General features: G+C 38.3%; 40 protein-coding genes and 2 pseudogenes. 22 read left to right on the top strand and 20 right to left on the bottom strand.

The window, feature by feature from the left end:
* Positions 1-158: 158 nt before the first annotated feature.
* The 4 genes from gyrB to dnaA form a co-directional block, all read right to left on the bottom strand.
* Complete coding sequence (gene gyrB, locus FTV32_RS12485; protein ID WP_180028823.1) at positions 159-2,627, bottom strand: DNA topoisomerase (ATP-hydrolyzing) subunit B; 2,469 nt, start codon at positions 2,625-2,627, stop codon at positions 159-161.
* Between the two features lie 55 nt (positions 2,628-2,682).
* Positions 2,683-3,765 (bottom strand): DNA replication/repair protein RecF, encoded by a 1,083-nt coding sequence (recF, locus tag FTV32_RS12480; protein ID WP_035268612.1) that lies wholly within the window; start codon positions 3,763-3,765, stop codon positions 2,683-2,685.
* Between the two features lie 29 nt (positions 3,766-3,794).
* Positions 3,795-4,943 (bottom strand): DNA polymerase III subunit beta, encoded by a 1,149-nt coding sequence (gene dnaN / locus FTV32_RS12475; protein ID WP_180028822.1) that lies wholly within the window; start codon positions 4,941-4,943, stop codon positions 3,795-3,797.
* A gap of 106 nt (positions 4,944-5,049) precedes the next feature.
* Positions 5,050-6,435 (bottom strand): chromosomal replication initiator protein DnaA, encoded by a 1,386-nt coding sequence (dnaA, locus tag FTV32_RS12470; RefSeq protein ID WP_035268607.1) that lies wholly within the window; start codon positions 6,433-6,435, stop codon positions 5,050-5,052.
* A 644-nt stretch (positions 6,436-7,079) separates the two neighbouring features.
* Between dnaA and rpmH the strand changes: the two genes are divergently transcribed.
* The 13 genes and pseudogenes from rpmH (at position 7,080) to ssb (ending at position 18,298) form a co-directional block, all read left to right on the top strand.
* Positions 7,080-7,214, top strand: coding sequence for a 50S ribosomal protein L34 (gene rpmH / locus FTV32_RS12465; protein WP_000831329.1), 135 nt, complete (start codon positions 7,080-7,082; stop codon positions 7,212-7,214).
* Between the two features lie 32 nt (positions 7,215-7,246).
* A complete protein-coding gene (gene rnpA / locus FTV32_RS12460) occupies positions 7,247-7,639 on the top strand; it encodes a ribonuclease P protein component (protein ID WP_180028821.1) in 393 nt (130 codons plus the stop codon).
* Positions 7,640-7,648: 9 nt separating this feature from the next.
* Positions 7,649-7,970: pseudogene (gene yidD, locus FTV32_RS12455) on the top strand (membrane protein insertion efficiency factor YidD).
* Between the two features lie 5 nt (positions 7,971-7,975).
* Positions 7,976-9,730: a membrane protein insertase YidC gene (yidC, locus tag FTV32_RS12450; protein WP_180028820.1), complete on the top strand. Its 1,755-nt coding sequence runs from the start codon at positions 7,976-7,978 to the stop codon at positions 9,728-9,730.
* Between the two features lie 80 nt (positions 9,731-9,810).
* Positions 9,811-11,175, top strand: a complete 1,365-nt coding sequence (gene mnmE / locus FTV32_RS12445) for a tRNA uridine-5-carboxymethylaminomethyl(34) synthesis GTPase MnmE (protein ID WP_180028819.1) — start codon at positions 9,811-9,813, stop codon at positions 11,173-11,175.
* Between the two features lie 205 nt (positions 11,176-11,380).
* Positions 11,381-12,622: a tyrosine-type recombinase/integrase gene (locus FTV32_RS12440; protein WP_180028818.1), complete on the top strand. Its 1,242-nt coding sequence runs from the start codon at positions 11,381-11,383 to the stop codon at positions 12,620-12,622.
* A 671-nt stretch (positions 12,623-13,293) separates the two neighbouring features.
* A complete protein-coding gene (locus tag FTV32_RS12435; RefSeq protein WP_180028817.1) occupies positions 13,294-13,530 on the top strand; it encodes an AlpA family transcriptional regulator in 237 nt (78 codons plus the stop codon).
* Between the two features lie 3 nt (positions 13,531-13,533).
* Positions 13,534-14,130, top strand: a complete 597-nt coding sequence (locus tag FTV32_RS12430) for a hypothetical protein (protein WP_180028816.1) — start codon at positions 13,534-13,536, stop codon at positions 14,128-14,130.
* A gap of 4 nt (positions 14,131-14,134) precedes the next feature.
* Positions 14,135-14,353 carry a helix-turn-helix domain-containing protein gene (locus FTV32_RS12425; RefSeq protein WP_151862552.1) on the top strand — a complete coding sequence of 73 codons (219 nt, stop codon included), beginning with the start codon at positions 14,135-14,137 and terminating at the stop codon, positions 14,351-14,353.
* A complete protein-coding gene (locus FTV32_RS12420) occupies positions 14,350-14,856 on the top strand; it encodes a BRO family protein (protein WP_180028815.1) in 507 nt (168 codons plus the stop codon). The genes FTV32_RS12425 and FTV32_RS12420 overlap by 4 nt, the downstream gene beginning before the upstream one ends.
* Positions 14,849-15,217: a hypothetical protein gene (locus tag FTV32_RS12415; RefSeq protein ID WP_180028814.1), complete on the top strand. Its 369-nt coding sequence runs from the start codon at positions 14,849-14,851 to the stop codon at positions 15,215-15,217. The genes FTV32_RS12420 and FTV32_RS12415 overlap by 8 nt, the downstream gene beginning before the upstream one ends.
* 62 nt (positions 15,218-15,279) lie before the next feature.
* Positions 15,280-17,706, top strand: a pseudogene (locus FTV32_RS12410) (DUF927 domain-containing protein).
* Positions 17,707-17,971: 265 nt separating this feature from the next.
* Positions 17,972-18,298 carry a single-stranded DNA-binding protein gene (gene ssb, locus FTV32_RS12405; protein ID WP_180028813.1) on the top strand — a complete coding sequence of 109 codons (327 nt, stop codon included), beginning with the start codon at positions 17,972-17,974 and terminating at the stop codon, positions 18,296-18,298.
* 31 nt (positions 18,299-18,329) lie between these two features.
* Here ssb and FTV32_RS12400 read toward each other — a convergent pair whose 3' ends face one another.
* Both FTV32_RS12400 and FTV32_RS12395 read right to left on the bottom strand, forming a co-directional pair.
* A complete protein-coding gene (locus FTV32_RS12400; RefSeq protein WP_180028812.1) occupies positions 18,330-18,770 on the bottom strand; it encodes a type II toxin-antitoxin system death-on-curing family toxin in 441 nt (146 codons plus the stop codon).
* Positions 18,771-18,777: 7 nt separating this feature from the next.
* Positions 18,778-19,857 carry a DNA-binding protein gene (locus FTV32_RS12395; RefSeq protein WP_180028811.1) on the bottom strand — a complete coding sequence of 360 codons (1,080 nt, stop codon included), beginning with the start codon at positions 19,855-19,857 and terminating at the stop codon, positions 18,778-18,780.
* A 1,012-nt stretch (positions 19,858-20,869) separates the two neighbouring features.
* On the opposite strand from FTV32_RS12395, the gene FTV32_RS12390 reads away from it, so the two are divergent.
* Complete coding sequence (locus FTV32_RS12390; protein WP_180028810.1) at positions 20,870-21,091, top strand: kynureninase; 222 nt, start codon at positions 20,870-20,872, stop codon at positions 21,089-21,091.
* 88 nt (positions 21,092-21,179) lie between these two features.
* Here the strand turns inward: FTV32_RS12390 and FTV32_RS12385 are convergent, their stop codons facing one another.
* The 4 genes from FTV32_RS12385 to FTV32_RS12370 all read right to left on the bottom strand — a co-directional run bounded on the left by FTV32_RS12385 (position 21,180) and on the right by FTV32_RS12370 (position 25,186).
* A complete protein-coding gene (locus FTV32_RS12385; RefSeq protein ID WP_257227631.1) occupies positions 21,180-21,848 on the bottom strand; it encodes a hypothetical protein in 669 nt (222 codons plus the stop codon).
* A gap of 732 nt (positions 21,849-22,580) precedes the next feature.
* Positions 22,581-22,769: a hypothetical protein gene (locus tag FTV32_RS12380; RefSeq protein ID WP_180028809.1), complete on the bottom strand. Its 189-nt coding sequence runs from the start codon at positions 22,767-22,769 to the stop codon at positions 22,581-22,583.
* Positions 22,766-23,059, bottom strand: coding sequence for a hypothetical protein (locus FTV32_RS12375; RefSeq protein WP_180028808.1), 294 nt, complete (start codon positions 23,057-23,059; stop codon positions 22,766-22,768). The genes FTV32_RS12380 and FTV32_RS12375 overlap by 4 nt, the downstream gene beginning before the upstream one ends.
* A 933-nt stretch (positions 23,060-23,992) precedes the next feature.
* Positions 23,993-25,186 (bottom strand): MFS transporter, encoded by a 1,194-nt coding sequence (locus FTV32_RS12370; RefSeq protein ID WP_180028807.1) that lies wholly within the window; start codon positions 25,184-25,186, stop codon positions 23,993-23,995.
* 217 nt (positions 25,187-25,403) lie between these two features.
* On the opposite strand from FTV32_RS12370, the gene FTV32_RS12365 reads away from it, so the two are divergent.
* Positions 25,404-26,105 (top strand): DsbC family protein, encoded by a 702-nt coding sequence (locus tag FTV32_RS12365; RefSeq protein ID WP_180028806.1) that lies wholly within the window; start codon positions 25,404-25,406, stop codon positions 26,103-26,105.
* A 50-nt stretch (positions 26,106-26,155) separates the two neighbouring features.
* Here FTV32_RS12365 and FTV32_RS12360 read toward each other — a convergent pair whose 3' ends face one another.
* The 5 genes from FTV32_RS12360 to FTV32_RS12345 all read right to left on the bottom strand — a co-directional run bounded on the left by FTV32_RS12360 (position 26,156) and on the right by FTV32_RS12345 (position 29,757).
* Entirely contained in the window at positions 26,156-26,407 is a 252-nt protein-coding gene (locus FTV32_RS12360) for a GlsB/YeaQ/YmgE family stress response membrane protein (RefSeq protein WP_035268591.1), read from the bottom strand.
* Positions 26,408-26,556: 149 nt separating this feature from the next.
* Entirely contained in the window at positions 26,557-27,084 is a 528-nt protein-coding gene (hpt, locus tag FTV32_RS12355) for a hypoxanthine phosphoribosyltransferase (RefSeq protein WP_035268589.1), read from the bottom strand.
* Between the two features lie 136 nt (positions 27,085-27,220).
* A complete protein-coding gene (locus FTV32_RS17525; protein ID WP_257219949.1) occupies positions 27,221-27,352 on the bottom strand; it encodes a hypothetical protein in 132 nt (43 codons plus the stop codon).
* Positions 27,318-28,649 (bottom strand): guanine deaminase, encoded by a 1,332-nt coding sequence (gene guaD / locus FTV32_RS12350; RefSeq protein WP_180028805.1) that lies wholly within the window; start codon positions 28,647-28,649, stop codon positions 27,318-27,320. The genes FTV32_RS17525 and guaD overlap by 35 nt, the downstream gene beginning before the upstream one ends.
* Before the next feature lie 52 nt (positions 28,650-28,701).
* On the bottom strand, positions 28,702-29,757 hold the full coding sequence (locus FTV32_RS12345; RefSeq protein ID WP_180028804.1) for an aromatic ring-hydroxylating dioxygenase subunit alpha: 1,056 nt from the start codon (positions 29,755-29,757) through the stop codon (positions 28,702-28,704).
* Between the two features lie 164 nt (positions 29,758-29,921).
* On the opposite strand from FTV32_RS12345, the gene FTV32_RS12340 reads away from it, so the two are divergent.
* A complete protein-coding gene (locus FTV32_RS12340; RefSeq protein ID WP_180028803.1) occupies positions 29,922-30,485 on the top strand; it encodes a nucleotidyltransferase family protein in 564 nt (187 codons plus the stop codon).
* 68 nt (positions 30,486-30,553) lie between these two features.
* On the opposite strand, the gene FTV32_RS12335 is transcribed toward FTV32_RS12340, so the two are convergent.
* Positions 30,554-31,516 (bottom strand): TerC family protein, encoded by a 963-nt coding sequence (locus tag FTV32_RS12335; protein WP_180000112.1) that lies wholly within the window; start codon positions 31,514-31,516, stop codon positions 30,554-30,556.
* Positions 31,517-32,152: 636 nt separating this feature from the next.
* Here FTV32_RS12335 and FTV32_RS12330 point away from each other — a divergent pair.
* Positions 32,153-32,440 (top strand): GNAT family N-acetyltransferase, encoded by a 288-nt coding sequence (locus FTV32_RS12330; protein ID WP_035268578.1) that lies wholly within the window; start codon positions 32,153-32,155, stop codon positions 32,438-32,440.
* 21 nt (positions 32,441-32,461) lie between these two features.
* Positions 32,462-32,749, top strand: coding sequence for a GNAT family N-acetyltransferase (locus FTV32_RS12325; RefSeq protein WP_180028802.1), 288 nt, complete (start codon positions 32,462-32,464; stop codon positions 32,747-32,749).
* 33 nt (positions 32,750-32,782) lie between these two features.
* On the opposite strand, the gene mpl is transcribed toward FTV32_RS12325, so the two are convergent.
* On the bottom strand, positions 32,783-34,153 hold the full coding sequence (gene mpl / locus FTV32_RS12320; RefSeq protein ID WP_180028801.1) for a UDP-N-acetylmuramate:L-alanyl-gamma-D-glutamyl-meso-diaminopimelate ligase: 1,371 nt from the start codon (positions 34,151-34,153) through the stop codon (positions 32,783-32,785).
* Between the two features lie 252 nt (positions 34,154-34,405).
* On the opposite strand from mpl, the gene FTV32_RS12315 reads away from it, so the two are divergent.
* Positions 34,406-34,750 carry a DMT family protein gene (locus tag FTV32_RS12315; protein WP_035270328.1) on the top strand — a complete coding sequence of 115 codons (345 nt, stop codon included), beginning with the start codon at positions 34,406-34,408 and terminating at the stop codon, positions 34,748-34,750.
* Positions 34,751-34,766: 16 nt separating this feature from the next.
* On the opposite strand, the gene FTV32_RS12310 is transcribed toward FTV32_RS12315, so the two are convergent.
* On the bottom strand, positions 34,767-36,029 hold the full coding sequence (locus FTV32_RS12310) for a DUF2254 domain-containing protein (protein ID WP_180028800.1): 1,263 nt from the start codon (positions 36,027-36,029) through the stop codon (positions 34,767-34,769).
* A 286-nt stretch (positions 36,030-36,315) separates the two neighbouring features.
* Between FTV32_RS12310 and purE the strand changes: the two genes are divergently transcribed.
* The 3 genes from purE to FTV32_RS12295 all read left to right on the top strand — a co-directional run bounded on the left by purE (position 36,316) and on the right by FTV32_RS12295 (position 39,863).
* Entirely contained in the window at positions 36,316-36,828 is a 513-nt protein-coding gene (purE, locus tag FTV32_RS12305) for a 5-(carboxyamino)imidazole ribonucleotide mutase (RefSeq protein WP_035270333.1), read from the top strand.
* 15 nt (positions 36,829-36,843) lie between these two features.
* Positions 36,844-37,965, top strand: a complete 1,122-nt coding sequence (locus FTV32_RS12300) for a 5-(carboxyamino)imidazole ribonucleotide synthase (RefSeq protein WP_180028799.1) — start codon at positions 36,844-36,846, stop codon at positions 37,963-37,965.
* Between the two features lie 617 nt (positions 37,966-38,582).
* The gene (locus tag FTV32_RS12295) at positions 38,583-39,863 is read left to right on the top strand and encodes a lytic murein transglycosylase (RefSeq protein WP_180028798.1); all 1,281 of its coding nucleotides are present in this window, start codon (positions 38,583-38,585) and stop codon (positions 39,861-39,863) included.
* A gap of 59 nt (positions 39,864-39,922) precedes the next feature.
* Here the strand turns inward: FTV32_RS12295 and FTV32_RS12290 are convergent, their stop codons facing one another.
* Both FTV32_RS12290 and FTV32_RS12285 read right to left on the bottom strand, forming a co-directional pair.
* Positions 39,923-40,297, bottom strand: coding sequence for a hypothetical protein (locus tag FTV32_RS12290; RefSeq protein WP_035270344.1), 375 nt, complete (start codon positions 40,295-40,297; stop codon positions 39,923-39,925).
* Positions 40,298-40,397: 100 nt separating this feature from the next.
* Positions 40,398-41,315, bottom strand: a complete 918-nt coding sequence (locus FTV32_RS12285; RefSeq protein ID WP_180028797.1) for a matrixin family metalloprotease — start codon at positions 41,313-41,315, stop codon at positions 40,398-40,400.
* Positions 41,316-41,877 lie beyond the last annotated feature (562 nt).

Here is a 41,877-nt window from a genome sequence, read left to right as displayed (position 1 = left end):
AAGTGATGGGAGAGCATGTTCAAGAGTGGATTCTAAATGTTCAGATAAAGACATAAAAAAATGAGCGTATTTACATACACTCATTTTTACTACATTTTTCTAATATTTGCTTAACTGACTGGCATTACTCCTAAGAGTGCTTTTTTTAACTTATAGCATTAAGCATCAATATCTGCATTCAATGCATTCTCTTCAATAAATGCACGACGTGGTTCAACATCATCACCCATGAGACAAGAGAACATGCGATCTGCTTCAATTGCATCATCAATCGTCACTTGAAGCATATTACGATTTTCAGGATCCATCGTGGTTTCCCAAAGCTGCTCTGCATTCATCTCGCCCAAGCCTTTATAGCGTTGGATCATCATGCCACGGCGTGAATCTGCCAATACTTGTTGCCATACTTGATGGAAGTTAGCAACATTGACTTTACGCTCACCTTTTTGCAAATAAGCCCCGTCTTCAAGTAACGTAAACCAACTCTTTGAGTTTTGAAGTAAACGTTTATATTCACCTGAACCTAATAAACCAGCATCTAATAAATAGTGATGAGGAAGGTTGTGTACATACACTGTTAAACGTGGCCAATAATGTGTTTCACGTGAACCATCTGCGAGTTCTTTTTCGAATGCTTCGAGCGTGAATTCAGGTCTTAAGCTTGGCTGTTGTGTTTCAATTGCTTGACGCAATTGCTCTACCCAAGACGTCACATAAGCTTCATCTTGATTTTGATCTAATTTAAAAGCATCTAAACCAAGTAAAGCATCTAACAAAGTTGCAGGATAACGAATCGTTAATCGCTGTAAGCTTTTTTGTGATGTCTGATAATCAGCAATGACTTTTGCAAGCGCTTCACCACGAATCGCAGGTGCGTCAGCACTGATATGTAATGCCAACTCATCAATTGCATTCGAAATTAAATATGTTTCAAGCGCATCATTATCTTTAATATACTGCTCTTGCTTACCTTTCTTTAATTTATAAAGTGGTGGCTGAGCAATATAAATATGACCACGTTCCACTAATTCCGGCATTTGACGGAAGAAGAACGTTAATAACAGCGTACGAATATGTGAACCATCCACGTCCGCATCGGTCATAATAATAATTTTGTGGTAACGTAATTTGTCTGGATTATATTCTTCACGACCGATACCACAACCTAATGCTGTAATCAGTGTTCCGACTTCAGCAGAAGAAATCATCTTGTCAAAACGAGCACGTTCCACGTTTAAGATTTTACCTTTGAGCGGTAAAATCGCTTGCATTTTACGGTTACGACCTTGTTTCGCTGAACCACCTGCTGAATCACCCTCGACAAGATATAGTTCAGATAAAGCTGGATCTTTTTCTTGACAGTCCGCCAATTTACCAGGAAGACCTGCTATATCAAGCGCACTCTTACGGCGAGTCATTTCACGTGCTTTACGCGCCGCATCGCGTGCACGTGCGGCATCAATAATTTTACCCGCAATTGATTTAGCTGCAGCTGGATTTTCAAGAAGATACTCTGAAAAAGCTTTATTCATTGCTTGTTCAACAGCAGGTTTTACCTCGCTCGATACCAATTTTTCTTTGGTTTGAGAAGAGAATTTTGGATCAGGAACTTTCACTGAAACAATTGCTGTTAAACCTTCACGTGCATCATCACCAGAAACTGCAACCTTCTCTTTTTTGAGTAAGTTTTCGTTTTCCATGTAGTTATTAAGGCCACGAGTTAAAGCAGCTCGGAAACCAGCTAAGTGAGTACCACCATCTTTTTGAGGAATGTTATTGGTAAAGCAACGTACGTTTTCTTGGTACGTATCATTCCATTGCAATGCAACTTCAACACCAATGCCATTATCAGCTTGCGTGGTAAAGTGAAAAATATCGTTAAGATGCGTTTTTCCTTCGTTAATGTATTTAACGAATTCTGATAAACCACCCTCATAATCAAATACATGTTCTAAACCAACACGTTCGTCACGTAGAACAATTCGGACGCCCGCATTTAAAAATGACAGTTCACGTAAACGACGAGCTAAAATATCGACATTGAAAATGGTCTGACTGAATGTTTCAGCACTTGGATAAAAACGTACACGAGTACCTGAACGATCTGTATCGCCCACCACCTTTAAAGGGTATTGAGGGTCACCATGGCGGTATTCTTGTTCATGAATTTTACCAGCACGATGAATTGTGAGTTCCAGTTTACTAGACAAAGCGTTTACAACTGAAACACCTACACCGTGTAAGCCACCAGAAACCTTATAGCTGTTGTCATCAAACTTACCACCCGCATGAAGAATCGTTAAGATGACTTCAGCAGCAGATACACCTTCTTCAGGGTGAATATCTGTGGGAATACCACGACCGTTATCTGCGACAGAAACAGATTCGTCTTCGTGAATGGTAACCAGAATTTCATCACAGTGACCAGCAAGGGCTTCATCAATCGAGTTGTCCACCACTTCAAACACCATATGGTGTAAACCAGTACCATCATCCGTATCACCAATATACATGCCTGGACGCTTACGTACTGCGTCTAAACCACGTAATACCTTGATGCTAGAGGAATCATAAGCCTTTTCAATGGTTTGTTCTATTTGAGAAGCAGCTTGATCTTCTGAACTCATGGTTACTCCCTAGTGAAAAAAAGGTCTATCCAAAGATGGAGAAAACTTCAAAAAATTATTGCACAACAACTTGAACAGAACCGTTTTCAACATTGAATAATTGATAGGAAATAGACAAATCATGTAAATGTTTTTGTACAGATTCATGGTCTAAAGTGGTAATGAAAACTTGACTACCAAGTTGGCTCAATCGCTCAATTAAACGTTGTTGTGCGGTTATATCTAATTCTGCTGTCACATCATCTAATAATACCACAGTTTCCTTATTAGACGCATGCAACATTGCGATCTGTGACAATTTTAAAGCCATGATTAATAATTTTTTTTGCCCACGTGACAGTACGGCATCTGCATCTCCTGTTGGGGTTTTTAACTTTAAATCTGCACGATGTGGACCATATTCTGTATAGCGTCTTTCGCAGTCTTTTTGATGATACAAAATCAAGTCTTCAGCCAAGCCATGTTCCACATGAAAGCCTGCTGCATACTCCATATGGATCTCGATATCTGGTAATAGTGTTTTAAGATCTTGCTGAAAAAATATCTGCCACTGTTCAACAATAGCCTGACGTTGTAAATGTAATATTTCACCGTACTCACTAAGCATTTTGTTCCATGCTTCTAAATCTTGCACCGTCAGATTACGTTTTGATTTTAATAAGCTATTTCGTTGTTTTAATGCTCTAGAATAAAATTGCCATGCATAGTAAAAATCTGGTTCCACGTGAAACATTAACCAATCAAGCAATTGTCGTCTTGGTTTAGCTCCGTGATCAATAATATCTGTACTCAGAGGGTCAATAAGCTGTAATGGTAAAATTTTGGCTAGCTGTCCTTGCGTGGCAATACTATCCCCATTCACTTTAATATTTTGCTCACCTGTAATGAGCTTTTGCATACCAATCTTTTCAGTAGCAGACTGTGCAAATACAATCGCATCCTGCATTTGATTTTGAATGTAATGTTTAGGAATATGTGTACGAAAAGATCGACCAGTGGCCAATAAGTGAATTGCTTCTAATATAGACGTTTTTCCTGAACCATTTTGTCCATAAAAAACATTAAACGGTTGCAACTCTTGGAGTGCAACCGCTTTTAAATTTCTCACACGCTGGATATTTAAACGCGTAATGAACATGACCAGATTAAACTAAATCAAAAACAACATTAAACACGCATCGGCATGACGACATAAGTTTGATCTTGATGAGCAGGATCTTGAACCAATACAGATTGGTTTGCCTCAGTCATTGTCATTAATACATCATCACCATCCAACACATTCAATACATCCAAAATGTATTGTGCGTTGAATGACATTTCCATAGGTGCATTATTGTATTGAATCGCAAGATCTTCAACTGCCTCATCTTGCTCAGGGTTATTGGCACGAAGTTGCAGTGAATCTGGATTGAAGTTTAAAAATACACCACGTAATTTTTCGTTACTCAGAATAGCAACTCGCTGTAATGATTGTTTGAAAATATCATGTGCAATCGTAACTGTTTTATCACCGCCACGAGGAATAACACGTCGATAATCAGGGAATTTACCATCAATTAATTTTGTAGTAATACGAACAGTAATATCACCCTGCTCTTTATCACGGCTTGGAATTGTCAAAGTAACATTCAGCAGTTCACGACCAATTAACAACGAGAGTTGATTATCTTCGATACTCAATAGACGCTGTAATTCACCGACCGCTTTACGAGGCACAATTGCTTGCACTAACTGCGAAGCATTCGAACTGGCCAATGTTTCACAAAGAGCAAGACGATGTCCATCTGTCGTCACTGCACGAAGCTGATTTTCATCAATTTCAAGTAAAGTACCTGTAAGATAAAAACGGACATCCTGAACAGCCATCGCAAAAGAGGTTTTTTCAAATAAACGTTTTAGTTCACGTTCAGTGACCTGAACTTGAGTCCCTTGACTATTTTCAGTCGTTAATAAAGGGTAATCCTCAGCAGATAATGTTCCTAATACAAAGCGGCTATTACCAGATTTCAAAATACAACGCTGGTCTTCTGTGATTTGTAAATCAATCAGTGCTGCTGTCGGTAAAGATTTACAGATATCCATCAATTTACGTGCGGGTACTGTGGTTTGACCTGCTTGTAAACATGCTCCCTCTAAAAGCGTTGTACTCGCAACAAGTTCAACTTCAAGATCGGAACCTGTAATCGTCAGTGCATCTTGAGTAACCTGAACTTTGACGTTTGAAAGAATATTTAACGTATGGCGACGTTCTACAGCACCTACAACATGAGACAAAACATTGAGTAAGCTTTCTTTCGCGATCTTCAAACGCACGATGGATTTCCTCTAAAAACAGTATATCGACGACAGACTAAAACACTTTTAATCATGTACTATGCGGCAGAATATGCCGCATTGCAAGAATAGAATTTAAACAGATTTAGCTTTGTAATAAGCGCATTAAATTTTTGTAATCTTCATTAAAGATGGGATCTTCAGCACACAAACTCTGCACTTTTTCACAGGCATGCATGACTGTACTGTGATCACGACCACCAAATGCCATGCCAATTTCAGGAAAACTGTCGCCCGTTAATTCTCTCGCAAGCCCCATTGCTAATTGACGTGGTCGAGCATATATACGAGTTCGTTTAGGTCCAACCAACTCTTTCAATGGGATACGAAAATATTCACTGACTACACGCTGAATATTTTCGGTGCTAATAGTACGAGCACGAATCGCAAGAACATCTTTCAGTGATTCTCGCACCACATCTAAGTCGATTGGTGTCCCTTTAAAACGAGAAATCGCGACGACTTTATTTAATGCACCCTCAAGTTCACGTACGTTTGCCACAACTTGCTGTGCAATAAAGAGCGCACAGTTACGAGGCAAATCGATACCATTACTTTCAGCTTTTTTAAGTAAAATCTCAATTCGAGTTTCAATATCAGGCGGTTCTACCCCTACCGATAATCCCCATGAAAAGCGAGATACCAAACGAGGATCTAACTCGGTCAACTCTTTAGGATAGCGATCTGAGGTCAAAATAATTTGTTTAGATTCATCTAATAAGGCATTAAACGTGTAAAAAAACTCAACTAAGCTGGCTTCTTTACCTGCAAGTAAATGGATATCATCCACTAAAAGTAAGTCCAGTGAACGGCAATTTTTTTTAAATTCTTCGACTTTACCTTGTTGAAGTGAACTCACAAAATCCTGAACAAAACTTTCAGCAGTCATGTACATCACACGAGCATTTGGTTTAGCTTGTAATAAAGCATTACCCACTGCTTGCATCAAGTGGGTCTTACCTAAACCAGTCGGACCGTATAAAAATAACGGGTTATGTTGAGGTTCGCCTAACTGAGTTAACACTTTACGGCAGGTTTCTGCCGCCATCTGATTTGAACGCCCTTCGACGAACAATGCAAAATTAAACAGCGGATTTAATAATCGTTTTTTTGATGTTTTTGTATTTTGCTGCTCATTGCTTTCTTTTTTTGCTCTGACTACAGGTGCTGCTGCTGAAGACTCAAGCGCTGCAGTTGTTGTCGCAGGTTGCTCTGAAGCAGATAAAATCGCGCCTGGTCGTGAGTCGACTAAAATTTCAACTTTACAAACACGTCCTTCAGACATTTGTTCTGCAAGAATGCTAATTAATTCTAAATGATGTTCTTGAATATAGCGTGTCCAGTAAGGATTAGGTGCATAAAGCTTTAAAACACCATCTACCTCTTCGGCAACCAATGGACGTATCCACATTGCAAAGACATTATCTGAGAGCTCTTGTCGCAAGCGATTTAAGCAGTCTGTCCACAGCATGTGAAACCCCTCATTCCATTTAAATTTAAAAACAACCCCATGAGATTGGGGAGGCAATCATACCCAAGTTATCCACATATGTCATGAGTAATTTTGAACTTTAAACACAAATAATCAAATTTAAAAGTCTAAATTTAAATTTAAAATAGGGTGTGGATAAGGTTTTCCACAAACTGTGGATAAATAAAAGCAATAACTTATCCACAATCTATAAAAAATATGAAAACATAGTTATCAACAACCTAAGTATATATATTTAAAAAAAAATAATGCCTTATCCATAGAAAATTACAACCCTAATAGTAATAAATTTAAATTTATAAATTTGAATTTATTTAATAAGATTCGGTTTTCTGTGGATAATCATTCCTTGTGTTTAAATTTAAATTCAAATTTAAAAATCAGTCATAATTAAATTTCATCTTGTGTATAAGTTTATGGATATTTCTGTGGTTAACTTAAATACTATAATAAAAACATATATTTATTTTGTGTATAAATAGATTATTTAACAAATTTATATCTTTCTCAGACTCAAGCAACTTTCATCAAAAGTGTTACACAATACTGTTTAATATTGACAGAACAAACAATGCACAATACAATCGCGAACCTTTATAGAACACCAACTTTGGAGTTTCGATATGAAACGTACTTTCCAACCATCTGAATTAAAGCGTAAACGCGTTCATGGTTTCCGTGCTCGTATGGCGACTAAAGCTGGCCGTCAAGTATTAGCTCGTCGTCGTGCAAAAGGTCGTCACAGCTTAACTGTTTAATACCAGTTTAGTTTATCGACGATTTGGGTGTTATGACACTTTATAGTTTCAGTCCAGAGGTGAGAATCCGCTGTGCTGCAGATTACAAAGGTGTATTTGATGGTGCGCTTTTTAAAGTGCATCAACCCCATTTCTTATTTTTAGCTACACCGACTAAACAGCCTAAAAGCCGTTTAGGTATTGTTGTTGCTAAAAAGAAAGTGCGCCGTGCACATGAAAGAAATCGAATAAAACGTATTGCTCGCGAAAGTTTTCGCTTAAATCAGCAAGATATAGATTTATTGGATATTGTGGTCATGCCTAAGGTAGGTATTGAGTCGATTCCGAATGCTGAATTGAATAAGCAATTACAATTTGCATGGCAGAAGCTACAGCGTCTTGTAAAAAAACATCATAAAATATCAGTTCCCTCTCCTCAAAGTTAGAGGTGGCCAATGGTCCGTATATTGCATTGGTTGATTCGTTTCTATCAAATTGCGATTAGTCCGCTCCTTGGACCTCGTTGCCGTTATTTCCCAACTTGTTCTCAATACTCGTTAGAAGCTATTCATATACATGGCCCGATTAAAGGTGTCTGGTATGCAACGCGACGGATTTGTCGTTGCCATCCGTGGGGTGGAAGTGGATATGATCCTGTTCCCAAAAAAGCAATTCGTTTTATTTCATTTCAGCAAATAGATTCTCAAATGACTCACGTTACTGTACCCTTGCGTGAGCGTTTATTGAACCAAAAATCACTCTAACCAATTGGGGTAATCGATATGCAACAATGGGCCAGGTTTGCAATTCTCGGGGCCATGTTTGTCACCGCATATTTGCTTATTCTTGCTTGGCAAAAAGACTATGGTCAAACTGAAACAACTGCTGCGACAGCACCTGCTGCCGTCGTTGCCCAAGATGTTTCTGCTGATCTGCCAACGAGCCAAACGACAGCGGGTTTAACTGATATACCGCAAGCAAATATTGCAGCTGAACAACAAGACACAACTACACCTGCAACAGCAAATCAACAATTAGTTGCTGTTCAAACTGATTTATATCATCTTTGGATTAACCCTAAAGGTGGTGACATTGTCCGTGTTGAACTACTCAATCATGATAAAAGTAAAAATAGTGAACAACCGTTCGTTATGCTTGAAAATGATGAGAAACGTACTTATGTCGCTCAATCAGGTTTAATTGGTTTAAATGGACCTGACAGTAGCCGTAGTGGACGTCCAACATTTGAGTTTGAAAAGTCGACTTATACTTTAGCTGATGCTCAAGCAACCACCAATAAAGATGGTGAAGCTGAGAAAGTGTTAAAAGTACCAATGGTATTAAAAACGGCTGATGGTGTTGAAATCATCAAAACGTTCACTTTCCAAGAAGGTGCATATCCAGTTAACGTAAGTTATCAAGTGATTAACCGTAGTCAGCAAAACTGGCAAGGTCAAATGTTTGGTCAGATCAAACGTGACAATTCTGAAGATCCAGGTAAAACTGATCAAGGAATCTTTACGCTGGGCACTTATTTAGGTGGTGCTTGGGGTACACCTGATGAGCACTATAACAAATTAAAATTTGATAATTTTAATGAAGAAAAGTTAAGTGTTGAGACTCAAGGTGGTTGGGTTGCAATGGTTCAGCATTACTTTGTAAGTGCTTGGGTGCCTGGTAACTTCGGTAACCAGCCGTATTCTGCAAAAATGGAGTCACGTAAATCTGCTGATGGTATGAATATCATTGGCTTTACTTCGCCTACCATTAATGTACCAGCTGGCAAAACAATGACTGTTGATGCAACATTCTACTCAGGTCCAAAAATTCAATCTGAATTAAAAGACTTGGCAACTGGTTTAAATCAAACGGTTGATTATGGTTGGTTATGGCCAATTGCGAAATTGCTATTCTTAGGTTTGCAATTCTTCCACGGCATTGTTGGAAACTGGGGTTGGTCAATTATTCTGTTGACAATTCTTGTGAAACTTATTCTTTGGCCTCTTTCATCTAAGAGCTATCGCTCTATGGCGAAAATGCGTGTGATTGCACCAGAAATGCAACGCATGAAAGAAGAGTTCGGCGAAGACCGTATGCGTTTCTCACAAGAAATGATGGCACTTTATAAGCGTGAACAAGTCAATCCATTATCTGGTTGTTTACCTTTACTTCTTCAAATGCCAATTTTCTTGGCTTTGTATTGGGTGCTCATGGAGTCTGTTGAGTTACGCCACGCTCCTTGGTTAGGTTGGATTCAAGATTTATCTGCAATGGACCCATGGTTTATCCTACCATTGTTGATGGGTGTGACGATGTATGTTCAACAAATGTTGAACCCACAGCCGACAGATCCAATGCAAGCAAAAGTCTTTAAGTTTATGCCGATTATTTTCACGGTATTCTTATTGTTCTTCCCTGCTGGACTTGTGCTTTACTGGATTGTCAACAACTTGATCACGATTCTTCAGCAAGGTCTGATTAATAAGAGTGTTGAGAAAGCTCGCTTAGCAAAAGAAGATACAGCATCTACGAACTAAGTTTTGTTAGTAGCTGAATCGATCCGCTTAAGGTGATATCCTTAGGCGGATTTTTTTTGCCTAGCTTTGAGATCAATTCAATGACGAACCTACAACATCAAACCACTATTGCTGCGATTGCAACACCGCCAGGTCGTGGAGGTGTAGGTGTAATTCGACTGTCTGGTCCTAAGGCATATGCCATAGCAGAGGCTTTAACTGGTAAGGCACTCGGACCTGCTCGTTATGCTGCATTTCGTCAATTCCTTGATGCGAATGGGCAAGTCATGGATGAAGGGTTGGTCATTTGTTTTCCAAATCCGAATTCTTTTACGGGTGAAGATGTAGTTGAGTTACAAGGTCATGGTGGACCAGTGATTCAAAATACATTATTGGGCCGACTGTTAGAGCTAGGTGCAATTGCAGCAAAAGCGGGTGAGTTTTCAATGCGCGCTTTTGAAAATGGAAAAATGGATTTAGTCCAAGCAGAAGCAATCGCTGATTTAATTGATGCTACTTCACAAGCAGCTGCTCGTTCTGCAGTACGTTCATTGCAAGGCGCATTTTCGGCCAAAGTAAATACAGTATTAGAAAAACTCATTCACTTACGATTACATGTTGAGGCGGCGATTGATTTTCCTGAAGAGGAAATTGATTTTCTTGCAGATGGAAAAATTTTAGCGTTATTGGAAGATGTGCAAGCATCAGTGGGTGCAGTACAACAATCAGCACGCCAAGGTCAACTTCTGCGTGAAGGTTTACAAGTGGTGATTGCAGGGAAACCCAATGCAGGTAAATCGAGTTTATTGAATGCATTGGCTGGTGTTGAGCGCGCGATTGTAACGGACATTGCAGGTACAACGCGTGATGTACTACACGAGAAAATAAGCCTAAATGGTTTGCCAATTACCCTGACGGATACAGCAGGTCTGCGTGAAACGGGAGATATTGTTGAGAAGGAAGGTATTCGTCGAGCGATTAAAGAAATAGAAAATGCTGATCTCCTACTCTTGGTTTACGATTTGAGTCAAGGTGAAGATCCGATGCATTTGGCAGATACTTACTTTGCTAATTATATCGATCCTAAACGCTTAATTTTAATCGCTAACAAATGTGATTTAGTAGATAGTGAAGCTAAAGTTGCTGATCTCCAAGGCTTTAGACACATTACGGTCTCAGCCAAGCAAGAAATGGGTGTTCAATCGCTTGTAGATGCGATTACAGCACATGCAGGCTTTCAGCCTGAAGAAGATACCTTTATTGCAAGAACACGCCACCTAGACGCAATGAAGCGCACTCAATCTTATCTTGCGGAAGCTCGTGAACAACTTGTTGTTTACCATGCAGGAGAGCTTGTCGCAGAATCGTTACGTCTCGCACAGAATGCATTAGGTGAAATTACTGGTGATTTTAGTGCGGATGATTTACTCGGAAAAATCTTTGGCTCTTTCTGTATCGGAAAGTAATTTCAATTTAAGTCTATATTTCAGTAAATTCTAATAAGTTCCAATGATAATTAAATAGCATTAAGTTTTAATAGCTTAGTGCTTTTTTTATGCCTTTTTATTGTTCCAATATGTTCTATACGTTCATCTAGTGCTATGATTTTTTTAGTCACCTAATAGCTACGTGACAATAAAACCTTATTTTTATCCCTGAGTGACTAGAATCATGCCAAAGATAAACGGCCTGTTTTTCTCTACTGATAGAGAGATTCAAAACCTTAAACCACAGGACAAGCGATATTCAGTTAAAGACAAGCTGAATAATGGGCTGTTTATTGAGGTTAAGGAATCAGGCGTTAAGTCGTGGCACTATCGTTATTCACTGGCAGGCAAGCAGGAACGGCTTGTTATAGGTCGTTATCCTGACTTGTCATTGAAGGACGCTAGACAGATCAGGGATGAATCAGCCTCATTGGTGGCTAAAGGTATTTCACCCAAACAAGATAAGACAAAACCTAAAGGCATTTTGTTTAAGGACTACGGCGAACGCTATTTAAAAGAAGTTATTAAAAAAGACCGTAAAGACCCTTACAACATGGTTTTATGCCTGAGCAATGACATTTATCCCATGATGGGCCACATTCCATTAGATCAGGTCAGTATTGAAGATATACGCCGTACTATATGGCGCAAAAAAGAACAGGGATATGATGCAGCAGCTAACCAAGTTAGAGGCTTATTAAAGCGCATGTTTGATTATGCAATGACTTTAGGCCTTGTACCTTATAACCCTGTTTTGGCTATCCCATCACGGCACGTACACAAGGCAAAGCCTAGAGATAGATATTTAAGTACAAATGAAATCCGCATCTATTACACCACCCTCCTAAACTCAAGAATTTATCGACCTAGAAAATTGGGCCTTTTACTGTCATTGCTTACATTGGTTAGAAAGTCAGAGCTATTGAGGGCCAAGTGGGAGCATATCGACTTTGATAGCCGTATATGGCTTATCCCTGAAACAAAGGCTGACAGTGCGACAGGTCATAGCCGTGAAATGGTCGTTTATATGTCAGATCAGGTTATAGAGATATTTAAGGAACTTAAAGCGATTGCAGGCAATGAGCCTTTTGTATTTGTAGGCAGAAAGTCAGGTACTCATATCAGCCATAACGCATTTAATACGGCGCAAAAGGCAGCACTGGCATTAACAGACTTGCCACCGTTTACAGTGCATGACTTGAGAAGAACGGCCAGCACTCATTTAAACGAGCAAGGCTTTAATAGTGATGCAATCGAGGCTTGCTTAAACCATACAGCCAAAGGTGTAAGAGGTATTTATAACAAGGCTAAGTATGAAAAAGAGCGTACAGAGATGATGCAGAAATGGAGTAATTATATTTTTAGCGTGATTTATGAGCCAAATCTAATTTTCTTTAATGCTGTTAAGACAAAACGTATTGGGTGATATTGTAACTAATTGTGTTCTTTCGGAAAGGGAATGCAGCTCAAAGCAACTAAAAGCAATTCAAACCAACTAAAGTGAAGTATTAAATGTATATTTATTCATCATTAGGATATGATTTTAAAATAACATTTCTTTTATTTTCAAATACTTAAATTTTCTTCGCGACAACAATTAACGCACTTGTTGGGTAAAGAGGTAGCCATTTAAGCATAACTCTTATAAAGTAAAACATAGAAATCTAATACATTCATTAAGAAGCATTTATGTCTAATGAGTGTAGGAAAGAAAGAAAAAGGTCAAACACGCCAATGCTTGACCCTTTTCATGGAACAGATGGCTTTAGTAACGCCAATTACTAAACGCCATTAATTTTTAACCGCCGTCTGGCAGGACACAAAACTAAGGAATCTTAGAAATGTAAAACGATTAAAAACTAAGTTTTTGTACTTTGATCAACAATGATAAACATTGATGAACGCTTTTATAGTAGTTCAAACATGACATAAGTCAATAAGAATGTTCATATACCCGAACATTCATTGTTAGTCATTGAACACTATTGAATAGCTATATATTGCTATATCCATTTAATAAAACTTAGTTTTTTTATAAAAATTACATTCCTATTTCTATTTTGTGTCTAGGCATTTCCACTATTGGAGAATGTTTAGATGACTACATCTAAAAAGCAACAAAACGAAACTATCCGTTTAATCCGCCGTAAAGAAGTGCAGGCAAAAACTGGCTTAGGTGCATCGTCAATTTACGCAATGATGCAACAAGGCACGTTCCCGAAAGCAGTCAATATTTCCGAACGCCGTGTCGCTTGGATTGAATCTGATGTAGACCAGTGGATTAATGAACGCATAGCAAGCCACAAAGCAGCCATTGCAACGATGGAGGCTTGAGCTATGGAGTTCACGCTACAAGATGCAATTAGCATCACCCAGCAGGCACAAAGAAAACTTGAGCAGATCAGCCATGAAGTAAACGGCGAGCAGATAAAAAACCTTTTTATTGATGTGTCCGACTTCACTTGCTTGGCCCTTGATTACTTCACAGATGAAGATAAAACCGAAGCCAATGCAAGACAGATCGAACAGGCTATCGACCTACTCGACCATGTTTCTATCCGAGCATCCGAATTAGGTGCAGAGGTATTTTCTAAGCCTTATTCAATTGATGACTACCTAAAAGCCGAGGCCAGCAAGCTAAATATCTTTTTACGCTTGGCACTGGAAACCTTGAGTATTACAGACCCAGCCGATCTATACGCCTATGCCCTTGCTTCATATTGTCCGACTGGCGAAGCGGATCAGGAAGCAGATTTAATCGTAAATGATGAAGCTATGAAGTTTTTAGAGGTTAAAGGCTTTAACGGAACGATTAAAGAGCTACTCAGTGAACATGCTGACATGGTGAAGAAATCAGGCGTTAAGGACGTTCTGATAATCCACATCGGAACGATTCACAAGTTGACCGATGCACTGTCAGGAATGGGAGCATAAGAACATGAACAACACCCAATTAAAACAAGTCCTAGCACACCTCAAGCAAGGCAAGACCATTTCACAGGCTGAGGCTATCGACCTTTTCAACTGCTACCGCCTGAGCGCAATTATTCAGCGTTTACGCAATGCAGGCTATGACATTGTGACCCATAACGAGCGCAATAAGTCAGGCATTGGCAGACATGCACGGTATGAGCTTGTTAAAGAGGTGGCAGCATGAACCCATCTATTTTTAATTTCAATGAACAAGGCGTTCGTGTTGTCTTGAGCAATACCAACGAGCCTTTATTTTGTTTGACTGACGTATGTAATGTCCTGTCGGTAAGCAGAACATCACGCTTATTACGTGAATTAGATTCAAAGGGTATGGCAGATTGCCACATCCTTACAAATGGCGGTACTCAAAAGCTCAAGTTCATTAATGAGCCTAACCTTTATCGCATTATTTTTCGATCTAATAAAAAAGAAGCATTGAATTTCCAAAACTGGGTATTTGCTGAGGTATTGCCGAGCATCCGCAAGACTGGGAGTTATGTAGCACGGCAGACAGCCTATGAAGAACTGAACCGCCTATGTATGCAGGAAAAAGTATCTAAGGATAAAGGTACATTTCATAGCCTGGGTATGCACCGCCGTAAACATGAAAAGCATTTAAACGCCGTCCGCATTGAAACATGCAAAGCTAATTTACAGCTAACTTTTGAGGGGGTAGGCCATGAATAAACATGTAAACCCTGAATTTTTCAAAGCCTTTGACCATTACAAAGCAATGCTTGAGCAGTATGGGGAACACCACCCCATCACTGAGCAGGCCCTTATTTTGACAATGCACTACACGCCTGAGCATATCAAAGCAGAGATGCACCAAAAGGCAAAAGAGTTGAACCTATTGCCACCGCCAAGCGGTTACACGGATGACGGCGAACCTATGTACCAGTTAGAGGACATTGCAAAGCATTTCGGCATTAGCTTTGAAGAAGCAGAACAGCGTTTATTGCAGATGATGGATAACCGCCAGCAAGTCGGATTATCAAATGACGGCGTTTTGATTAATTCAAATATCCATATCAACCGTGTGCAGTGAGGCCAATAATGAAAAATGAATCATTAGAAAGTGCGGTTAATGTTGTTGAGGGGGCAGTCACAATGCTTGATTATGACCACCCCAAAGAACTAATAACACCCGAAGCCATTTTAAACGAATGTACGCAGCTTGTATCGTTTAATGATGCTTATTCATCACATCCATTAATACAGCGTTTTGGCAGTCCTGAGCAGCCGATCTATGTTGATGATGGTAATGTGGATATAAACGGCGTTACTTATGAAAAGCCTTTGATTGTGCCTGTCTATGATGGGCAAATGGAGCTTGTTCAATGTGCTGTCATGCAAGATGGGCAGCGTGTGGCTGTCATGCCTGATGGATTGGCTAGAGGTTTTGCAAGGTATGGCGATTTTGACCATGCCCAACCTGTCATTATCACGTACAGCCTAGAGGCATTCTTTAAAGTCGCACAGACTGGCTACGCCGTTGTATTGGTCGTATTGCCTACCCTATGCAGCAACCATAAAACAGAACTAAAGCCGTTTGATTTTGAACAAATACAGTTCGTTATTAATCAGCTATCACAGGCAGGCTATAAGCAGCTTTATTTACCTGTCAGAATTGAGCAAATGCACCTTGAGCCATTTAAAAAGCTGGAGCAAAACACGGCAGTTAGGCTGCTATGCCAGTATTTAAAAATTGGTGTAAGTGAATTTCAGATCGAATTGACCCAGCATGAAAGCGTAAGTGAGGTGCTGGCATTTATTGATGAAGCGATAGAGGCTTTACCAGTAAAAAGTATTTTACCCAAAGGCCACCTGGCTAAACCGATGAAATGGGAAAACGGACATTTCCACATCACAGAGGCAGGCTTATATTTTGTTGAGGAAGATAAGAACGGCATAAGCCAAAAGCGTTTTATTTCAAGCCCTGTATTGGTTGTTGCTAAGACTAGAGATGATTCTAGTAATAACTGGGGTGTATTGCTCAAGTGGAAGGATGACAACGAGGTAGAACACACACAGGCCCTATCTATGGAGCTATTCCAGACGGACGGCGCAGACCTTCGCAAAGCATTGTCTTATCAGGGTGTAATGATTGCACCTGACCAACGAGCAAGAAACCTTTTTCAATGCTACTTAATGAGCTATCAAACAGGTCAATATGCCTTATGCGTGGATCGGGTCGGCTGGCATGATGACGTATTTGTACTACCTCATAAGCAGATCGGACAAAGCAGCAGTGATTTAATTGTTTATCAGGCTAACAATGCCCTAGATAACCGTTATCAAAGCAAAGGCACACTAGAGCAATAGCGAAGTAATGTAGCGCAATTGGCAGAGAATCATAGCTTATTGGCTTTTTCATTGTGTACGGCCTTTGCTGGGCAATTGCTAGACCCTCTTAACCAACAAGGCGGTGGCTTTCATATCAAAGGTGGTTCATCCAAAGGGAAAAGCACAGCCTTAAACCTTGCGAGTTCCGTGTGGGGCAATCCAAAGCAGTTTTATAGGACATGGAGAGCCACAGGAAACGCCTTAGAGAATACAGCCTATATGCACAATGATGGTTTTTTAGTGCTGGATGAAATCGGAGAGATAGCGAACCCCAAAGAGCTAGGAAACATTGTTTATATGCTTGCAAATGGCATGGGCAAAGGTCGCATGACTAAGCAAATCACAGCAAAGCCTATGCACCAGTGGAAAGTTATATTTTTATCCAGTGGGGAGAAAAGCCTTAAAGACATTATGAGCGAGCAAGGCCAAAAGACTAAGCTGGGACAAGAAATACGCTTGGCTGATATTGATATAGATCAGTCTGAGTACGGTATTTTTGACAGTATAGACTTTGCAGAGGATGCACCAAAACAAGCGATTGAACTGAGTAAACGCATGGCAGACTGCTACGGCGTGGCTGGCATTGCATGGCTTGAGTATCTGACCAGCAACAAAGGCGAGCGCATGGACGAAGCTAGAGAGCTTTTAGACCAGTATCGCCAAGTCTTAACCTTGAACCAGTCGCAAGGGCATATTGTCCGAGTGGCTAACTACTTTGCATTGGTGGCAACGGCTGGAGAGCTGGCAACAAAGGCCAATATTACAGGCTGGAAAACAGGCACAGCGTTTAACGCCGTACAAAAGGTATTTAATCAATGGCTGGGCAGTTTTGAGCAGGTCGGAGATTATGAGAATCGGGAAATTGTGACCCATGTTAAAGCATTTTTTGAGGCGAATGAATCAAGTCGTTTTGAAGCGATTACACCCGATCCCGATCATATCGAGCGTATCAATAACCGTGTCGGCTACTGGAAAATGGAGAACGGCGAAAAGATATTTTATGTATTGCCTGAGCAGTTTAAAAATGAAGTCTGCAAAGGCTATGACAGTCGCAAAGCAGCAAGGGCCTTACTAGCTTACAACCTACTTGAGCATGACACAGGCAAGACCAGCAAGACCGCAAGAATCCCATCACGGAAAAACGCAGTGAAGGTTTACGCCGTCAAAGAGGCTATTTTTAGCTGGGAATAGTAAAAAACGAAGGTAACAGAGGTAACACAGGTAACAACCGCATGAATAAAGGCTTACAGGCGTTACCTATTGAAAATGGTAACAGGTAACAGAGGTAACAAGTTCTAAATTTTCCCTCATTTGTTACCTATGTTACCCATCGTTACCCAAGCAAAAAAATATAGGTAACACCCTGAAACGCTGTCATAGCAAGGATGTTACCCATGTTACCTAATTTACCCATGAAAAATAGACATTCTGAGAAAATTTAGAGAGATTTAAGCCAATGCCAAACGTAAACAAAGTAACTGTGATGGGTGTATTAGGCCGTGACCCTGAAACTAAACAATTTCCCAACGGTGGCAGCATTACGACATTCAGCGTTGCAACTACTGAGTTTTGGAAAGACAAGGCCACTGGAGAGCGCAAAGAAGCGACTGAGTGGCACAGAATCACCACTAACAACCGATTAGCCGAGATTGCCAGTAAGTACCTCAAGAAAGGCGGAAAGGTTTATATCGAGGGCAGCTTGCGTACAAGGAAGTGGAAAGACAGTAAAGGAACGGATCGGGAAATAACCGAGATTCGAGCCGATGAGCTGCAATTGCTTTGATGCTTATAAGCCCCTTTGATGGGGCTATAATTTATGAATAGTGTTGCATTAGTTTTGAAATAAGTTCTTGCTTAAGATGTTCTTGAAATTCCGCATACTCAAGATATGAACAGATTAATTTTTCTAAAAACTCTTTATCCACAATATTTTCAGCTATATAAACTGCAATATTTTCAAAATCTCTCATCATTGACCCAACCAAAAAGCCATAGCCATTCAATTGAAGGAAATGTGTTACTGCAATCAAGGATGCTCTCTTATTACCATCATTAAAAGCATGACTTTTATTAACGCCGTAAAATAAGTGTGTTGCTTTTATCTCTAACGTTGGGTAATAGTCATCATTTTGAATATGAAATAAGATACTTTCTATTGCACCTATATCCTTTACTCCATGTAGCCCGCCCGACTGATCAATTACCCGGTCATGCTCACAGACTAAATAATGCAAATTAAGATAGATAATACTCATAAATTAGTTACCTATCTTTTAGACGCTTAAAAACATCTATATTTTCTTCAATACGTTCTTGAATTGTTTTACTACTTTCACCCAAGAATCGCTGAAACTCATCACTACTTAAATTTGTTATGTATTCTTCCAAATTATCATGTATCACTTGCCTTAATCCATAATCTCTACTTGCCATTCTTGTTCTAGCCATTTCTAATTGAGGCTTATTACCAGGATGAGCTGCATATTCCTCAAATAATTCATTCAATTCTTTTGGTGTTAACTTTTGACCTTTTTTTTCAAATGCTTTTTTCATTTCATACGCTAAACCGTTTTCAAATGAGGAAACTAGGCTCAAAATATCCGCATAAAAGGTATCTCTAATCCTATCTTTAGAGCTCAAGTTTAATAAGGCCTTGTACTCTTTTGATTTTTCTTTAAAAATAGACTGATAAATTTTATCTGTATAAACAGCGTATTTGTAATTCCCCATCTCCAAATAGTTATTAAGTGCTTGAGTAAATTCTTTTCTATATTCAGGCTCTTTCAGTACGGCATGTAAAAAATCTTCTTCTCTTTGATTGATGTATTTGGTACTTCCACCTGCTTTTTTATGTAACGTATCCAGTACGATATCGAGCATTACACCTCTTAAATGCTTTGCCTGTTCACTTTCATTTAATAGCATAGCCATATTTAAAAATGCACGAAAATTAAAAACTCCTAAACTTTTCATACGTGCAAGTCTTTGTTTATTATCAAATTTATCTTCATGAGTAACATCAATGTTACTCTGTGAAAGGTCAATTTCTAAATCGGAATAAATTAAATCACCGAATAAGTCTTTGAAATTTTTTAATCTTTGCCCTTTCAAAACCTCATAACCATTATGTAAAAGCTCATCACTATAGTTATTAACATATCGATTAATAGTCATTCTACTAACGTTAAAGAAGTCGGCAACTTGGGCGTTAGTAAACCAGACGTCATCTTCAAAGACTAAACCAGTCAATCCTAAATGAACTCTTAACTCATTTAAAGCTACATCATTATTTAGAAGATTTTGTCGATCTACTCTCGATTTATTAAGATCATTATTAACCATTTATATCAACCTAAATGCCAGTTTTTAAAAAAAGTATAACCATATTAGGCATTGAAAAGTGCATAACTTATCAGCAAAGGTAATTTTTTATCATTGTTCGTTATATCGCCATCTTATCAACATGACATAGATAGCATGTAGATGCTTTAGATATGATTAGATCGAAGCAGTCTAATTAGATAAAAATGCTTCTTTCATAGGGTGAGTTTCGCAAAAGATATAAATGGAATAATTACCCCCTGTTTTGTCGTTCTACGTCGTACAAAATCCGTATCAGTACGTATCAGTAAACAGTCTTAAATCTGACATGGCACACATTTTATATTTGTTGGACAAGGTACTGATAAAAGCACCCATAAAAATACACTGAAAGCCAAGCCATACAAGGCATACGGCGGTTTAAGTAAATATGCAGTTCGTCTAACTACGTCAAACAAGAAATACGCTTTTGTCTACCTAAATCTTGACTGGATTCTAAATCTAATCAAGTGATTTTTGCTTTACAGCTCACTTGCATCAAATACAGTGCAAGGCACGTACAGCAAGGCATACAGCAATTTAATAACTTTGATTCCGTATAACTACGTACAACAAAACAGCCTTAAATTATTCTCTACGGCGTTTATTTAATTTCTTTGATAGGACACCAGGAGAAAGACCCTCAAAACAGCTTCAAGGCTGTATACAGCAAGGTTTACCGTTTCTTGATGGTTGCTTGATTTCATCAAAGTACATCAAAGTAACCCCCCCCTAATTTCTTGTTTTACAGCACCACATCAAAAAGACCATCAAAACCACGCTCAAATTTAAATAGAGCAAGGTTTTAACCGTATTTAATGGATGCCTACCTTGTAAAACTACGTAAAACAAATATTAGGTTTTGTTAGGTTCAAACATGCCGTAATCTTGCCGCCCTAATTTCAGGTTTTACCAGGTTTGATAAGTTAAGCGAGTTTTACGATTAGCAAGACTTCTGTATCATTAACTTAATTATTTGAATAAGAGTATGATTATGAAAAATATAATATTAATTTCAGTGTTGCCATTAATCTTGATTGGTTGCGGAAATCCTAATAGTAAGCCTACCTATGGCGATTATGGATTACCTAAGAATTGTCGAGCACTTATACAAGCAAATATTGATGGATGGCGTTCTAAGCAATATACAACTGAAGAAGCCATGAATTCTATCGAACGTAACTGTGGTGCTAATGGAAAAAATTGGGACAATTAAAAAAAAGCATTATTAAGTGCTTTCCTGATGTATAGAAGAACCCCACATGTATTTGGCAACAGTGGGGTTTATTGGCATCTCTCTTTAATCAAAATAGGCCCATCATCTTCATACCGCTAACTTGACCGATTGCCTGTGATACACCATTCCACATATCGGTACTTGCCTGACCTTTTGCTAAAGCCGCACCCGCTTGTGCTGCACCAGACTGTTGATACAGGTTAGAAATATTGCTAGCTGTTTGCATGCCAGCATTACCTGTCCCTGCTGCTGCGTTCTGACCTAGCGCAGTCATGCCTGCTAGGTTTTGATAACGCTGATTGATTAATTGGTTAAGCAAGTGCGGTCTGAACTGCGCCAATGCTGCTTGAGTATTCCCCCCGCGCAATCCGCCAGTAGCTGATGCATTTTGCAAAATAGCGTTTTCACCTTGCTGCAAATAGGTTTGCATTTCAGCGCTATTGTTAATTCCATCAATAGCAGTCTGTTGCTTATCTGCTCCATTGATTCCGAGTAGATCCTGTTGAGCTGCTAGACCACCCAAACCAGCATCTGCATAAGGCTTTAAGAGTTTTTGAACCTCATCAAACTGTCTGCGCTGTTCCTCAACTCCCATTTCCGAGGCTTGAATTTGGGCGTTTGATGCTGATTGTGCTGCTTTTGATTGTGCCCTGGATGATAAAGCACCACCAACCACACTGGCACCTACCATTCCTACTGCAAGTTTTGTTCCTATTGTTGCTGCTGCGATTGGCATAAGCATTCTCCTGTTTTTAAAATTACTTTTTTAGTGATTAATAGCCTCTTTTAGCTATTCAAAATTTTTAGTAAATTAGCCTTAATAGACTGCTATTTTCTCCCACAAAATTTATTCTTAATTTTACCATACTATTATTTAAATTTATTTATTAATTCAATAATTTATTTAATTTTTTACATGCAAATTTGACATGATTTTTATACATTTTATACTGATATTTTCATCAGAAAATAGGGTTCTAATATCAGGTTTTATGAGGTTCTAGCGTTGGGTTTTGCTGGGTTCTAATTTCAAGTTTTATCAAGTTCAAAGGTTAGGTTTTGTGAGGTTCAAATACTTACTATCACTTACTTTCAAATAACAGGTTTTGATAGGTTTTTTATACTGGGAAAAGTGTCAGGTTTTGTCAGGTTGATATTTCTATTTTTATGGATGGATACCAAAATTATGACCGTATACCCCATGTCCGTACTTTTGATCATTTTATATACGTGGACTATGTTACTACATCAAAAAAATGCTGTTACCACATCAAAACCTGTATATCCGATTTCCTGTTACCACATCAAAACGATATGCCTTATACGATGTTTCGGCCAAATAAAAAATATAATTTTATATCGATATTCTTAGTGAATTATCTCAGTCAGATTGATCAGGTTTAAATAATTATTAAGAGCGTAAAGCGTGGCATAAGACTATGTATATTTAAGGCATTAAAAAAGCCCACTATTGTGAGCTGTTCTTTTCCTTCATGTCTTCATTCAATTGTTCTTTAACCCATCCGCTAAAATCATCCAGTTTATTAGCATGGGCCAATAGATCGGCATCGTGTGAATTCTCAGTATTGAAGCTGACTAGCTTTTGCTTGCGCTTTTTCTCATAGCGAGTTTTGGGCGTGTCGTTAGGCTTGTTCATGCACTGGCCTTTTGTTTGGCAGCTTCCCACTCAGCCTTATATGCTTCTGCCCCTTTAGCATGGTTGCGGTGGCGGTCTTCTGCTAAATATTCATACATATCTAGTTGAGTAACAATTTCAGAAAAATGATACTGGCTGACTTCTTTTCCACTTTCTGCCAGCTTGTTTAACTTCATTACTTCTTTTCTGATATGGCTGATAGCTGTACACATCCAGTTCATATCTGATTCAGCTAATGAAGCTAGGTCGTGCATATCACTAGCATCATAAGTTTTAGTCTTGTTCGTCATTGTATACCCCTTAGTAGATTCTTCATTCAATATATCGTATATACGATTATATAGCAAGGGGGGAGTTCATAACTTATGGATTGACCCAAAGCGGATACCACTCCAAACCGCACCAGCAAAAAAATCCTGTTTGAGTTAAAAGTTAAAATAAAGTTAAAGGTGCTTACTATTGCTTACAGCTACGGCGTTCTAAATGTGAGGTTTTGTGAGGTTTAGGCTAAGACTTGATAAAGGTACATCATTTCTAAAACATGGCTATATCGAGCAATCAGGGCCGTTCTGTGCATATCCTGAATAACAAGTTTTAACAAGTTCAATCCTAAGTCCGAGCAGCCAGTGGAAAGTAGTGTTTTGTAGTAGTCCAAACCATAACAATTGATAACAGGTGCAGCGTTTTGAATGTCAACAATTGTTAACAGGTACGCCGTTCTGAATCTCAGGTTTTATCAGGTTTTGTATTTTTAAAACTGAAGTTTTCTGAAGTAGGACAGCGCAAAATTGCGTTGTGTTTCGGAACAACTACGCGCGCGCGCACGAGGGATATATTCACTGTGGTTTTAAGGCTTAAAATCCCAATAGAATTACAGCATGATTATTGGAGCGGTTTACTGCTATAAATAACCTGAACATAGGATTACCCCCACTGGGGGGTATGGTCAATCTTGCTCACATTTTAAAACTGACCAAGTGAGTACCTCAAAATCACTCACAAAGGATAGGATTCTAAATCTGATCCTACCTGAGCCACCAATAAGGGGAACAGCTTAAAAAGTTCCTAGTGATGACATAATCAGTCACCTATTAGGCACTAGGTTTTAATTAAACTTATAAGTTATTAATTTATATTAAAAATATAACTAAGATTACATTCTGTATCGGGAAGTAAACGAGTTTTTATCTGTGGTTTAAAAAGCTCAGTAATGGGCTTTTTGGTTAATTTGCTAAAGGTAACTTGCTTGGCTTAACCATCATCTGCTTTATGAATAAAACAATCAATAAAATTGAAATTGCAATACAGAACCAAATCACTGCATTTGTAAGCCCAAAATGGTCAGCTAAATATCCTACTGCTAGGATGGGTAGAATCGTTCCGAGATAGCCGATAAAGAGATAAGTAGACATGACGGCGGCTCGATTGTGAGGTGTGGTCATGTGATGAATAAGTCCGAAAGCCCCAAGTAAAGCTAAGCCATGTCCAATCCCAAACAGACCATCGCTTAGGAAAAATAACCAGCTAATTTTAAACTCCATACAGAGGAATAAAGCGATCACGCTCATGAAGCAAGTCATGATACCGAGTAATAGGCTGGATTGCGGTTTGATTGATCTTGAAAAAAATTGTGTCGCAGCTGAAATCAGTAAAATGACAGTAATGGCAGAACCACTAATCAGTGGACCGTGCCAAGGCAAAATGTCTTTAACAAATGAAGGAGATAGTGAGGCGTATAAACTAAATCCTGCAAAAACAGCAAATGCAGTCAAGCTCAGTATAAAAAATTGAGTGCGATCATGTGATTGTGGTGTTAATAATTTGGGAGCAAAATTAAATTTTTGCACATCAAAAGGTATAGGTTTGAGTGTAAATAGACTAAAGAAGCAAAATATTGAACCTATCACAATGGGTACATAAGGTATTACCAAAGGATATGCAAAAAATTCAGCAAAAAATCCCCCAAATAAAGGACCTAAACCAAATCCAACAGCAGTAATGATTGAGCTTAATTGTGGTGCAATTTGTTTATGGGAAATTGGAACAGTTTGAATAAGCCCAATAAGAGCAGATGTTGTCATCAATCCAGATGCGATACCAATGATAAATCTTCCCCATGAGAGAGACATGACATCACTCGCAAAGATAGACATTAACAAGCCAATGGTGATAAAAATGAGCCCAAGTTGCATAGTTTTTACATAACCAATGGTATTACTGGTTCTGCCCAAAAACAGTAAGGTGGTCAGGCACCCTAGCATGTAGGAAACGAAAATAAAGGTGATATCGCTCGGGTTTAACCCCCATAATTCTTGGTAAATTGGATAAAGTGGGCTAGCAAGCGCTGTTCCAATGGTGCCGATACAGAGTGCGATACTTACGAGAATAAAATCTCGCCACGATTGGTTTTCATTCATTATTTGTCTTATAGAACAGCAGTGCTGATACGATGATTCATTAGTCTATGTCGACTGTTAAGCATGAGTCAATTATCTTCAATCAGTTAAAATGCAACTGTCATATTTGGTTTCACGTGAAACAATTTATGAGGTTTAAAATTACATAAAAACTGATCTTTGTAGAAAGTAGAAGATTAGAATAAGCAATAATATCCATCAAACATATGCTCAACTTATGTATAAAAAAATTTTAATCAGTGCTTTACTTGCACTGTCTACAAGTTCTAGCTTTGCGAATATTGAATTGCTTCAGCAGAAAATTAAAACGCAACATCCAAAATTGAATATTCAAAATTTACAAAAAACTGACATGAAAGGTTTCTATAGCGGATCTTTAGACAATCAGATTATTTATATTGATGAAGAAGCTAAGCATTTATTCTTTGGATCAATGATTCGTATCGAAGATCAAAAAAATCTAACACGTGATTTGGTGCTGAAACATAATTCAGTCGACTTTAAACAACTTCCACTTCAAGATGCCATTAAGACTGTAAGGGGGAATGGTAAGCGTCAGCTCGCGATCTTTTCTGACCCAAATTGCCCATATTGTAAGACGCTTGAAAATAATTTAAGCCAGTTAAAAGATGTGACAATTTATACGTTTATGTATCCAATTAAATCACAATCGATCCAGCCCTCTAAACAAGTTTGGTGCTCCGCAAACCGTGAGTTTGCATGGAATGCCCTTTTACAAAAGAATCAACAACCAACAGCCCAAGCTGATTGTTCAAACCCTATTGAACGAAATTTGGAACTTGGACGTCGTCTAGGTGTTCAAGGAACGCCAGCAATTATTTTTGAAAATGGATTTAGGGTAACAGGCGCTTATCCAGCTTCAGAAATTGAAAAAATTTGGAAAGAGCTGAACTTGTAAAATCTAGGTCATAGGAATGAAAAAGCACCTTAACAAGGTGCTTTTTTTGATTAAGATTTTTTGGTAACGAGGTTATAAATAAACAGAACGATAATTGCGCCTATGACTGAAGCAATAAAACCTGCCGATGAACCTTCGGGATAAATATTAAGAAGGCGTCCACCATATGTAGCAAGTAATGAACCAGCAATACCTAATAACGTCGTGACGATGAAGCCTGCTTTATCGTCACCAGGATGAATTGCGCGAGCAATTAAACCTGCTATAAAACCGATAAGAATAGCTCCAATAAGTGAAAACATATTTGTTCTCCTTTTTATCATGAATTTTTATTGTGTCGCTCAAATATAGTTGATTATGTATCGATGTTTGAAAAGAAGAATCACGCTACATGTTGTTGTTATTTTGTTGTTTATAAAAAAAGTGGCATATGCCACTTTCTTAAAAAAAATTACAGACCGATTTCACCAATGAATGGAATGTGACGGTATTTTTGATCGTAATCTAGTCCATAACCTACGATAAATTTATCTTCAACTTCAAATCCTAGAAACTCTACTTCCAAGTCGATTTCTCTTCGAGAAGGCTTACTGATCAGCGTGCAAAGTTTGATAGAGTTTGGCTCACGAGTTTCAAGGATTTCTACCACTTTACTCAGCGTATTGCCTGAATCGATGATGTCCTCTACGACAAGAACATCTTTACCACGAATTTCACCATCAAGGTCTTTTAGAATTTTAACATCACGACTAGAAGTCGTTCCACTGCCGTAACTTGAAACTGTCATAAAGTCGAGTTCGTGTGGTTTTTCAATTGTGCGGCATAGGTCTGCCATGAAAATCACTGAACCGCGAAGTAAGCCTACAAGAACCAATTCTCGATCACTATTTGCATAGTGAGCATTAATTTGATTACCAAGTTCATTAACTTTCGCTTGAATTTCTTCAGCGGAAATCAACACTTTCATGTCAATGGTCATGGGTAGATACCTAAAACAACAATTCTAAAATTAAAAAAGGTGTTGACCTGCAACACCTGAAATATGCTTCGATTTTAAAACATATCCCTGAATGTTGCACCCTTTTTAAAAAAACGAAATGTAAACTAATGGTTTATTAATGCGCATCGCGTTTTAGTACGACAGCACAAACTAAGAATACAGCACCAATCAACACATATTTTTTAATTGGGTGTTGTGGTTGAGTCTGAGCATTAGGATGCTGATTGTTGATATGCTTTTTGTCCATAAATATAAGTCGCCTTAATATTTCGATCATCACCCATGGTAAACAATGCGAAAAGTGCATCTTCAATATTTTTAGCGCGTTGTTGTCTTAATGTTTGTAATGCAGTGGCATTCAAATTTAATACAACAAAATCCGCTTCTTTTCCAATATTAAAGTTACCAAGTTTATCCTCGAGCGCTAATGCTTTTGCTCCACCTAGGGTCGCATGATAAAGCGATTCAAATGCAGATAATTTGTCGCCTTGGAGTTGTTGAACTTTATAGGCTTCATTCAACGTTTGAAGCTGATTAAATGAAGTCCCCGCACCGATGTCTGTGCCAAGACCGACTTTGACTTGTTTATCCCAGGTTTTTTTCAATGGAAACAATCCACTTCCTAGAAAGAGGTTTGAAGTCGGGCAGAAGGCGATTGCAGAGTTTGTTTGATGCATACAATCCCATTCATGCTCTTCTAAATGAACACAGTGAGCGAAAACAGATTTATTGCCTGTTAATCCATAGTGGTGATACACATCTAAATAGCCATTTTGCTCAGGAAAAAGCTCTTTCACCCAAGCGATTTCATTGGTGTTTTCACTCAAATGAGTATGAATATATACATCAGGATATTCAGTTTTTAACTGCCCTGCTCTTTTTAATTGTTCTGGTGTAGAGGTAGGCGCAAAGCGAGGCGTAATGGCATAAAGGTTTCGACCTTTACCATGCCATTTCTCAATCAATTCTTTGCTATCTGTATAAGCATTTTCAGCGGTGTCTGTCAGTGCTTCAGGTGCATGACGATCCATCAATACTTTGCCTGCAATCAAACGCATCTGGTATTGTTCTGCCGCTTCAAATAGTGCATCAACAGATTCTTTATGAACTGTACAAAAAACCAATGCAGTCGTTGTGCCATTTTTCAGCAGCTCATTGACAAAAAAGTGTGCAATTTGGTCTGCATAAGCTTTGTCTTGAAATTGGATTTCTGTAGGAAAGGTATAAGTGTTCAGCCATTCGAGTAATTGTTCGCCATACGCACCTACCATTTCAGTTTGAGGAAAGTGAATATGCGTATCGATAAAACCAGGAACAATCAGTTGATCTGGGTAATGCTCAACTTGGATAGAGGATTCAAGCTGACGGAGCTGTTGTTGCCCATCTTCCCAACGACCAAACCATTGAATTTTACCCGCTTGAGTAATCAATAAACCATCTTCTACGTAACGCACTTGGTCGTGAATTTCACGCGCTTGGGCAACCGTATTCTGAATATCTAGGAAGCGACCGCGAATCGCCGTCGATGCAACTACAGAAGACATTTAAAACCTACACTTTTAATTTTTTCGGTTGATTGTAACTGATCTATCTTAATTAAACTGTATATCGTTTGCTGAGCCCCCACTCTGCGAGAATACGACGATAAGTAGTCGAAGATCGATCAGCCTCAAAATGCGCTTCCATCATTAAATCAAGTGGTAATTCTTCAGGTTTTTGCGATTCTACGATATCTTGGTCTTCAGCAAAAATTTGGGCATTAAAATCATAGACTGCTTGTAAATCTCCAGTCTGATCAAAATTACGCGTCAAAGGAACAAATAATCTGGTTTGATTGACAGATACAGGACAACACGCATTCAAGATTTTTAAAATCCCATTGTCTGGAAAATCTACAGTTAATATTGCTGAAAATGGTGGGTAAATATCAAAAGTTCTTTTCCACTCAAAACCTTCAGGCTCTAGGTGATTCAAAGCATGCGGGTAATTACTGACACCACTAATATAAATTGTTTTTAAACCATAGTCTGTTCTCTCAGTATGGTATTTCGGTACAACTGGGTTGTTTCGATCTGCAAAAGCTTCGTGATGCACCCATGCAAAGTGAGCTACATCAATGAATCCTTCGAGTTGACGACCTGCTGAGCCTGCAATATCAACATATGGAGGTAAAATAGACTGATGATCAGGATGATCCCAAGTGTCAAGTTGGGGAATATTATTGTGTTGAAAATCACGTCCATGCAAGCTAGTCCAGACCAGTCCATATCTCAAAATTACTGGAAATTGGGTTAAACTAAAACGGTCAGATATCTTAGTTAAATCAGGTTGAGCAGGAATTTTCGTACATTTCCCTGCAAGGTCGAATCTTAGACCGTGATATCGGCAAATAATTTCTTCACCCTCTACCCATCCTTTACTTAGAGGTACACCACGATGAGGGCAGATATCACGCACTAATCGAATTTCCCCATTGTCAGTTTGGTAAATCGCCATTTTTACATCAAGTAAAGTGACCTGATGTGGTGTGGTTGAAACATCTTGAATACGAGCCACTGGATACCAATATTGCGCGAGAATTTCCCAATCTTGTAAGTCGAAACTACATTGGCAAGGTGCACTGAGTGGATTTAATGCGGGAATCATATTCATCGTCATTTCCTAAAAAAAGAGCTCCGAAGAGCTGCGCTAAATTTACTGAGCTTTTTTCTTTGGAGATGATGCAAGATCTTTGCCAACCGTCTCTTAACATTTAAAATTGGAGAGCTGAGTGGAAATATTAAATTCTAATCAAAATATATAAAGTGAATTCACCCATGGACTTATATGAGAAGTTAAGCCATTTAATACGATCTAATGCAGATATCTATGAACTTTTACAGTGTTTACGGCAGATTGATAGTGCGGCCTATTTTAGTGCGGGCTTGATTCGAAATTGGATCTGGTCTTATTTACATAATCAAAATTATTCCATTTTTGAAACTGAAATCGATGTCATTTATTTTGATCCTTCAGAAAAAATGGATGAGAGACGAAATTATTTAAAGGGTGCACTTCAACATAGATATCCTAATATTCATTGGGACATTACAAATCAAGCTCTGGTACATCATTGGTACAGAACTGATGAAGGTGCTCAAATTGATCCATATACTTCAGTACATCATGCTATGAGTTTTTGGCCAGAAACGGCAACCGCAATCGCTATCAAATTAATGGAGAATAATCATATTGAAATTCTCGCCCCTTTGGGGCTTGAAGATTTATTTACTTTAAAATTAAGGTGGAATAATCGTTTGGTTTCACGTGGAGTCTTTGAACATAGGGTTAAGTCAAAATGTTTTTTGGAACGATGGCCTAAGTTAAGCATTGTGAATTAGATGGCTCATCTAATGATATAAATAAAGCCTTCAGATGAAGGCTTTATTGAATCCAACAAAGTTTGACCTTATAAGGTCGTTTGATGATGTTTTTTACTATAACGAATTGAAAGCCATGCTGTAATTGAAAGGACAATCACGATAAAACTTAATGAGATCCAAATTGGCATATGGAATACGTCAAGCATAAGCATTTTGAAACCGATAAAAATTAAAATAGCCCCAAGTCCATAAGGCAAATAATGCATTTTTGAAGCGGCTCCAGACAGTAAGAAAAACATAGCCCGTAGACCGAGGATAGCCATCAAGTTAGCTGTAAGGACGATAAAAGGATCAGTGGTGACCGCAAAAATCGCTGGAATAGAATCGACTGCAAAAATAACATCAGATGCCTCGACTAAAATTAGCACTAAAAATAATGGGGTTGCCCATAGAACGCCATTTTGCCTTACGAAAAACTTATTTCCTTCCAACTGTGGAGTAATTCGCATGTGTTTACGTAGCCATTTCAGAATGGCCATATCTTCAATATTTGGATCATCCTCTTGTCCTTTAAGGAATTTAAATCCAGTGTATACAAGGAAAGCACCGAAGATATAGAGGATCCACGAAAATTCCTGAACGAACCACGCACCGATAAAAATAAAAATTGTTCTGAGAATAATAGCGCCCAATACACCATAAAGGAGTAATTGACGTTGAAGTGCAGGAGGTATAGCGAATGCAGCAAAAATCATTAGCCACACAAAGACGTTATCAATTGCGAGTGACTTTTCCAGTAAATAGCCGGCAAAATATTCCATAACTTTCGTATTAGCTACGTTTATACCAGCGGTATTTTCTAGATATAGCCATAGTCCACCACCAAAAAGTGTTGCGACAGTGACCCATGCAATACTCCAATAAGCAGCAGTTTTAACTTTAACTTCTTGACCTTCTTTTTGTTTAAAACCTAGAAAGTCAATTAAGAGCATAATCGTGACGATGCCAAAAAAAATGACATAAAGCCAAATATTGCCTATGGTTTCCATAGTGATCTCCAATACTGGCAATTGATTTTGGCATAAAAAAACCTCGACCAGTTGCCAGATAATAATTCTGAAACAACATGATCAAGGTCTTGCCTACACCATTTTGATTATGCATTTTAGATAATCGAAATGATGCTCAGATACCGACTTCTTTCAAAGTGTAATGACGATATTCTGACACAGTATTTAAGCACTGTTGGAGGAGGCTACTCCCCTTGTTCAAATTTGATAATAAATTACGTTGAAATCGTTTCATTTGATTTCGAGTGCACAAAGGATGACACACTTATAAGTTGTGTGCAAATTATTTAAATGGGTTATTAAATTTGTCTTTAAAAATTGAAATTAATAAGATTATTGCAATGATGATCAATACTACAATTGATATTAAATAGATATCCATTTCATTTACTCATTAATTTTTTAACAATAATAATACATTTATATGTTAAAAAAATAACATTTAATGATTATGACTGACAATATATATTTTTGTTTTTTATAATATTTCTTTTTTTAAAATAAATTAAAGTTTTGAATTTGTAATTGATAGACAAGTCTGTCCCATTTTTTCATAGTGTTATGTAAATATGTCGTTCTAATCTATATTTAATAATGAATGATAGGATAATGATAATGTTAGAAATTAAACATCAAGAAAATGGATCAAAAGGTGAGTTTTTTATTGGTGAAGATGGCCATCATTTAGCTGAAATGACTTATTCATGGGCAGGTGAAGATAAATTTATTATTGATCATACTTGGGTTGATGATTCATTAAGAGGGCAAAACGTGGGACGTCAACTTGTTGACCGTGCGGTGGAATTAGCACGTCAAAAGAATGTTAAAATCTTACCGCTTTGTCCATTTGCTAAATCTGTTTTCAACAAAGATGAAGCAATCCACGATGTTCTGTTTAAATAAAATCATACAGTGAGCAGTCATATGCAGTTTGAACATATCGATAGTGTGAAAGGCGGTGAGTTTTATCTCACGGACGCAGATCAATCAAGAATTGCAGAAATCAGCTATCGTTACCAAACTCCACAGATCATTATAGCGGATCATACTTGGGTCGATGATCGTTTACGTGGACAAGGAACTGCAAAGTTATTGTTAGATCGACTTGTAGAATTGGCTCGTACAGAAAAATTAAAAATTGTTCCAACTTGCTCTTATGTGGTTGTCATGTTTAAGCGTTTTCATAATGAATATCATGACGTTATCGCTTAAATATAAAAAAGCCCGCAGAGCGGGCTTTTTTATTTATTCTTTTGCTTTGAGTGCTTGAATGAGTTTTTGATGCAAACCACCAAATCCACCATTTGACATGATCACAACGGCATCCCCCTCGCCTGCTTCATTCACGACATTTCGAATGATCTCTTCTAAAGTACGCGCTACCACAGCTTTATTCGGAGCAGCTTCAACAACAGGTTGTAGATCCCAATCTAAACCCTCAGGTTGATACCAAATCACTTCATCTGCCAATCGAGCAGAATATGCTAAACCATCTTTGTGGCTTCCCATTCGCATCGTATTTGAGCGAGGCTCAATAATCGCCCATAGTTTACGTTCGCCTAGTCGTTTACGAGCACCATCCAGCGTTGTGTCAATTGCTGTTGGGTGATGAGCAAAATCATCAAAAACTTCAATGCCTCGAATGGTATCGAGGAGCTCCATACGGCGTTTTACACCACCAAAATTCGATAATGCTTCGCATGCGGTTTCAATGGAAACACCTATATGCTCTGCAGCTGCAATGGTTGCTAAAGCATTTGCAACGGAGTGTTGACCTGTCATCGACCATTGGACTGTACCTTTTACTTTGCCGTCTTTTAAGACTTGGAAGTGAGTACCATCTGCAGAAAGTTGGTTTGCAGAGATAGTTGCTTGATCATGAGATTCAAGCGATGTACGGACGATCGGTGTCCAACAGCCTTGTGACAAAACTTCATCAATATTTGATTCAGTGATTGGTGCGATGATACGGCCTTCACTTGGAATAGTACGAACCAAATGATGAAATTGTTTTTGAATGGCAGCGAGATCATCAAAGATATCTGCATGATCAAATTCAAGATTATTCAGAATAGCTGTCTTTGGATGGTAATGAACAAATTTAGATCGTTTATCAAAGAAGGCAGAGTCGTATTCATCTGCTTCTACACAGAAATATTGACCTCCGCCTAGACGAGCACTTTCTTTAAATCCAAGTGGTACACCACCAATTAAAAAGCCTGGTTCCAAGCCCGCTTGATCTAATACCCAAGCTAACATCGTGGTAGTGGTTGTTTTTCCGTGTGTACCAGCAACCCCTAATACATGTTTACCTTGTAGCACATGGTCGGCAAGGAACTGTGGTCCAGAGATATAGGGTAAACCCTGATTTAGCATGTATTCAACGGCGTCAATTCCACGTTTCATGGCATTACCAACGATCACTAAATCTGGGTGTGGTTGCAAATGACTACGGTCATAACCTTGCATTAAGGTAATACCCGCATTTTCAAGTTGTGTCGACATAGGTGGATACACATTTTGGTCCGAGCCTGTCACTGTGTGCCCTAGGTCTCGAGCTAACAGTGCTAACGATCCCATAAAGGTGCCACAGATTCCCAAAATATGCAGATGCATGATGATTTACTCCACTACTCTTTTCGACACAAACATCTTTTTGGTGCTGTTGTCATGTGTTATTTGATTTGATGTCAACGATAACAAGGGTCTTGGTGAAAAGATAGTGATTATTAGAAGGCATTCCGTAAAATTTTGCAGAAATAAATTTTTAAACTTATGAGCTAAAATATATGAATATTTTTAATCTAGTATGATGAAACGAAATGATTTAATCGTAGAATAACGCGGACGATTTAACTTGAGATTTAAATGATTTATTTACCTTTATTGCTTCTGATTTTAGCAAATTGCTTTATGACTTTGGCGTGGTATGGTCATTTAAAATTTTTGCCGCATGATGCCCCTTTATGGCAAGCCATCCTATTTAGTTGGATCATTGCATTATTCGAATACAGTTTGATGATTCCTGCAACCAAGATGCTGGCTCAAAATGGCTGGGCTGTGGGACAAATGAAAATCACTCAGGAGGTCGTTACGCTATTGGTGTTTGTTCCTTTCATGATTTTCATGTTTAAACAGCCTTTCAAATTGGATTATGTATGGGCTGCACTTTGCTTATGTGGTTGTGTGTATTTTGTGTTTAGAACACCATGATTCAAAAGGATAAAGATTAACTAAAGTTATTTTCATATTCCCGAATTAATCTTTGACGATCAGGCTCAAATTCAAAATGTTTTAAGCAGCGTGCCAAGATTTCATGTGCCATTTCATGAGCAGCTTCCCGTAGTTCCGGTTCAGATACATTTTTTTTAATCATGGATAAGCATTTAATTATTCTTTGATTTAATTCGATATTACTTATACAGTCCCGTGCCATCGGTGCAAAGCTACTGCTAACAAACTCACGAATATCAAACATATCGACACTGATATTCGAGAAATTAAAAGTTTTCTGTTCTGGATCTGGCTGACTATCAATAATAATCCGCGTTAAGGCATTGATCGCACTAATTGCTGAACCCACATCATTAATTGCAGCAGACATCGCTTTTTGTCCAACCTCACTCATGACCAATAAACCAAATCTTGGGTCTTGTAAAAAGCTTCGGTTCGTTTCGATAACCACGTATTCATGAATTTGATGTTCTAAATTTTTTAATTCTTCGTCATCTATTGGATTTTCCGTAAAGACTTCAATCAGAACCAGTGATGGGTCTACGAATTTCCCAGGAAGCAAAGCGAGATGAATATGTGCATTGTGGGTTTGAGCAAGAAGATTTAAGGACTCAATATCAAAATGAGTAAAATAACCTGTCTGTTTTGGGTGTATTTTGAGTTGGCTTTCGCCCAATGGTTTTTGTCCTGAAGCGCCAAAGTTGGGATGTGTACGGAATGTACTTAAAGCTTGAGATGCTGCTGTTTCAATTTTAGAAATAGCATTGGTTAGTGTGCCAAGCTGAGACAATGTTTGTACCCAGCGAATCAATGTCACAATCAAATAAATAAGAACCAAAATGGTACTTACGAATAAGACAAATCGACCCGAAACTCCATAATATTGTAAACCTAAAGCGATTTTTGCGATGACGGCATAGATAAATGCGGAAATAAAACTGGTAATTGCGAGACGAGTATTATCATCATTCATCATCAGCTTATAAGCACGTGGCGTACCACTCGATGAAGCTGAAGCAAATGCGGCAACCATAATCGAAAGTGAAAATGTAGTGACCGCCAGCATACTCGAAGCAATGATATCCAGTAGGCTACTTAGTGTTTCAATACTGATATTTGGAACCGCGTGTGATGGAATAAAATAACGACTTGCAGTTGCAAATAAAGAGAAAAAAATCGCTAATAAAGCTCCAAGTGCTGGTGTAAACCATAAATTTTCTGCAGGGTTATTCCACCATAATTTCAGTTTAAACCACATGCTATATTCTCCTTTTTATTTTTTAATTTGAATGGTTTAGTTCAGTTTAATCCAAATTCAATTTCAATTTATCTTGAATGAGCCAGATGTTTAAGGTGGATGAGGCAGAACAATGACCAATCATAAAATTCATTTTTATGTCTATTAACAAGTATATATTTTTAATCCTTATTTTATCAGCTTAACTTTAGACCTATTCATTTTCAGTCTATAATAGTGAGTTCTTATTAAAGCTTGGCTCTCGTCGAGATTTATCTCTCTTACTTTAATCTCTGGAAACATTGCAATGAATGCGGCCGCTTCACAAGACACTCCTCTCGTTGGAATTATCATGGGCTCTCAGTCAGACTGGGCGACACTCGAACACACTGCCAATATGTTGAATCAGCTTGGTGTACCCTTTGAAGCGGAAGTTGTTTCAGCACACCGTACGCCAGATCGTTTGTTTGAATATGCTGAGCAAGCTCGTGATCGTGGTATCCAAGTGATTATTGCGGGTGCTGGTGGTGCAGCGCATTTACCGGGTATGTGCGCAGCGAAGACTGATCTTCCTGTTCTAGGTGTGCCGGTTAAATCTTCGATCTTGAATGGTGTTGATTCATTGCTTTCCATTGTACAAATGCCAGCAGGTATTGCTGTCGGTACATTGGCAATTGGTCCTGCAGGTGCGACCAATGCTGCGATTATGGCGGCACAAATTTTAGGTTTAACTCGCCCAGATATTGCAAAGAATGTAGCCGATTTTCGTTTAGCGCAAACTGAGAAAGTTGCGAGTAAAAATATTCCTGGTCAAGCTTAATTCGAGAGAAATCTTATGGATAAAACCATCGGTATTTTTGGTGGCGGTCAATTGGGTCGAATGATGGCGCAGGCGGCACTTCCATTAAATATTCAATGTACTTTTTTTGAAGCAAGTACAGACTGCCCTTCTGCTGCTTTGGGTCCAGTGATCTCAACTCAAGCTAAAAATGGCTTACAGGATTTCATTAATAGTGCAGAAGTCTTTTCTTTAGAATTTGAAAATACGCCATTGTCAGATGTAGACGTATTAACTGAAACTAAGCAACTGCATCCCCCGCGTCAGGCTTTAGCGATTGCTCAACATCGCTTGTCTGAAAAAGCGTTATTTGATGAGTTAGATATTCCAGTAGCACCTTACAAAGCGGTGACATCACTAGAAAGTTTACAAAACGCGGTCGCTGAACTTGGTCTTCCAATCGTACTAAAAACTTCACGTGGTGGTTATGATGGTAAAGGTCAGTTTGTCTTACGCACTGCGGATCAAATTGATCAAGCATGGGCGGAACTTGGTCCTGCGGGTGAATTGATTGCTGAAAGTTTTGTGACTTTCTCGCGTGAAGTGTCAATCATTGCAGTACGTGGTCAGAATGGTGATGTGAAAACATGGCCATTGGCTGAGAACCACCATCACAATGGTATCTTATCGCACTCGATTGTCCCTGCACCGAACAGTGTAGATCTACAACCTGTAGCACAAGATTACGTCACTCGCTTGCTTAACCATTTGAACTATGTCGGTGTGCTGACGCTTGAGCTATTTGTGACGGACAAAGGCTTATATGCTAATGAGATGGCGCCACGTGTACACAACTCAGGTCATTGGTCGATTGAAGGTGCTGTGTGCTCTCAGTTTGAAAACCATATCCGTGCTGTTGCAGGCTTACCTTTGGGTTCAACTGAGATAATTCGTCCAACGGTATTGGTGAACATTATTGGTGAGCATCCAAAGACTGAAGATGTATTGGCTTTAGAGGGTGCTCATTTGCACCTTTATAATAAGTCAGAACGTGAAGGTCGTAAAATTGGTCATATTACCTTAATGCCAATCAATAGCTCAGAATTGACTACACTCTGTCGTCAGTTGTCGAAAATTTTACCAAACCCATTAGCATTAAGTGAAGATATGACCATCTAAACTTTAAGTTGCTGATAAAAAAAGCGATCACACGAGTGGTCGCTTTTTTATTTATCTTGTTTAAGGCATGATTGCGCCTCTTTAAAAATCACTGGCCATTGGTCGGATGAAATTTTAAAAAATTGCATAATAATTATACTATTAGTTCTGATTAGAACACATATTTTGAACTGTGTATAAATTTGATTATGGCTTATGTGAGCCATCTTAACTTTGAATTCAAAGTAGGTTTAAATTTAAAATAATAGGCTTGCAGGATATTTTGAATTCAAAGTTACTATTGAGGTTTGAATTCAAAAATGTATTTAAAGATTTATATATAAATTCTTATCTATTGAGTAAATTAAATTATTTTAATATTTATAATTTTCAATTATTTAGGTTGATTTGTGGTTTTGGGTGACTGTGGATAAGTTTTTTGAATTTAAATGTTGTGTGGCGGTTTAAAGTTAAATTCAATAACAAATGAATTTAAAACCAGATTGTGGATAAGTTTTTAAATTTAAATTTAAAAAAGTAGAAAGTATGAATTTAAATTTACGATTCGATGCTTTAATTTTTAGAGTGAGCTGTTAAGGTAAAGACATAATTCCAACATTTTAGAATTACAGGGTCTTATGCAACGGCTTGCACTCACGATAGGTTCATTTTTTTTAGCGATGTCTCAAACTCATGCTGAGTTGATTATTAATGGTCAGTCTGTGACAGCCTCGCCATCTATGACGGCAACTGTGTCATCCGCTCCTAATTTTCAGCAATGCATCACGAATCTAAAATCACAAGCGATCAGTAGGGGAATTAGCTCGGCGACATATGATCGTTACACGCAAAATTTAACTCCTGACTATTCTGTGATTGAGCGTTTAAATTATCAGCCTGAATTTTCGACCCCGATTTGGGATTATTTGTCAGGTTTAGTTGATGATGAGCGTGTTCAATTGGGTCAACAGAAACTTCAACAGCATCGAGAAACACTTAACCGTGTGAGTGTAGCTTATGGTATTCCTGCTGAAACGGTGGTCGCAGTTTGGGGAGTTGAGAGTAACTATGGTGATATTTCTGGACGCTATCCATTGCTTCAAGCTTTGGGGACTTTAAGTTGTGAGGGACGCCGTCAATCGTATTTTAGAGGTGAATTTTTTACCACCATCAAACTTTTACAGCGTGGTGATGTTCGGGAAGAACAATTGAGAGGATCGTGGGCAGGGGCTTTTGGTCATACTCAGTTTATGCCTTCAACCTATGATGAGCTTGCTGTAGATTTTGATGGTGATGGACGACGTGATCTAGTCTCGAGTATTCCAGATGCTTTAGCTTCAACAGCAAATTTTTTGAAGAAAAGAGGATGGCAGACTGGTCAACCTTGGGGATTTGAAGTGCAGATTCCTGCAGGAATGTCAGTTGTAGGTGAGGGGCGACGTAATAAGAAAGCATTGTCTTATTGGGTCAATCAAGGATTGAATAGAGTGGATGGCTCGCCTTTAATTCAGGGTGATCTTTCTGCCTTTTCTCAAGCTGGGTTGCTTGCGCCTGCTGGCAGTGCTGGGCCAGTCTTTCTAGTATTTAAAAATTTTGATGCTATATATAGTTATAACGCAGCAGAAAGTTATGCATTGGCAATCGCACATTTATCAGATCGATTGCAAGGAAAACCTAAAATTGCAAAAGCTTGGCCAACTAATGATCCTGGTACATCAAGAGCAGAACGCCGAGAAATTCAACGCTATTTAATCCAGCGCGGTTACGATATTGGTGCGATTGATGGTTTAATTGGGGATAAAACTCGACAGGCAATTCGTCAAGAGCAAACCCGATTGGGCTTAAATCCTACAGGTCGAGCGGGACAGCAGATATTGAGTGCATTTAGAAATGAGCAGGCTCAGCTGATGATGCAATAAATAGGTTCTTGGATTAAAAAAAAGGTCAACGTGGGTTGACCTTTTTTCTGATGAGGTTTCTAGATAATAGAACGATCGATTTTAACAGCATCGAGTAAGTCAAAAATGACTAAGGTTACATCTTGACTTAATTCTCGATCATTAAAAATTTCATAAGCTGTAATGGTGACATCTGTATCGCTTGGAAGTTGGCGTTGTTCCTCTTCAATTAAATCTTGAATAGGTAATAGTGTTTGCTTAATTTGAATATGTAAGACGTCTTCGAATTTAATGTTCTCATCATCGAGTTCGATGAGTTGTTTATTGAAATATGGCAGTAAAATTGAGTAGAGATAAGGTTGAAGCTCGACAATATCAAATATTTCAATATCACGAGTTTCCTCGATCGTGCTGATATGATCATTTACCTCAAGAATAATATGATAATAACTCACGTCTCTCTCCTCTGATTAATTTTAAAATACCTTAACACGAATTCAAAACTATTCAATTAAATCCGTAATTTAATTATGGGATTGAGATGTGATGCTGATTTTATCGACTTTTGAGTAGTTCGAGATCAGCAGCAGTCAATTTAAAATTGGAGAAATTCTGCTTTTCTAGAATTGGATACATTAAGGCATTGGGGTCATTAGTATGCTGAAGACCTAATGCATGACCAAATTCGTGAGCCAATGTGATTCGAAGCTCATCTATAGATTGAAATTCATAAATATTGATTTCACGACCATTAAACTCGCCTTTATGGAACATTTTGGCTTGAAAAACTTGGTTGAATTCATCAATGGCTTTACGCTGTTGGTGTTGGGATTGATTGAATTTTTCTACTTTATCGTTGAGTTCTGTTCGTAAGGTGTTAAATCGTTCAATATTGCTTTCAATCTCAAGCTTTTGTTGTGTGAGTCGTGTCTTAGAGGTATTGATCTGCTGAAATTGTGAATCTGTAATAGATGTGTTTAAGCCATTAATATGGTGGACAAAATTATTATGTTGATCTAGATCACTACTATAGTTATGTTGCTGCTGTTCAATTTGCTGTTTTAAAAATTCAAGTTGTTGTGATTCTTGCTCTAGCTGTAATCTCATTTGGTCGGCTAATGATTTGCTATTTTCAAATTGCTTTAGCGTATGCTTTCTATAATTGGATTCATTTTGACGTTCATCAAAAATGAGATTAATTGTAAGACGAGCATTGGGGTCGTAAACGAAATACTTTTGTTGAGTTTGATTTTCCCAGATATTCGCTGCCTCTTGAGTTATTTGGCGTAATGCCTCTGTATCAAGTTGAAATCTTGGGTCAATAAACCCAATACGATATCTTAGGCGTTGATCAATGGGGTGTTGAAGCCGATCTAAAGTTGAATTGTGATTTAATTGAGGATGAATAAAACGTTGTACAGCAAAATATGCAACGCATAAAAAGGAAAAGATCAGAATAATGGAGCGCATCATGCGAGCAATTCAACTTAATTTTTATTCAATGTAGCCTAAAAAAACATTTTGGAAAATAAAACATCAAAATATATGAGCTCCAGTGTGTATAAAAATGAAAATTATTCGTAAAATTTAAATGAATGATGAAAATAAATATGAATAATGATTAAAAAACGAGTGAAAATTCATGTTTTTCATCTTTTTAGTCGAAAAAAGCAACACCCGTTGAAAATAAGTGAAATAAGGGGTTGCAAGGGAAGAAAAAATCTATAGAATGCACCCCATACCGACGAGATACACGGAAACGAACGAAGCAGGTTGCTGAGTTGTTAAGTGTTTCGAGTCCAGCTTCTAGCATTGACGAGATGTTAGAAAGATCATTAAGAGATTATGAAGAACAACTTGTGTGGATTTTTACTGGTTGATTGATCGATATATATTATCATTGATTGATGGTAGAAATTTCTCGAAGTTTATTTGAGCAAATTTTTTGTCAGTAATTGATGAGCCAAGATTGGTACCCTTTAGGTACTATTGATTTTAAACTGAAGAGTTTGATCATGGCTCAGATTGAACGCTG

Origin of the sequence: Acinetobacter sp. YH16032 (genome assembly GCF_013417345.1) — a bacterium.
Lineage (GTDB): Bacteria > Pseudomonadota > Gammaproteobacteria > Pseudomonadales > Moraxellaceae > Acinetobacter.
Note: the sequence above shows the minus strand (reverse complement) of the source record. Positions and strands in the feature narration are given on the sequence as shown.

Coding starts and splice junctions, on each gene's coding strand:
- gyrB (WP_180028823.1), bottom strand. CDS start 2,627: ATGAGTTCAGAAGATCAAGCTGCTTCTCAAATAGAACAAACCATTGAA.
- recF (WP_035268612.1), bottom strand. CDS start 3,765: ATGTTCATTACGCGTTTAAATATCCAGCGTGTGAGAAATTTAAAAGCG.
- dnaA (WP_035268607.1), bottom strand. CDS start 6,435: ATGCTGTGGACAGACTGCTTAAATCGCTTGCGACAAGAGCTCTCAGAT.
- rpmH (WP_000831329.1), top strand. CDS start 7,080: ATGAAACGTACTTTCCAACCATCTGAATTAAAGCGTAAACGCGTTCAT.
- rnpA (WP_180028821.1), top strand. CDS start 7,247: ATGACACTTTATAGTTTCAGTCCAGAGGTGAGAATCCGCTGTGCTGCA.
- yidC (WP_180028820.1), top strand. CDS start 7,976: ATGCAACAATGGGCCAGGTTTGCAATTCTCGGGGCCATGTTTGTCACC.
- mnmE (WP_180028819.1), top strand. CDS start 9,811: ATGACGAACCTACAACATCAAACCACTATTGCTGCGATTGCAACACCG.
- FTV32_RS12440 (WP_180028818.1), top strand. CDS start 11,381: ATGCCAAAGATAAACGGCCTGTTTTTCTCTACTGATAGAGAGATTCAA.
- FTV32_RS12435 (WP_180028817.1), top strand. CDS start 13,294: ATGACTACATCTAAAAAGCAACAAAACGAAACTATCCGTTTAATCCGC.
- FTV32_RS12430 (WP_180028816.1), top strand. CDS start 13,534: ATGGAGTTCACGCTACAAGATGCAATTAGCATCACCCAGCAGGCACAA.
- FTV32_RS12425 (WP_151862552.1), top strand. CDS start 14,135: ATGAACAACACCCAATTAAAACAAGTCCTAGCACACCTCAAGCAAGGC.
- FTV32_RS12420 (WP_180028815.1), top strand. CDS start 14,350: ATGAACCCATCTATTTTTAATTTCAATGAACAAGGCGTTCGTGTTGTC.
- FTV32_RS12415 (WP_180028814.1), top strand. CDS start 14,849: ATGAATAAACATGTAAACCCTGAATTTTTCAAAGCCTTTGACCATTAC.
- ssb (WP_180028813.1), top strand. CDS start 17,972: ATGCCAAACGTAAACAAAGTAACTGTGATGGGTGTATTAGGCCGTGAC.
- FTV32_RS12400 (WP_180028812.1), bottom strand. CDS start 18,770: ATGAGTATTATCTATCTTAATTTGCATTATTTAGTCTGTGAGCATGAC.
- FTV32_RS12395 (WP_180028811.1), bottom strand. CDS start 19,857: ATGGTTAATAATGATCTTAATAAATCGAGAGTAGATCGACAAAATCTT.
- FTV32_RS12390 (WP_180028810.1), top strand. CDS start 20,870: ATGAAAAATATAATATTAATTTCAGTGTTGCCATTAATCTTGATTGGT.
- FTV32_RS12385 (WP_257227631.1), bottom strand. CDS start 21,848: ATGCCAATCGCAGCAGCAACAATAGGAACAAAACTTGCAGTAGGAATG.
- FTV32_RS12380 (WP_180028809.1), bottom strand. CDS start 22,769: ATGAACAAGCCTAACGACACGCCCAAAACTCGCTATGAGAAAAAGCGC.
- FTV32_RS12375 (WP_180028808.1), bottom strand. CDS start 23,059: ATGACGAACAAGACTAAAACTTATGATGCTAGTGATATGCACGACCTA.
- FTV32_RS12370 (WP_180028807.1), bottom strand. CDS start 25,186: ATGAATGAAAACCAATCGTGGCGAGATTTTATTCTCGTAAGTATCGCA.
- FTV32_RS12365 (WP_180028806.1), top strand. CDS start 25,404: ATGTATAAAAAAATTTTAATCAGTGCTTTACTTGCACTGTCTACAAGT.
- FTV32_RS12360 (WP_035268591.1), bottom strand. CDS start 26,407: ATGTTTTCACTTATTGGAGCTATTCTTATCGGTTTTATAGCAGGTTTA.
- hpt (WP_035268589.1), bottom strand. CDS start 27,084: ATGACCATTGACATGAAAGTGTTGATTTCCGCTGAAGAAATTCAAGCG.
- FTV32_RS17525 (WP_257219949.1), bottom strand. CDS start 27,352: ATGGACAAAAAGCATATCAACAATCAGCATCCTAATGCTCAGACTCAA.
- guaD (WP_180028805.1), bottom strand. CDS start 28,649: ATGTCTTCTGTAGTTGCATCGACGGCGATTCGCGGTCGCTTCCTAGAT.
- FTV32_RS12345 (WP_180028804.1), bottom strand. CDS start 29,757: ATGAATATGATTCCCGCATTAAATCCACTCAGTGCACCTTGCCAATGT.
- FTV32_RS12340 (WP_180028803.1), top strand. CDS start 29,922: ATGGACTTATATGAGAAGTTAAGCCATTTAATACGATCTAATGCAGAT.
- FTV32_RS12335 (WP_180000112.1), bottom strand. CDS start 31,516: ATGGAAACCATAGGCAATATTTGGCTTTATGTCATTTTTTTTGGCATC.
- FTV32_RS12330 (WP_035268578.1), top strand. CDS start 32,153: ATGTTAGAAATTAAACATCAAGAAAATGGATCAAAAGGTGAGTTTTTT.
- FTV32_RS12325 (WP_180028802.1), top strand. CDS start 32,462: ATGCAGTTTGAACATATCGATAGTGTGAAAGGCGGTGAGTTTTATCTC.
- mpl (WP_180028801.1), bottom strand. CDS start 34,153: ATGCATCTGCATATTTTGGGAATCTGTGGCACCTTTATGGGATCGTTA.
- FTV32_RS12315 (WP_035270328.1), top strand. CDS start 34,406: ATGATTTATTTACCTTTATTGCTTCTGATTTTAGCAAATTGCTTTATG.
- FTV32_RS12310 (WP_180028800.1), bottom strand. CDS start 36,029: ATGTGGTTTAAACTGAAATTATGGTGGAATAACCCTGCAGAAAATTTA.
- purE (WP_035270333.1), top strand. CDS start 36,316: ATGAATGCGGCCGCTTCACAAGACACTCCTCTCGTTGGAATTATCATG.
- FTV32_RS12300 (WP_180028799.1), top strand. CDS start 36,844: ATGGATAAAACCATCGGTATTTTTGGTGGCGGTCAATTGGGTCGAATG.
- FTV32_RS12295 (WP_180028798.1), top strand. CDS start 38,583: ATGCAACGGCTTGCACTCACGATAGGTTCATTTTTTTTAGCGATGTCT.
- FTV32_RS12285 (WP_180028797.1), bottom strand. CDS start 41,315: ATGATGCGCTCCATTATTCTGATCTTTTCCTTTTTATGCGTTGCATAT.